We start from the raw sequence: 53,352 nt of genomic DNA on the forward strand, positions 1-53,352 counted from the left end.
GGACCGCGATAATTGTGCGAGGAAGGCTGGGAGGATATTGGGATGAAACTACCGCACGCACCCGTCACGGCAATAGCTCTGACGATTTTGGCCGCGACGATCGCCGCGCCCGCCCGAGCCCAGACCTACGATCCGAGCTATCCCGTTTGCCTGCAGGTCTACCAAGGCTTCGTGGACTACTATTTCGAGTGCCACTATCGAACGATGGCGCAGTGTCAGGCGTCGGCATCGGGCCGCTCCGCGCAATGCGTCGTTAACCCGTACTATGCCGGGCGCGGCAAGCGCCAGAAGCGGTACCAGTCCTATTGAGAATCGGGTCGCTTCGATCGGCGGCGCTCGGCATGGCTCGCACCTCGCCGCTCCCGCCCCCTGTTCACCAGCCGTAGCTGCCGAGCGCCAGCGGCCTTCGTTGCGCCTTAGCCGTTCGCGTCGTGTCGGATTGCAGGCAACGCCGGGCCGCTTCGATCTCGGCATCGCTCGCGCCCTTGCTTCGTGCCCAGTGCTCTGCGGCGGGCGCACTGTATTTCGCCACGTAGTAACGCACTACCGGACACGAAATTCGACGCAAGACACCGGACTGGTCCCCCGCATATCCGGCGCTTGATGTACCCAGACACAGCGCCAGCACACACATCCAACGTAAGGCCATGTGATTCCCCTCTCTGTGTCAGAGGGCCATGGCTTTCAGCGACGCATCAAGCCCGATTGTGAGTTCCGCCAACGGAACGGTCGGAGCTGTGCTTAAGCCGCAACTATTACCGTCGTGACCGCGCCGCTGCGCCCGGTGAACGCGACTTTCTACGATCATTAAAATTGATTGTTTACGAAAAAGGCCGAACCTGATTGCCGCCCGGGGACGATCCGTTAGCCTCTGCTCGCCAGGGCTGCGTGAACCGTTGGTAGCCGAGATGGAATTCGACCGCCGATCTGTCGCAAGGACGACGATTTCGAAAAGCGCATTGCTGTTCTTTGACGCTCAGCGCGGTGTCTTCACCTGCCGCGTTCAGGATGTCACGAATTCCGGGGCTGGAATTGAACTCCACGACCTCAACCTGCTGCCCCTGAATTTCGAATTGACCTTCGATAATTTTCACAACATTCGGGAATGCCGCGTGATCTGGCGGCAAGGCGATTTCGTCGGTGTTGCGTTTCAAAGCTGATCGATCTGCGACCAGGCGTCATCCCGTGGAGAATGGAACTAACAGCGCGGCTCCGCGTAGATTCCCTGCTTCGGTTCCACCGGCACGCAAGCTAATGACGGGCGAGCCACCTTCGCGTATCGTTTGCGCAGGGGTCGTTTGGAGTTTGCGACGGGAGTTCGAACATGTCCTGGGATCGTCCGTTCGCTCAGCCTGTGCCGCTCCCGAAGGGGCCGCCAGCGCAAACCTTGCGAGATGCCGCCGACTACATCAGGACCCTTCCTCAGCCCGAACGCGACCGTCAGGAATGGCGGCTTGCCGTCCAGATGCTTATTGATGCCGCCGAAGATCGTGGACCCATGCTGTTCGCGCGCATGGGAATTGTCAGAGCCTTTGAGACGAGTATTGAAACGACGCTCGATGCGGAGCCCCAGGATCCCGCCAAGGCAAGCTGAAATAAAGCAAAGCTGAAAGGAGACCGTGACGCCGGCATCTGAGCCCAGGTCGGCGTCACGCAAGTGCCGGGGAGCGTGAAGACGCTTCACGCCCGGCATTTCCAAATCGAACGAGAACTCGCGCTCGCAGGCGACCCGTAACAGATCGGAGCGACGTCCGCCGCCGAATGGCTGCAGGCCGGCCTAGGCTACCTTCCTAATTCGGAAATCATCGATCCGCTTGCCGGATTTCAGTTTTGCGGCGAGCCAGCGAGGCGTCTTCCCTCGGCCTGCCCATGTCTCGGACGGCCGATCGGGATTCCGAAATTTCGGAACGACCGTCGGATACGGACGACGCCCTGTCGATGATTTCATGCGCTCAGCTTCGACGCCCTTGAGTTGCTTCAGGCGATCTTCAAGGAGGCGCTTCTCTGCAAGCAGAGTCGTTGCAAGCCTGGCGGTTACTTCTTCGTGGAGTGCCCACAGCTCATCCGTGGACATCGATTTTAAGGCTTTCCGGTTCACGACCGTCCCCAATCATGATTCGATGGTTATCATCGTTGGTTGCAAAACATGAACACAATAGCGCTGATTCAGAACCTCCTTCGGGCAGAAAAGTTCCATCCCTGCATCGTGCACAATACAACCATAACGGAATCCACTCGAAGATGCACCAAGAAGATGCGCCAAATTTTGTTCGCCCGTGATCATTAAGGAAGCGCCGGCGGCGACCATCTGTGACTTTTGTTCTACGCTATTTGGGTGCCCATAATAGCCGAGCACTCGTCTCCCTGGGGTAGGTGACAGGAGCGGCACCCGGCTATTCGGGCCGCGCGGCGGTGCGGCCTGAACAGGAACTCATTTATGATTTAAGGGAACTTTAAAAAGCTATTGAATCATAAACGATTTTGTCGGAACGCAAATCGCGCGATCAGCACTGAGCTTTGCCGCGGAACCGAGACGACCGCAAACGGCTACGAATAGCCCTGGCGTGAGGAAACGTAACGCTCCCGACACGTTTCCCTGTCTCGTGAATGAACAGCCGAGCGCGAGGATACCTTGAGTCCGCCACCACCCGAATTCGATCGCGACGAGGCGCTGGTGTGTATGGCGCTGGCGTTCTGCCTGGCCGGTGCATCGACCAGCATCATCTATCGGCTGCTGGGTTAGGAGGTCCGGACGGCTCAGTGAACCGCTGTGCGCATGCCAGCGAGCGCGTGGCGCGCTTTCGGCTTTGCGACGTGACGGTGCCGATGAAGCGAGGTAAGCGGCGGCTCGAATGCTCGCGGTCAGGAGGTAGACGAGGCCCGGAGTGCCTAGGAGTCCGGGCCTCGTGGCCTCCAGTGGTAGCGCACGTCGTGATGAACGAGCGCCCTGCCCCCCGCTGCAAGCGACGGCGTTATAGATCGGCGTTGCATGCACGGCCAATCCGTACGAGTACGGTAAGCGCGCGCCATGCGGTTCTGTGTGACAAATTGATCAGCAAAACGCGGTAGCGCGGATCGCGCGCAATATCCGGGCTGGGGTCACTGCATTCTGTCACGCTCCAAGAGCGAGATCTGCGGCGAGCTACGACAAGCGCAGCTATTCGCCTGCCTCTACCGCTTGTCGAACGGAATATACTGATGATACTCTTTCGGCACCGAGCTCCGGTAACGCGCGGGCACCGTGCCGCGGTCGATCGAACGGTCGATCTCCTGCTGCCGGGTCATCCTGGCCGGTTTCTTTTTCTTCGGCGCCGCCTTCTCCTTTTCGGCCGCGGCGGCTTCCGGCGCGGCGGGAGATGGCGTTGCCGTTGCGGCGGTGCCGCCATCCGGCGCGCCCTGCGCCAGCGCGACGGCCGGCAGCAATACGAGAGCCGCCGCCGATGCGGCCAGCGCAAGACGAGACGGCTTTTGCATGGAGAACTCCAGTTCTGGCCTGCTCCCTTTCCAGCCTGATCCTATTACGTCCGCAACCGTCCGCACACCGTGATTTTGGCGAGGCGGACGGGCGTGGACCGGCTATGCTTGACCCGGCTGCAGGTCGTAAAGACGAACGCGAGCCGGCTGCATTGCCAGTCCGGACCAAGCGCTGCGCTCAAGACCGGCTCCGGCTTGGACAGGCCGGGCGCAAAGAAACCGATGGCGCAGGCCAGCGAGACGATGACAGCGGCGAGAACGAGGTTTTTGCGGGTCCACCAATTGTGCGGCATGGCGGGTCGCTCCTGTTTCGGAAGCCGGGAGAATAGGGTCACCCCGCCGCGGTGCCTGTGAACGACTTCACACTACACGGGTTTGTGCGCGAGCCCGATGGACCTGGAAATGGGTATAACTCGCGCAAATCCGTTGCGCGCGCGGAAGCGTTGACCGACATTGCCCTCGGTGCGAGCGCGTGTGCAGGACGTGCAATGGACGAGCAGGAAGCGAGCAAACAGGGCTCCGGCAAGCAGGAAACGAGCTACGACTACCATCGCTACAAGCAATTGCTGGCGGAAGCGGTCGACGAGACCAAACGGCTCGAGCTGATCGAGATCATCGTCAGGGAAAAGGCCTGCGAGAGGCTGGAGGCGCAGCGGATCGCGGACCGGGTAGCGATGACCGCAATGACGGTTGCACGCGTCCTTGGATCCGCGGCCCGTCGCGATAATATCTAGATAATATCTAGAAGAGCGATCAGGTCGCCGAAGCGAGCATTACCAGCGAGCCGACCAGCCCGATCAACGCAGAGGCCAGAAGCCCGTATTGAAGGATCGCCAGCGCCCGGCCTGGCGCTTCGGTCGCCGTTGCCATCTCGTAGAGCAGCCAAGCTGACGTAATCCCGCTCATCAGGATCAGATTGGGCCATTTGCTGCTCACGCAAGCCTCCTCTGCTCTACCCGCCCCCTTTCGACGCTGGCATTTTGCCCCGGCTTCACTTACCTAGTCGCCAATCCGCGCGCGTGGCGCGCCCAACCCCAAGAGTGAAAGCGACAAGGCTTCTTTTATGAGTGGATTCAAGGAACCGAGCTTCGCGGACCGCCAGAAGGCCGCGATGCAGGCGCGGCAGAACATTTTGAACAAATTTCGCGCCCAGCCGGGACCCGACGATCCCGAAGTGAAGCGCCGCCAAGCCGAGCGCGAGGCCATCGCCGCCGCCCGCGCCAAGGCGAGAGAGGCCAAGGAAGCCGAAAGGGCCGAACAGAAACGTCGCGAGGCCGAGGCCGCCGCGGCGGAGGCCGCCAGAATAGCGCGCGAAAAGGAAGAAGAGGCCGCCAGGCAGGCAGCGCTAGAGGCTGAGCAAAAGGCCAAGCGTGATGCGCGTTACGCCGCACGCAAGACCAAGGGCAAGAAGAAATAGGCCTGCGATCCGCGGCCGGTGCTAGCGCGTCCGCTTAAGGCCCGGTCATCCCGGGATGGCGCGTTAGCACCAGACCTCAGATGCGCAACTGCGCATCGGAGAATCTCGAGATTCTCCGATGTACAGTTGCACATCGTAGCTCGATGCTGCGCGTCGCCCCGGAATGACGCTGCGGCTCAGTTCTTCTTCATGCCGTCTTCTTTTTTCATGCCGTCGTGCTTCATGCCTTCCTTCTTCATCATGCCGTCCTCTTTCTTCATGCCGTCCTTGGACATGGACTCCTTCTTCATGCCGTCGCCCTTGCCCATTTTGTCCTGAGCGAAGGCGGCTGGCGCGAACGCGAGGCCAAGCGAAACAAGCGCGGCAGAAAGGCCGAGGCCGATACGGGTCGTGGTGGTGGTGGTCATGGAATGGTCGTCCTTGCTTTGGGTTGGCTTCTGGAAAGCGACGTCTGCCGCTTCCCAAACGACGATGGCACGACCGGTTTTGTTACCGGCCACGCCCCAAAGTTCTGCAATTCTCACGGTTAGTTGAAGCGGGCACATTCAGCTAATATGGGTTGAAGCCGGGCCGGATTGCCGATCCAAGAACCGTTTGCTGGGGACAAACCATGCTCACGCGCCGCCATGTCATCGCATCTGCGCTCGCCGCGCCTGCCGTGCTTCGTTTCGGCACCGGCACGGCCGATGCGGCCACCACGCTGAAGATCTCGCATCAGTTCCCGGGCGGCACCATCGACAAGGGCGACTTCCGCGACCGGCTGTGCCGCATCTTCGCCGCCGAAGTCGCCAAACGCAGCGGCGGCGAGATCGCAGCCGAAGTCTATCCGAACGCCTCGCTGATCAAGACCAACGCGCAATTCTCGGCAATGCGCAAGGGTGCTCTCGATATCAGCCTCTACCCGATGCCGTATGCCGGCGGCGAGCTGCCGGAGACCAATATCGGCCTGATGCCGGGCCTGGTCGCAACCTACGATCAGGGTCTGCGCTGGAAGAATGCGCCGGTCGGCAAGGCGCTAAGCGACTTCCTCGCCGACAACGGCATTATCCTTCTCACATGGGTCTGGCAGGCCGGCGGCGTCGCCAGCCGCTCCCGACCGATCGTCGCGCCTGATGACGCCAAGGGGCTGAAAGTGCGCGGCGGCTCGCGTGAAATGGATGTGGTGCTGAAGACCGCGGGTGCCTCGGTCCTGTCGATGCCATCGAACGAAATCTACGCCGCGATGCAGAGCGGCGCATGCGATGCCGGTATCACCTCCTCCACCAGCCTGATCTCGTTCCGCCTCGCGGAGGTCGCCAAATCTCTGACCTCGGGCGCCGGCGCCTCCTATTGGTTCATGCTGGAGCCATTGATGATGTCGAAGGCAATCTTCGACAAGCTACCCAAGAAGCAGCAGGACATCATCCTGACAGTCGGCAGCGAACTGGAAGCGTTCGGCCGCAAGGGCGCGCAGGACGATGATATCGAGGTCGCCAAGGTCTATGAGAAGGCCGGCGCCAAGGTCAGCACGCTCGATGTCGCGACCGTCAGCAAGTGGCGCGACATCGCGCGCGATACCGCCTGGAAGGACTACAGCGCCAAGTCGGCGATGTCGGCCAATCTGCTGAAGCTCGCCAGCGATGTCCCCGCATGATGCATGGTCCGCTTCCGGATCAACGCCCTGCGCGCGCCACGATTGAGCCGCCGCCCACCACCTGCAACAGGTCCGTACGCACCGCCTCGATATGCTGCCCAAGAAACCTGCAGGCCTGGTCGATCTCTTTCGCCCGGCACAGCTCGATCAGGTGAGCGTGCTCCTTTTCGGCCGTGCCCATCGCCTTGGTATTGGAGAGCTGCAGACGCGTGTAGCGGTCGCTGGTCTGCAAGAGCGCCACGACGATCGCCTTGGTACGCGGCTGTCGGGCGTGAACGTAGAGCGCCATATGGAAATCAGCGTTGAGCTGCCCCCATTCGCTGACGTTGCGCGCCTTGATCGCTTTCTCGAAGCGCTTCTGGATGTCGTCCAGCGCGGCAAAGTCTTGTTCCGCAAAGTGCGGCGCCGACTGCGCCAAGAGCCGCGGCTCCATGATTCTGCGAAGATCGAACACGTCGTTGATTTCGTCTAGCGATAGCTCCGAGACGATCGCGCCTTTTTGCGGGACGATGCGCACCAGCCCCTCCGCCTCGAGCTGAAACAGCGCTTCACGCACGGGAATGCGGCTGACGCCATATGCCTCGCCCAGCGCATCCTGCCGCAGTTGGGAGCCGGCCGGATAAGTCCCGTCGAGAATGGATTGCCTGAGCTGATCGACGATCGCAGCCGACAGCGTCCGGTGCTTCAGAGGGACTTTCATTTGACCTTCCGTCGTCATCGCCGGCCTTTCCGATCGGGGCGGCCCCGTTTCGCACGTTGAAATGGTCCGCGGCAGCGAAAGCCGAGGTGCCCATAATCTCCATTTGACAAGATTGTATAAATTATACAACTTCAAATGACACGAGAAATCTTGACGGGCAGCGGGGCTCTTTATGATCGAGCAGGCAATTGCGGACATGCCAGCGTTCAGCGCCCGGGGAATCGTCGTCAGGGCTTCGAGTCTGCTGCTCGCTTTCGAGCGCATCGCGCTGATGGGGCTGATGTATCTGCTGACGGCGCTGATCCTGGTGAACGTCGTCACCCGCTACTCGCACTTCCCGATCTACTGGATCGATGAATCGGCGGTCTATTGCGTGGTCTGGCTGACCTTCATCGGCGCCTCCGCGATGACGCGGCTCAGGCTCGACTTCGCCGTCACCATGATGACCGAGCGCCTCTCGGCGCGGCATCAGAAACTCGCGAGGATCATAGCGACCGGCATGGTCGTCGTGTTCGGCGTGGCGCTGATCATCACTTGCTTCCTCTGGATGGATCCGATCGGGCTAGCTCGCGCCGGCTTCGACGCCCGCAAGCTCGCCGCCGAGACATTCAACTTCCTCTACACCGAGCGCACCCAAACGCTGAACTGGCCGACCTGGGTGCTCTATTTGACGCTGCCGATCTTCGCGGTCTCCATGACCATTCATGGCCTGGCAAACCTGCTCGAAGATCTCGAACTGGTGGCGCGGACGCCGCCGAAGGGTTTTCAACTCTCCGAACTCGACGGGGTCAACTAGTGATCACGTCAGCCGCCTTCATCGCGATCATGTTGGTCGGGGTACCGATCGGCCTTTGTCTTTGCCTGGCTGGGCTTGTCTTCATCATCGCGTCAGGCAATCCGGTTCTGTTTCAATCCTACCCGCTGCAGCTCTTCGGCGGGGTCGACAGCTACGGCCTGATCGCCATCCCGCTGTTCATCCTGATCGGCGAAATCATGAATGGCGGAGGCATTACCCGGCGCATCGTCGACATGGCGATGGCGTTCGTCGGCTCGCTGAAAGGCGGCCTCGCCTACGTCAACATCCTCGCCAACATGTTCATCGCCTCCATCCTGGGATCTGCGACCGCGCAGGTCGCGATCATGGCGCAGATCATGGTGCCGGAGATGGAAAAGAAGGGCTACGACAAGACCTTCGCGGCAGGGCTGACAGCCTATGGCGGCATGCTCGGACCGATCATTCCACCGTCAGTGATGTTCGTCGTCTACAGCGTGCTGGCGCAGGTATCGGTCAGCGACATGCTGATTGCCGGCATCATCCCGGGCGTGATCCTGACGACGATGTTCTGCGTGGTCATCGCACTGATGGGATACGTCTACAACTATCCCAAGGCCGATTATCAGACACCGCGGCAGCGGCTGGCGACGATCCTGCGGACATCGCCGACGCTGCTGATTCCGATCGTGATCGTCGGCAGCATTCTCGGCGGGCTCGCCAACGCGACGGAGTCCGCGGCCGTCGGCGCGGTAGCCGCCGCTCTCGTCGGAAAATTCTGGACCAAGGAGTTCAGGTTTTCGCAGCTCCCGCAGATGATGCTGCGCGCAGGCGTCTACTCGGCCATCGTGCTGTTCCTGGTCGCGGCGGCCGCCGTATTCTCCTGGGTGCTGGTGTTCGGCAAGGTGCCGCAGGAGACCGCCGCATGGATCCAGTCGGTCGCCAAGGATCCCGTCAGCTTCATGCTGCTTTGCAATGTGATCCTGCTGGTGATCGGAACGGTCATCGACGGCATTCCCGGCCTGATCATGACGGTGCCGATCCTGCTGCCGGTCGCGACCGAGATCTATCACATCGACCCGCGCCAGTTCGGCGTCGTCGTGGTGATCAACCTGGTGCTCGGATTGCTGTCACCTCCAGTCGGTCTTTGCTTCTTCGTGGCCGCCGCCGTCACCGGAGCCAAGCCGGGCAAGATGTTCATGGTGACGCTGCCGCTGTTCGGCATCTCCTGCATCCTGCTGGTGCTGCTCTCGCTCTATCCCTCCCTCTCCCTCGTCCTCATCAAGTAGGTCCAACCCCCTTAAGGAGCATTGTCATGTCGCTTTCACGTCGCCGCTTCCTTGCCGCCAGCGCGGTTGTGCCGCTGTTCGCGCCGTCGCTGGCGCTGGCACAAGCCAAGGAATTCCGCCTCGGCTTGATCACGCCCAATGGTCATTCCTGGAACAAGGCGGCGCTGAAACTCGGCGACGACCTCAAGGCTGCTACCAACGGCCGCCTGACCATGACGGTGTTTCACTCCGGCCAACTCGGCAATGAACCGGCGATGATGCAGCAATTGCAGTCCGGCGCGCTCGATATGGGCTTCATCCAGGCCGCCGAGCTCGGCTCGCGCGTGCCGCATATCGCTGCGATCAACGCGCCCTACATCGTGCGCTCGACACCGTCGGTCGCCAAGTTCGTTCGCCATCCGGCCGCGATCAAGCTGTTCGAGGTGCTGCCGCAGGAAACCGGCACGATCGGCCTCGGCTGGGGCATCACCGGCATGCGCGCCATCTTCTCGTCGAAGGACCTGACGACCTTGGCCGATATCAAGGGCATGAAGCTGCGCATCAACCCGACGCCGGTCTATCGCGATTTCTATTCGTCGCTGGGTGCGGCGCCGACGCCGATCCCGACGCCGCAGGTGTTCGATGCCATGGCGAACGGCCAGGTCGACGGCCTCGAGGCGGACCTGGAGTTCTCCTGGAACCAACGCTTCGACAAGGTGTCAAAAGTCATCCTGCAGATGAATGCCGTCTTCATGCCGATGGCAGCGATCGTCTCCGGCCGCGTCTGGCAATCGCTGCCGGCAGCCGACCGGGAGCTGATCACAAAGACCGTCAAATCGACGCTCGATGCGCAGATCGATGAATTGGCGGGCAATGAGCCCAAGCTGATCGAGAACTTCAAGAACGCGCCGATCCCGATCCGTCAGGTCCCGGCCGGGGATACCGAAGCGGTCATTGCCGAATTCGATAAGGTCTGGCTGCCCAAGGCCCCGGTCCTTGCCGAGTTGCGCAAAGTCGGCGCGACGCTCTGATGCCATCCCATCGTTTTCAAGCCAAAGCCCGGCGGATTCATCAGTCCGCCGCAACAATTCCAATGGAGCTAAACAAATGAGCCCACGCATTTCCTGGGAAGGCGTCTTCCCGGCCGTCACCACGCAATTCAATGACGACCTGTCGCTCAATATCGATGCGACCGCCAAGGTCATGGACGGCCTGATCCGCGACGGTGTTTCCGGACTGATCGTTTGCGGGTCCGTCGGCGAGAACACTTCGCTGGAGCGCAAGGAGAAGGTCGCGATCATGGAAGCCGCGAAATCCGTCGCCGCGGGTCGCGTACCCGTGCTGTGCGGCATCGCCGAGTTCACGACCGCCTTCGCCGTCGAGACCGCCAAGGAAGCGGCGCGCGTCGGCATCGACGGCGTGATGGTGATGCCTGCGCTGGTCTATTCGTCCAAGCCGCACGAGACTGCCGCACATTTCCGCGCGGTCGCCACGGCGACCGAACTGCCGGTGATGCTCTACAACAATCCGCCGATCTACAAGAACGATGTCACGCCGGACATTCTGGCCTCGCTCGCCGACGTCGAGACCGTCGTCTGCTTCAAGGACTCCTCCGGCGACACACGGCGCTTCATCGACACCCGCAACATGGTTGGCGACCGCTTTGTCCTGTTCGCCGGCCTCGACGACGTCATCGTCGAGAGCGTCGCCATGGGCGCGGTTGGCTGGGTCTCCGGCATGTCGAACGCCTTCCCGCGCGAGGGCGAAACCTTGTTCCGCCTCGCCAAGGCGGGACGCTATGCTGAGGCGATGCCGCTGTACGAATGGTTCATGCCGCTGTTGCACCTCGATGCCCGTCCGGACCTTGTCCAGTGCATCAAGCTTTGCGAGCACATTATGGGCCGCGGCACCGCGCTGACCCGCCCGCCGCGGCTTGCACTGCTGCCGCACGAGAAGGCCGAGGTCGAGGCCATGATGGCCAAAGCGCTGAAGAACCGGCCGGCGCTGCCGAACGTCGGGCTGAAGGCCGCGTAAGCGGCCTATCCTTGCTGCGTCATAAGTCCCTCATGGTGAGGAGCGCGAAGCGCGTCTCGAACCATGAGGCCCGTGTGTGGCCTACATCCTTCGAGACGCCCGCTCTGCGGGCTCCTCAGGATGAGGAGTTTGAGCAGCTATGACGCGTAGGACTATTTGGCGGCCTTCTTCGCGTTCAACGCTGCAGCAACGCGGCTGACCGGCGGGCGGCCGATCAGCCCACTGACCACATTGGTCGCCGCCACCAGCTTTGCCATGTCGACGCCGGTCGCAATGCCCATGCCTTCGAGCATGTAGACCACATCCTCCGTCGCGACATTTCCCGTCGCGCCGGGGGCGTAGGGGCAGCCACCGAGACCGCCGGCGGCGGAATCGATCACGCGGCAGCCCTCCTCCATCCCGGCGTAGAGATTGGCGAGCGCCTGGCCGTAGGTGTCGTGGAAATGCATCGCCAGATTGGCCATCGGCACGTGGCCGGCGACGGCGCGCAATAGCTGCCGCGCTTTCAGCGGTGTGCCGACGCCGATGGTGTCGCCGAGCGAGATTTCGTAACAGCCGAGATCCCACAACACCTTTGCGACATCGACCACCGCCTGCGGCTTGATCTCACCCTCATAGGGACAGCCGAGCACGGTGGAGATGTAGCCGCGCACCCTGACGCCGTCGGCCCCAGCGCGAGCGAGCACCGGTTTGAAGCGTTCGATCGATTCAGCGATCGAACAATTGATGTTGGCGCGGGAAAAGCTTTCCGACGCCGCAGCGAATACCGCGATCAGTTTGGCGCCGGCGGCCTGAGAAGCCTCATAGCCCTTCTCGTTCGGCACCAATACCGGAAGTTCGCAATTCGTATGATGGCTGACGCCCCGCAACACCTCGGTCGATCCGACCATCTGCGGGATCGCCTTTGGAGAGACGAAGGCGCCGACCTCGACGGTATGGAGGCCCGCGCCGATCAATGCCTCAATGAACGCGATCCGGTCGGCGACGCTGATTGGCGTCTTCTCGTTCTGCAGCCCATCGCGCGGGCCGACCTCGACAATGTGAACGCCTTCGCTCATGACACAGCCGCCGGTTCGATTTCGGCAAGTTCGACGCCTTCGCCGACGATATCTCCGACCTTACACCTGATTTTCGTCAACACGCCCGCAAAGGGCGCGCGCAGGGTCTGCTCCATCTTCATGACTTCCAGCGTCAGGATCGCCGCGCCCTTCTCCAGCGTCGCGCCTTCCTCGGCCAGCAACGCCACTACGGTCCCCGGCAGCGGCGCCACGATCTTGTCCTCGCCGACCAGTTCCTCGGTCTCGCCGCCGAACGGATCGATCCAATGCAGTTCGAAGCGGCCGTTCCGGGTGCGGAGGTAAAGCTCATGGCCTTCGATCACCGCCGTGACGCGCGATTTTATGCCCTCGATCGTCAGATCGAAGCTGCCTTCTTCCGCGGACGAGGTCGCGAAAACGAACTCGTGCTTGCCGATGGTCAGTTTCGACGGACCATTGCCATAGTGCAGCGTCACCTTGTGTTCGGCGCTCTGCCCCTGACGGAACGAGAACACCCGCTTCCGCTGGCCGACCGGCATCCACCCAAATGTCTGCCAGGGCGAATGCGCTTCCTTCCGCGCGGCGTTCTGCTCATCGACAACAATTGCCGCCACCGCGGCACAAAGCTCGAGGTCCCCCGCCGTCCCCGAGGATTCTGTCAGCTTCTTCAACTCGCGCTCGATGAAGCCGGTGTCGATGGTATTGGCGCGCACCTGCGGGTGCGTGACCAGCGCGGACAGGAACGGAATATTGGTGACGATGCCGCGGACGTCGGTCTCTTCCAGCCCACGGTTCAGCCGCTCGATCGCTGCCTGACGGGTCGGCGCCCATGCAATGACCTTGGCAAGCATGGCATCGTAGTATGGCGACACCGCATCGCCGCTGCGATAGCCTGCATCGATCCGCAGGCCGTCGACCGCCTCAGGCGTGCGCCAGGTCCTGATCCGGCCGACTGACGGCATAAAATTCTTCTGCGGATTTTCGGCATAAACCCGCGCCTCGATGGCGTGTCCGTTCAGCTTGATCTCGTTCTGCGCTAACGGCAGCTTTTCGCCGAACGCCACCCGCAACTGCCATTCGACGAGATCGACGCCGGTGATGAGCTCGGTTACGGGATGCTCGACCTGCAGGCGGGTGTTCATTTCGATGAAGAACACCTCCTTGCCGTCGGAGACGAATTCGATGGTGCCGGCGCCGACATAGTTGACCGCGGCAGCCGCCTTGCGCGCAGCCGCGCAGACTGTTTCGCGTTGCTTGGCGTCCAGCGTCGGCGATGGCGCCTCCTCGACCACCTTCTGGTGCCGCCGCTGCAGCGTGCATTCACGCTCCCAGAGCGAGAGCAGATTGCCGTGGCTGTCGCCAATGATCTGCACCTCGATATGCCGGGGGTTTTGCACGAATTTCTCGATCAGCATGCGATCGTCGCCGAACGCAGCCTTCGCTTCGCGCTTGGCGCTGACGATCGCCGCCGCAAGCTCGCCGGCCGAATTGACCACACGCATGCCGCGCCCGCCGCCGCCGGCGGAAGCCTTGACCAGAACGGGGAAGCCGATCTTCTCGGCGGCGTTCGCAAGCGTCGCCTCGTCCTGGGCCTCGCCGTGATAGCCGGGCACCAATGGCACGCCAGCCTTTTCCATCAGCGCTTTCGAGCCGGACTTCGAGCCCATCGCCGTCATCATCTCGGCCGTGGGGCCGACGAACACCAAGCCCGCATTAAGACACGCCTGGGCGAATTCGGCATTCTCAGACAGAAAGCCGTAGCCGGGATGCACCGCCTCGGCGCCGGTCTGGCGCGCCGCGTCGATCACGCGCTCGACGTTGAGATAGCTATCGCGCGCCCGCGCCGGGCCGAGCAGCACGGCCTCGTCGGCCATGGCGACATGCATGGCGTCGCGGTCGGCCTCGGAGTAGACGGCGACGGTACGCAGCCCCATGGCCCGCGCGGAGCGGATCACACGGCAGGCGATCTCGCCGCGGTTGGCAATCAGCAGTGTGCAAAAACGCCGGTAAAGTTTCGAGCGGTCCATCGTCACATCCTGAACAGGCCGAATTTCGTGGGTTCAATCGGCGCGTTGGCCGCGGCGGACAGCCCAAGGCCCAACACCAGGCGGGTGTCGGCGGGATCGATCACGCCATCATCCCACAGCCGCGCTGTGGCGTAATACGGATTGCCCTGGCTTTCATACTGGGCACGGATCGGCGCGCGGAACTTGTCCTCTTCCTCGGCCGACCAGCTTTCGCCCTTCGCCTCGATATTGTCGCGGCGGACCTGGCTCAGCACCATGGAGGCCTGCTCGCCGCCCATGACGGAGATGCGAGCATTTGGCCACATCCAGAGGAACCGCGGAGAATAGGCGCGGCCAGACATGCCGTAATTTCCGGCACCATAGGAACCGCCGATCACGACAGTGAATTTTGGCACGCCGGCGGTCGCGACCGCCGTCACCAACTTGGCGCCGTCGCGCGCGATGCCACCGGCCTCGTATTTCTTGCCCACCATGAAGCCGGTAATGTTCTGCAAAAACACCAGCGGAATATTGCGCTGGCAGCACAGCTCGATGAAGTGCGCGCCCTTCAGCGAGCTCTCGCTGAACAGGATGCCGTTGTTGGCGATGATGCCGACCGGATAGCCCCAGACATGAGCGAAGCCGCAAATCAGCGTCCCGCCGTAGAGCTTCTTGAACTCGTCGAACTCCGAGCCGTCGACGATCCGCGCGATGATGTCGTGGACGTCGAACGGCTTTCTGCCGTCGGCGGAGACCACGCCGTAGATTTCCTCGGCGGGAAACAGCGGCTCCCGCGGCTCGCGCATGTTCAGCACCGCGCGCGTCGGCGGCTTCAGCGTGGCGACGATGCGCCGCGCGATTCCGATAGCATGTGCATCGTTCTGCGCATAGTGATCGGTGACGCCGGAGTGGCGGGAATGCACGTCGGCGCCGCCGAGTTCTTCGGCGGATACCACCTCGCCGGTCGCGGCTTTCACCAGCGGCGGGCCGCCGAGAAAGATGGTGCCCTGATTGCGCACGATGATGCTCTCGTCCGACATCGCCGGCACATAGGCGCCGCCTGCGGTGCAGGAGCCCATTACGATGGCGATCTGCGGAATGCCCTGTGAGGACATCTGCGCCTGGTTATAGAAGATGCGGCCGAAATGCCGCTCGTCCGGAAAGATTTCGTCCTGCAACGGCAGGAAGGCGCCGCCGGAATCGACCATGTAGACGCAGGGCAGATTGTTCTGGCGCGCGATATCCTGCGCGCGCAGATGCTTCTTCACCGTCATCGGATAATAGGTGCCGCCCTTGATGGTGGCGTCGTTGGCGACGATCACGCATTCGCGTCCCGAAATGCGCCCCACCCCGGTAATGACGCTCGCAGAATGGACGTCGCCGCCATAGAGCCCGTGGGCCGCGAGCGGCGACAATTCGAGAAACGCTGTGCCGGGATCGACCAGCAGGTCGACGCGCTCGCGCGCCAGCATCTTGCCCCTCGATGTATGCCGCTTGCGCGACACCTCGCCGCCGCCGCCGGCGACCACCTTGAGCTTCTCGCGCAGTTCGGCCACGAGACCCCGCATCACGTCGGCATTGCGGGCAAACTCGGAGGACGTGGGATCGATGGTGGAATGAAGCGGCATGATCGGCGTTTTCTTTGGATGCGAGGGAGCCGTTGGAATGGCTTCAGAACGGCCGGAGCGTAACGTTCGAGGAAGATATGACAGCCTGTATCATCTGTGCCTCGGTGTGAAGTTCAAGCCGTCATTTCGAACAGCTCCCGCCCGATCAGCGTGCGGCGGATTTCGCTGGTGCCGGCGCCGATCTCGTAGAGTTTGGCGTCGCGCAACAGCCGCCCGGTCGGATAGTCGTTGATATAGCCGTTGCCGCCAAGGAGCTGGATGGCGTCGAGCGCGCATTGCGTCGCCTTCTCGGCGGCGTAGAGGATCGCGCCGGCGGCGTCCTCGCGCGTGGTCTCGCCGCGGTCGCAGGCCTTGGCCACCGCATAGACATAGGCGCGCGAGGCGTTCATCGTGGTGTACATGTCGGCGATCTTGCCCTGCACGAGCTGAAACGAGCCGATCGGCTCGCCGAACTGCTTGCGCTCGTGCACGTAAGGCAGCACCACGTCCATGCAGGCCTGCATGATGCCGATCGGGCCAGCGGCCAGCACCGCGCGCTCGTAGTCGAGGCCAGACATCAACACGTTGACGCCGCGGCCGACCTCGCTCAGCACATTCTCCTCGGGGACTTCGCAATCCTCGAACAAGAGTTCACAGGTGTCGGAGCCGCGCATGCCAAGCTTGTCGAGCTTCTGCGCGGTGGAAAATCCCTTCATGCCCTTTTCGATGAGGAAGGCGGTGATGCCGCGCGGGCCGGCTTGGGCATCGGTCTTGGCGTAGACCACCAGCGTGTCCGCCTCAGGGCCGTTGGTGATCCACATCTTGTTGCCGTTGAGCACGAAGCGGTCGCCCTTCTTCTCGGCGCGGGTCTTCATCGAAACCACGTCCGAGCCGGCACCTGGTTCGGACATCGCCAGCGAGCCGACATGTTCGCCCGAGATCAATTTCGGCAGGTATTTGCGCTTCTGTGCATCACTGCCGTTGCGGCGGATCTGGTTGACGCAGAGGTTGGAATGGGCGCCATAGGACAGGCCGACGGAGGCGGACGCCCGCGACATCTCTTCCAGCGCAATGCAATGTTCGAGATAGCCGAGGCCGGCGCCGCCATATTCCTCTTCCACCGTGATGCCGTGCAGGCCGAGCGCGCCGATCTTGGGCCAGAGGTCGCGCGGGAACTGGTTGCTGCGGTCGATCTCGGCGGCACGCGGGGCGATCTCGTTTTGCGAAAATGAATGCACGGTTTCGCGGATTGCGTCGGCGGTCTCGCCGAGGTCGAAATTGAGGAGCAGCGCCCGGTTTGAGGCCATCATTCCACCCTTGCGTTTCCTTCGAATTAAACGATCATACGTTTTTTTACTACCCTCGCAAGTGAGACCTGATGTTACCCAAATAATCGCCGCAGCCAATTGAAATTACTATATTTTCATGCCAGTATTATACGATCGCCTGCTCGTTTCCGGAGGGCGAATACCCTCCACTCCCAGAGGTCCAATGGCGCGAACGATCGGCTCACACGGCCCCAAGACGATGGAGGCGATCCGCAAAGCCGGTCTGCGCCTGATCTTCGAGCGCGGCTACGCCGCGATGAGCCTGCGCCAGCTTGCGGCCGAAGTCGGGATCCAGTCGGGCTCGCTCTACAATCACATCTCGACCAAGCAGGAATTGCTGTTCGTGCTGGTACGGGACCACATCAACGAGCTGCTGCGCCAGCTCGATCGTGCCCTGCAGGGGAAACAGGGGCCGGCCGACAAGCTCCGTGCCTTCGTCGCCTTTCACGTCAGCTACCACATGACCAAGAAGCGCGAGGTCTTCATCGCCAATTCCGAGCTGCGAAGCCTGGAGCCGAAGAACTACGAGGAGATCGTGGCGCTGCGCGGCGCCTATGAGCGGCGGCTTGCGGACATCCTCACCGAGGGTGTCACGGAAGGCGAGTTCGAGGTCGTCGACATCCAGGTGGCGACGTTTGCGATCCTGTCGCTCCTGACCGGCCTCACTGCCTGGTACCGGCCCGGCGGGCGGCTCACCAAGGAGGCGATCGTCGCCGCCCATGAGAAGCTGGTGCTATCGGGCGTCGCTCCTGGCGCGACGCCTGCGCGAACGCAAACCAAGCGCGTGCTCTCCCCTGATGTCACGGCTCGCGGCAGGCCGGAGGGCGGATGAGGTGCCGATGACGGAACGCCAACCCCTCGACGAATTCGACCTGAAAATCCTGTCCGAGTTGCAGAAGGATGGACGCATCCGCAACAATGAGCTGGCGGACAGGGTCGGCCTCTCGGAGCCTCCGTGCCGGCGCCGCGTTCGGTCCTTGCGCGAGCGCGGCTATGTCAGTGCCATCAAAGCCACGCTCGACGAAAAGCTCCTTGGCTACGAGGTTATTTCCTACGTATTGATTCAGTTGCAGAGCCAGGCTCAGGCGACGTTACAGGCGTTCGAAAAATCGATCGCGGCAATACCGCTGGTCCAGCAGAGCTGGCGCATTTCGGGCGATGCCGATTATCTGCTCAAATGCGTGGCGCGAAACGTCGAGGGCATGCACCAGCAGCTTCTGCAATTTTCAGCGATGCCCGAGGTCCGCAATATCAGAACGTTCCCGGTGCTTGGCGTCGCCAAGGATGCGCCGCTGCCGATATCCCCAAATCCGGCGGCATCTGACCCGGGGCAGTAGGCCCCACGTCTACCGCGCCGATCGGGCGCTTAGCTCTACTGCGTCATAAGCCCCTCATGGTGAGGAGCGCGAAGCGCGTCTCGAACCATGAGGCCCCGTCTGTGGCCCTACATCCTTCGAGACGCCCGCTCTGCGGGCTCCTCAGGATGAGGGGTTTGAGCGGCTGTGACGGAGATTAGTGGGTCCAGGGCTCGACGCGCTTGAAGGCGAAATTGTCGGCGTAAGCGGCCGGCCGGCGCGCCGCATCCTTGGGCTCGATCACCTGGTAGGCGATGCCCTTGCGCTCGCAATAGGCGATCGCGTCTTCCTTGGTGTCGAAGCGCAAGGTGAGCTGCTGCTTCATGTCGGAGGACGAGGTCCAGCCCATCAGCGGCTCGATCGCCCGCGGCTGCTCGGGCTCGTAATCGAGCTGCCATTCCTGGGTCTGGGCCCTTCCCGATTGCATCGCGTTCTTGGCAGGCTTGAAAATGCGGGCGGTCATTGGATGGTCGGGTCCTCAAGCGATATGGAAGCGTTTGGTGGAAACGGCCGGGATAGTATAGAGACACCTTTCAGGAATTTGATCGGTGATTCCGGAAACCCGGATGTACCATTTCCGTGCCGGTATAGTCATTATGCCGTAATGTGACAATCCAGGGCTATCCGGCGCCCGGGACCCGGTCTTGCGGCGCGATCTTACCGAAAGCATCACGAAGCGGCACCCCATGAAAATCAACGCTACCCTGCCAGAAAAAGGACGCGACCTCCGGCTCGACCTGTTTCGCGGAATCGCGAACTGGGCGATCTATCTGGACCATATTCCAGACAATGTCGTGAACTGGATCACCACCCGCAATTACGGGTTTAGCGACGCCGCCGACCTGTTCGTCTTCATTTCCGGCTATACCGCCTCGTTCGTCTATGCCCGGATGATGCTCGAGCGCGGCTTCATCGTCGGCGCCACCCGGCTGACCAAGCGCGTCTGGCAGCTTTATGTCGCCCATATCATCCTGTTCGTGATCTATATCGCCTCGATCAGCTATCTGGCGCTGCGCTTTGGCGACTCCGAACTGGTCAACGAATTCAACGTCGCCGTCCTGGTCGACAATGCGACCGAAACGCTGCGGCAGGGCTTGTTCCTGAAGTTCAAGCCGCTCAATCTCGACGTGCTGCCGCTCTACATCGTGCTGATGGGCCTGTTCCCGCCGGTGCTGTGGATCATGCTGCGCCAGCCCAACTGGACCATGCTGGCCGCGATCGTGCTGTGGCTGGTGTCGCGGCAGACCGGCTGGAACCTGCCCGCCTATCCGATCGGCACCTGGTACTTCAACCCGTTCGCCTGGCAGGTGCTGTTCGTATTCGGCGCATGGTGCGCGCTCGGCGGTGCCCGCAAGAACATGCACATCATCAACGCACCGATCACGCTATATCTATGCATCGCCTACCTGATCCTGGCGCTGGTCATGACCATGGCCGGCCGGTTTCCGGCGTTCGGCGAGTTGTTCCCGCAATGGCTCTATTCGATGTTCAACCCGAACGACAAGACCAACCTCGCGCCCTACCGCTTCCTGCACTTCGTGGCGATCGTGATCCTGGTCATTCGTTTCGTACCGAAGGAATGGCCGGGACTGGAGTGGAAGATCTTCGATCCGCTGGTGGTCTGCGGCCAGCAGTCGCTCGCCGTGTTCTGCGTCGGCGTGTTCCTATCGTTCGTCGGGCATTTCGAACTGTCGATGAGCACAGGCTCGCTGTTCGCGCAGATCTTCGTCAGCGTGACCGGCATCGCGATCATGACCATCGTGGCCTATTACATTTCCTGGTCGAAGCGGCAGGACAAGCCGCTCAAGCCGGCAGCGCCGAAAGCCGCCTGAGCGGCTTTCGGCTGAATCGCGGCGGCCGGTTCAGGCCGGCTGCGCGGTCGACGCCACGAGCGTCCGCACGTCGGCGTAGATGTTGACCAGCGGTGCGACCACCTTGTGCATCGCGTTCTTCGATACGATGGTGTCGTGCATGACCAGATGATCGACGCCCGTGGTCAGGAAGCAGTTCACGGCATCCTGCGGCGTTTCCACGATGGGCTCGCCCTTGATGTTGAATGAGGTGTTGATCAGCACGGGAACGCCGGTCAAGGCCTCGAATTCCTTCAGCAGGCGGTAGAGCATCGGATTGGTTTCTTCGCGCACGGTCTGGACGCGTGCAGTGCCATCGACATGCACGATCGCGGGAATCTTGTCGCGCCATTCAGGGCGAACCGGCTTGGCGATCAGCATGAAGGGCGAATCTTCCTCGCCTTCAAAAATTTCCTTCATGCGCTCGGCCAGCACGATCGGCGCGAACGGCCGGAACGCCTGCCGGTGCTTCACGCGGCTGTTGAGGATGTCCTTCATCTCACCCTTGCGTGGATCGGCCAGCAGGCTGCGGTTGCCGAGCGCGCGCGGCCCGAATTCCGAGCGGTCCTGAAACCAGCCGATCACCTTCTGGTCGGCCAGCAGTTTGGCGGTGTCGCGGCAGACATTGTCGCTCCTGACGGCGTCGACCTGGATCCGCACCAGAAACTTCTGCAACTCCTTGGCGGCCTCCTGGTCGCTGTAGCGCCTGCCGACATAGGCGTGATCCATCACGAAGGCGCGGCGTTGCTTCAGGATTTCGAGCCAGCCGTAGTAGGCACAGCCGATTGCAATGCCGTCATCGCCGGCCGCCGGCTGGACCCAGACGTTCTCGAAACCGGCTTCGCGGGCGACGCGCCCATTCGCCACGCAATTCAGTGCGACGCCGCCGGCCATACAGAGGTTCTTCGCGCCGGTGGTTTCGCGCAACCATCGGGCACGGGCCAGCAGCACGTTCTCGGTGTCGTCCTGCGTGCGCCAGGCCAGGTCCTCCCAGTGCCGCATCGCGGGGTGTTTTTCCCAGTTGCTTCCGGGTTCGAACACGTAAGGCTGCTTGAAGTCGGCGCTCCAGTGCGGCACGTGCAGCTTGCCGTCGTGCAGTTCGAGCAAATGCTTGACCTGATCGCGGCGGCCATAGGGCGCCAGTCCCATCAGCTCGCCGCACTTGTTCCAGTCGCCGAAGATATAGGTCGAGGCGCGACTGTAGAGCGCGCCCAGCCCGGGCATGGTGTAGAACTCATCGCTCAGGAAGCCGCGGTCCGGCTCCATCCAGACCTTTTTGACGCATTCCAGCGTCGTGCCGCTGAACTTGTAATAGCTCTCCGATTCTCGTGCCAGCGGCGTCGCCGTGTCGCTGGCAGGAAACGATTCCATGACGTCGGAGCGATAGCTGCCGACGCCGTCGACGATCATCACGACGCCGTCTTCGAACGGCGACACCGCGAACGCGCTGTAGGCGTGCGCGAGATGATGGGAGATCGTCACCAACTTGTCCGAATGCTTCAGATAGAGCGGATGCTTGGCCGCCTCGTCGCGCTCGAACTCCGGCAGGAAGCCCGGCGCGTCGAAATAGACCAGCCGCTCTTCCATTTCCGGGACCGGCAGGATGTAGCAATTGCGTACCACCAGATCGACGTCGTCGAGCGTAATGCCTTCGGCTTCGAGGCAATAATCGATCACTTCCTTGTAGAAGCCCGAAGCGTGCTTGGTCCGCGTGATCCGCTCCTTGGCGATCGCAAATGCAATGGCGCCGTCGCGCAACAGGCAGGCGCTGACATCATGGTCATAGGTGTTCAGACCAAGGACATAAGTGTGTTTTTTTGGCATGGGTACTCGTCAGGAGAGGATCGTCTTGCGCTGAGAAATGGAAATCGTGTCGACATCAAGTTGCTGGCGTGGCGTTGCCGTAGCTTCTTTCGAAATTCTGCAGCGCACAACCATCAGTGTTCAGCAAGTATTCAGGAAGATGAATGGCGCAACGCAAGAATCCTCGGCAGACCGGCTGTAACTTGACCTTACCTGCCCTTCTCAATAAAGTCCCGAAAGCTCGAAAGAACCTTGTAAAATATTGTCTTAGCGCATCTGAACCGAAAGCTTTCTCGCGCGTCTTAGTGAGACGGTGCCGAAGTTCAGATGTTTGGAAGTGACCGGGAGATTCTCGAATGGCTAAACGCTACAATATCCTGACCCGCTGCCTTGCAGGGCTGGCTTTGTTGTTCGTCTATGTGGCCAGCACGTCTGCGATTCTGGTAGGCGGCACGACGACGTCCGCGCAGGCGTACCGAGGCAGAGGCAGAGGCTATTATGGCGGCCGTGGCTTCTATCGCGGCGGTCGTGGCTTCTATCGCGGCCGGGGTTTCTATGGTGGGCCCGTCGTTGTACGTCCTGGTCCGCGCTGCTGGTGGACCCCTTACGGCCGTCGCGTTTGCAGGTGGTGATATAGAACGGATCGCCGTCGCGTCAGACGGGATCATAAAAGGAATCAGGCGTGCCGATCGGCACGCCTTTTTCTTTGACCGATTGCTTCCGCGCACAGTGAGCGCCGGCCGCGCCCGGCTTAGCTGGCAAGCCGGGGAAGCAGCTTGAGCGCGTTGCCTCGCTCGATCCCCGCCATCTGTTCGTCTGTGAACACGCCCGTCTCGCGCAATCCCTTTACGTGATCGCTGCCGGTTCGGTATGGGAAATCCGTCCCGAAAACGATCTGCGACGGCGGAATGAGCGACGCCAGCGCCGACATCGCGGCGCGGTTGGACGTCTGCGCGGTGTCGTAGAAGAATCGCTTCAGCTCGGTGAGCGTGCCATCGGGCACCGTCTCCTTGGCCTTGGGTACCAGCAGAGGGTGCCGCACGAAGCGCTCGATCAGAAACGGCATCGTCCCGCCCGCATGCGAGAAGATCCATCGGATATCGGGAAAGCGCCTCGCGTTACCGGAGAAGACGATGTCGGCGATCGTGCGCGTCGTGTCGGTGCCGAACTCGATCATGACAGGCGGCTGCGTCGGCGCGAGGTTCACGCAGCAATTGGCCGCGGTGGGATGGGTGTAGACCAGCGTCTTGCGGCGATTGAGCTCCTCCATGACCGGCAAGAACATGGGATCCCCGAGCCACTTGTCGCCGTAGCTCGTCATCAACGCGATGCCGTCGGCCTTGAGCGTGTCGAGCGCATAGGCGAGCTCGCGCAGGCTGCCTTCGGCGTCGGTGAGCGGCAGCATCGCGAAATTGCCGAACCGCCCCGGATGATCCGCGACCAGCTTTGCGGCATATTCGTTCGATTCACGGCAAAGCCTTCGTGCCGTATCGCCCTTGGTGAAATTGACCGCGGGTGTGGTGACGGACAGCATCGCAGTGGCGATGCCGGCCTTGTCCATATCGGCGAGCGATTTCTCGATCGTCCAGTTCTTCATCAAGGGATCGCCGAAGCCGCTGTCGTTCGACGCGGTCACGTAGGTTGGCGGCGACAGATGATGGTGTACATCGATCCGGAACGGCTTTGCGTCGGCGGTTTGTGCCCCCACCCGGCCACCACCGATCGCCGTCGTCAGAGCCAGCGCGCCGGCGCCGAGCATGAAGCCACGCCGGCTTGGTGCGGCGAATGACTGATGCGATTGACCACAGCAGAAGCATCCCCGTAGTGGGGCGGTGCGCAAATCCGTCATCCCGTTCTCTCCCCGATCTTGTTGTTGCGTGCAGGCTTCAGCCGTCGAGAATGGCGACCGCGCGGGTCCAGCCGGCAGATGCGCGCTCGATCTTCACCGGGAAGCACGACACCATGAAGCCGGTCGACGGCAATTGCTCGAGATTGTGCAGCTTCTCGAGATGACAATAGCCGATGTGGCGCCCGGCTTTGTGGCCTTCCCAGATCAGGCTGGCGTCCTTCGTCTCGGCATACTTCTTCGCGGTGTAGACGAACGGCGCATCCCAGCTCCAGCCGTCGATGCCGGTCAGTCGCACGCCGCGCTCCAACAGATACATCGTCGCCTCGTAGCCCATGCCGCAGCCTGAGATGACGTAGTCCTGCTGCCCGTATTTGGCGCCGGCGCTGGTATTGACCACGACGATCTCCAGCGGCGACAGCGTATGGCCGATGCGCTTCAATTCCGCTTCGACATCCTTGGCGGTCGCGACGTAGCCATCCGGAAGATGCCGGAAGTCGAGCTTCACGCCCGGCTGAAAACACCATTCCAGCGGCACCTCGTCGATGGTCCATGAACGTTCGCCGCGGTTCATGGTGGGATGGAAATGCCAGGGCGCATCCAGATGCGTGCCGTTGTGGGTGGAGAGCGATACCTGCTCCACCGCCCAGCCCTGGCCATCAGGCAGATCTTCCGCCTTCAAACCTTCGAAGAACTGCAGCATCCGCGGCAGGCCCTGCTGGTGATCGATGTACTGGATGGTCGGGTGATTGCCGGGCGGATCGGCCGGCACGTCGTTTTGCAGGGGGACGGAAATGTCGATCAATCTGCGCGCCATGGCGTTTCCTCGCTGGATGCTTTTTTGGGTAGCGTCGCCGGAAGCAACTATTGCCGCTCGACCCGGTTCTTCAAGATGCCGATCTTTTCGACTTCGAGCTCGATGGTATCGCCATGTTCGAGATACCAGCCGAGTTCGAGCCCGCATCCATTGCCGACAGTGCCGGATCCGATGAATTCGCCGGGCATCAGGGTCTCGTCCTGGCTGACATGGGCGATGATCTCCTCGAACGAGAATAGCATGCCCTCGGTCACCCCTTGCGAGCGCATCTCGCCGTTGACGCGCGCTTCCATCTTCAATTTGTAGGGATCGCCGATCTCGTCTGGCGTCACGATCCACGGGCCCATCACGTTGCCGCCGTCGAAACTCTTGCCTTTCGCCGGACCTAGCCGCCCCTCCATTTCAATGCGCTGGGCATCGCGCGCAGAAAAGTCGTTGAAGATCGTATAACCGAAGATGTGATCTTTGGCCCTGGCGGCGGAGATGTTGGCGCCCTTGTTCCTGGTGATGATGCCGAATTCGAGCTCATAGTCCATCACCTGGCTGTAGCGCGGCCACTTCACCGTGGTGTTGGTACCGCGCACGCTGAAGCGGTTGGTGATGTAGTAGATCGGCTGCTTGCGATAGACCTCCGGCAGTTCACCGAGCGGCTCGGCCTCGATCCGCGCCAGCTCCGCCATGTCGCCCTTGGCGCGTGCGGCGAGCTTGAGCTGCCCGCGCGGGGCCTGCAGGATATGCAGCGGGAACGACATGCCGTCCCGCATCTGCCGTGGCTCCGGGACCGGCGCGAGAATTTCGGCCGCGTCGATCTTCATGGACAAGCTCTCGTCCTTGCCGTGCTTGTTGAACACGTTTGCCGCCTGCTCGAGCGCGGCGTCACCGGCATCGATCAGCGCCAGCATCGATGCGAAGGCCGGATTGGCGCCTCCGTTGCGGCTGGTCGCCGCCGCGAGATCAAAGAGCAGCCTGTCGCCGCTATGCACGATGGCGACCTTTTCCTGACCGCCCGACTTTATTGTTGCGAGTTTCACCTGACGCCCTCTTGTTTTCCGATGAAATATATGATCAAAAAAAATATCGATAAACAAGACAGAAAAATGTGTAGTGGGGAGAGCACCGTGAAAAAGGCCCTAGCCGCCATTGCCGTCAGCATGGCCCTGACCGGTACCGCCTTTGCGCAAGCCAAGATCCAGGTCGGCTGCACGGCAACCTCGGACTGCGCCTCCGCGATGGTGGCAATCGACGAAGGCATTTTCAAAAAACACGGGCTCGAGGTCGAGATGACGCCGATCGGCATCAACTCGAACATCCCGGCGGCGATCCTGTCGAACTCGATTCAGATTGGCGGGCCGACCTCGACCGTGTTTTTGCAGGCCGTCGACGGTGGGCTCGATCTCGTCGCTATTGCGGGTGCCACCATCATGAGCCCGGTATCGAACGGCAACATCACCGCCTTCGTCCGCAACGGCATCACCATCAAGGAGCCGAAGGATTTCGTCGGCAAGAAAGTCGGCGCGCCGGGGCTAAACGCGTTCCTGCATGTGCTGTTCGTGAAATGGCTGGTGGAAAAAGGCGTCGATCCCAAGGGCGTCAATTTCGTCGAGGTCACCTTTCCGACGATGGCCGATATCATCAAGTCCGGCGGCGTCGACGCCGTCCTGACCGCCGAACCGTTCGTGACCCGAATGACCAATGCCGGCCTCGGTTCGGTCGGCGCACGCTATGCGGTCGAACTGGCGCGCACCGATCCGATCATCTTCTACGCGGCCTCGCGCGAATGGGCGGAAAAGAACGCCGCGGCAGTCAAGAAATTCCGCGATGCGCTCGCCGAATCCGCCGCGATCGTCAACAATGACCGCGAAAAGGCGTCGAACTCGATTGCCAAGTTCACCAAGCAGCCGATCGAACTGGTCAAGGCGACGCCGCCGAACCGTTCAGAACCGGCGCTGAAGCCCGAGCAGCTCTCTTGGTGGATCGAGGTGATGTCGTCGCAGAAGATGTTGCAATCCAAGCTCGACACATCAAAGCTGGTCCTGAAATAGCAGATTGCGCGATGCCTGCTTCCGAACGCCAACTGAACCGACCAGTGACCGAGGCCGCTACCTTGAGCGAGCGCGCAGCCACGTTGGTCGAGCAGGACATCCTTGCCGGCCATCTGGCGCCGGGATCGCGGCTCGGCATCGTCGATCTCGTGCAACGCTACGAGATCGGCGCCACTCCCTTGCGCGAGGGCCTGTCACGGCTGATGTCGCGGGGGCTGATCGTGGGCATCGGGCAGCGTGGCTTTCGCGTCGCCGACATCAGCCGCGAGGATCTGCTCGACATCACCACGATGCGCACGGCGATCGAGATCGAGGCCATCAGGCTGGCGATCACCCATGGCGACGATGCATGGGAGGCCGGCATCGTCAGCGCGCTGCACCAGATGCGCCGGCACATCGAGCGGACCGGTGATGAATTCCGTGAGGGCGCCGACGATTTCGACCGGCTGCACAAGGGCTTTCACACCGCCTTGCTGGCGGCGTGCGGCTCGAAGCGTTTGCTGGCAGCCCATTCCGATCTCTACGACCAGGCCTATCGCTACCGGCGCGTGATGATGCGCTCCGTCGACAGCGGCAAGAAATTCGTGCGCGCGCATCAATTGCTCGCCGACCGCGTCATCGCCCGCGACGTTCAGGGGTCTCAAGCGATGCTATCGGCGCATCTGCGTTCGACCATGGATTTCGTCTATCCCCCAGGCAACGAGAGCTGACATCATGGCAAGCGCCGCAAAACGCCTCGAAGCCGTATACGGCACTGCCACGCCCCAGATCGCATTTGACGGCGTCACACTCGTCCTCGGCGGCAAGACCATCATCGAGAATCTGAGCCTCGGCGTGCAGCCCGGCGAATTCCTCTGCATCGTCGGCGCCTCCGGTTGCGGCAAGACCACAGCGCTGCGCCTGGCCGCCGGTCTCTACCAGCCGACCAGCGGCAAGGTGAATTTCGACGGCCAGCCGATGCGCGAGCCGCGCCGCGAGATCGCGATCGTGTTCCAGGATTACGGCAAGGCGCTGCTGCCGTGGCGCACCGCGGCGGGCAATGTTTCGCTGGCGCTGGAAGCGGGCGGCATGCCGTCAGCCGAGCGCCCTGCCCGCATTGAGGAACTTTTGCGCACGGTTGGCCTGCCCGGCCATGCCGGCAAATACCCGTCAGAAATGTCAGGCGGCATGCAGCAGCGCCTGCAGATCGCCCGCTGCCTGGCGCAGGAGCCGAAGACGCTTCTGATGGACGAGCCGTTCGGTGCGCTGGATGCGATGACGCGGCAGGGATTGCAGGATGAGGTATTGTCGTTGGTGGCGGCGAGCGGCGCCACCGTGATCTTCGTGACCCACGACCTCGATGAAGCCATCTATCTCGGCGATCGCGTCATCGGCCTGCTGCCGCACCCCGGACGGATCGGCATCGAGCTTTCGGTCAACCTGCCGCGCCCGCGCGATCAGTTATCGACCCGCGAGCATCCGGAATTCCTGCGGCTGCGGCGGCAATTGTTCGATTTCATCAAGGCGACCGAGCAGTGAGGGCGAATTCCGCCAAGGCGCTGGTGTTGCCGCTCGCCGTGCTGGTGGCGTTCGAAGTCTGGGCGCGCGCCACCCATCTGCAAAGCGACAGCCTTGCGCCGCCGAGCGAGATCGTGATGGCGCTGTTCGGCGCCTTCGCCGACCTCTCGATCCTGGCGGCGACGCGCGACACGCTGTTTTCAGCTTTCGCAGGCCTTGCGATCGGCACCGCCATCGGCTTGGCGTTCGGCATCGCCTTTGGGATTTCAGATACGCTCGATCGACTGATGGAAGTGACCGTCGAGGCTATCAGGCCGATCCCTTCGATCGCGCTGTTGCCGATAGCGCTGATCGCGCTTGGTTTTGGCCACCGCATGGAAATCGTGATCGTGGCGTTCGCCTGCGTCTGGCCGGTCCTGATCCTGTCGCGCGCGGCGGTGCGCAGCATCGAGCCGCGGCTGATGGAGGTGGCGCGGGCGCTGCGGCTGCCGCCGGCACAGCGGGTCTGGAAGATCATCATCCCGGCGGCGTTGCCGCGGATCTTCGTCGCCTTTCGGCTATCGGCCGGCATCGCGCTGATCGTCGCCGTGACGGTCGAAATCGCGATCAACCCGCTCGGCCTCGGGGCCGGCATCATGCTGGCGCAGCAGGCGCTGCGCCCGGACCTGATGCTGGCCTATCTGGTCTGGATCGGCGTCATCGGCTACGCACTGAATATCCTGCTGGTCGTCGCCCAGAACCGTCTGTTCGGCCGCGCCGCGTTGAGCGGAGACGGCCAATGAACCGAGCCGCAATCATCTGGCGCGTGGCGAGCTTTGCGGTTGCGGCCGGCTTCGTCGCAATATGGCAACTGATCGCCAATCTAAAACTGGTCTCGCCGGTGTTCCTGCCGGGACCGGACCGGGCCTGGGCTGCGCTGATGCGCGGGTTTTCCTCCGGCGATCTCTGGAGCAAGCTCGCCGGCACGCTCGAACACATGGCCTATGGCTGGCTCGCCGCCTCCATTGCCGGCATCGCGATCGGCGCGATCATTGGATCGTCGAGCAGGATGCGGACCTATGTCGCGCCGTCGCTGGAGTTTCTACGACCGCTGCCGGTCTCGGCGATCATTCCGGTGGCGATCGCCATGCTTGGGCTGACGCAGGCGATGGCGTTGTTCGTGATCGCCTTCGGTGCGATCTGGCCGATCATGCTGGCGACCATCCACGGTTTTGCTGCGGTCGAGCCGCGGCTTTACGAGGTCGCGCGCTCACTGCAGATGTCGCGCCTCGCCGTGATCTTCAAGATCGCGCTGCCTTCCGCCAGTCCCGACATCCTCGCCGGCATGCGCCTCAGCCTGACGGTGGCGCTGATCCTGTCGGTGGTCTGCGAAATCCTGGCCGGCCTCGACGGGCTCGGCCATTGGGTTCTGCTGTCAGCCCGCGCGTTTCGCTCGGCCGACCTGTTCGCTGGTGTCATCCTGCTTGGGTTGACCGGCTACGTGACGTCGGTGGCGATGTCGCTGGCGGAGCACAGACTGCTGGCGTGGCAGGCAGCGCAACGCTGATCGCCGGCAGCCGAGCAGTTGCGGCTACGTATCTGCGACAGGCCGAGCCGAAACCTCCGGCTTTTTCGACGCCGTCATAAGGCGCCGCCAACCCCGTCCGACCCAGCGCCACAGCGCCCGCAGGCTGAAGGTGACGAGCACCTCGTGGTGCCGCATCCCCTTGCCGCCTTTGACCAGCCCGAGATCGCGGATGATGCGGTACGTCCCGCTGCTCATGCGGGCGAACTTCGCACCTCGAAAATGATTGCGCACACGCGACAACATGCGTGCAGCATGCATCGCGCGAAGATTCCGTCAATCTTGACCGGCAGCGAATCAGCCGCGCAGGCTACGAAAGCCGTCAAAGCGTTGCGTTGTTACTGCGTTCGCCGATGCGATACAGTTGCGCAGTCCGGACCGGCATGCGACCGAGCACCTCGCCGCGCTCCTTCAGGCGCGCGCTCGGCGCCTCCGGCCGCGCAAAGCATTCAAGGATCTGGATGCGGATTTCTTCAGCGAGCGGGCCCTCGACCCGACGCATGCGATTCCAGAGCCGGATTATTTCCCGTTGCTTCTCGACATCCATTGGTCACCTCCGAGGGAATGACCAAAGAGAACATAACAGGAACGATATTGCAAGCCGCAAATCGGGATGGACTTCACATCAGCGTGGAAATCGCAGTATCGAACCGGGCGCTCGCATGCGTTGGCGCCGCCATCCGACCATCATCGAGCGCGCAGCGCGGCGAAGGCGGCTACTCCGCGCTTCAGGTTCTAAAGGCACAGGCTGAGAATCTTCAGTCGGCAGCTCTCAGCCGCGCGCGATTTGGACTTCGCGGCGTTTGCCTGCCTTGATTCCTTCGGCGAACTCTTTGGCGAACTCTTTGGCGCCTTGGGACGCTCATAGTCGCCTGCGATCACCATGGCCCAGTACGTACGACCGGTCCGCGCGCTTTTCACGCTGGCAACACCTACGCGCGTCGCGCCGGGCAACAGGAGGTTCTTCCGGTGCCCGGACGAATTGATCCACTGGTCGAGGGTCTTGGGAAAACCGTCGTAGCCGTACGCAATGTTCTCTGCGGCCCGGCCTGCGCCCGCCGGGCCGACACGCGTATTGAACCGGCCAAGGACATCGTGATCCAGTTTGTCCTTTGCGGCCATCGCCTCGGCTTGATCGTGTGCAATCCGTGTGAGAGTCGCATCCAGGGTTACGCGCTTCTGCCCGTGCTTTAGCCGAAAATCGGAAATCATCTGCGCGGGATTGGCCGCCGCCGGCCGGCTCCCTGCGGCGGCAAAGCAAATCACCAGCCCCAGCAGAAGGGCCTGCCGCACCAGAACGACTGTCTTCCTACCAGCCACAATTATTCCCCCGCCCCTCCCCAATTGTGCTGGGAAAATTCAATCCGAAAAAGACGTAGCAAGTCATTGATTTTATTGGTCGGGGCAGCTGGATTCGAACCAACGACCTGCAGTACCCAAAACTGCCGCGCTACCAGGCTGCGCTATACCCCGATCCGACGCTGGAAATGCTCGATACACGCTAAATCCGCGGCCATCAAGGCGATGGAAGCCGGTCAGCGCTTGTTGAACAGCGGGTGGGCCACCCGGTCGCCGGGCTGAATGCCGTATTTTTGCGCCGTACCAGCAATCACTTCCAGGACCCCCCTGGCAAGCCCGCCCGAGGAGATGATCTTGGTGGAGAGCGGCTCGGTGTTTTCCGCGATGCGCAGGATGCGGCCGTCGGCGCGGATGAAGATCATGTCGAGCGAAATGTAGGTGTTCTTCATCCACATCGAGATCTGCTGCTCCGGCGAGAAATCGAACAGCATGCCTTTGCCGTCGGGCAATTCCTTCCGGTACATCAGCCCCTGAGTCTTCTCCTCCTCCGTCGTCGCCATCTCGACCAGGAACACGCGTACGCCTGACTTGGTGGCGATCTCGAGCGGCTCAACGCTCGCGGCCTGCACGGCGGGATTGGCGCAGAGGATGAAGAGCACAGCAGACGCAGCGGCCAGCGACGTCACCAGGCGGCCCGGGATGCGAAGCCGCGCAACCATCGAAGCGAAATTCATCAAAGCACTCACGCCGGATATCTCAGGAGAAATTGCCGGGAACCCTAACCTGAGGATTGCGGCAAATGCCAGAGGCCGCCGCGCTGGGGCGCGACGGCCGGCTCACGTTTGCGTCAGTGGTACGGCAGGATCAATGCGACGACAGCGCCGACGGGCCGGTCTCCGGATGAATTTCGGCCGCCATCATCCCCTTGGACCCGGGCCCGTAGCGCACCAGCACGTACTGGCCCGGCCGCAGTTCGGTCATGCCGAAGCGGCGCAGCGTTTCCATGTGGACGAAGATGTCAGGCGTGCCCTCGCCGCAGGTCAGGAAGCCGAAACCGCGCAGCCGGTTGAACCATTTGACCTGGGCCCGCTCCAGACCGCTGGTCGGCGTAACGCTGACATGAGTCCGAGGCGGCAGCATCTGCGCCGGATGGATCGCGGTGGACTCGTCCATCGAGACAATCCGGAACGCCTGATAGCCCTTGGCGCGCTGCAAGCATTCGACCACCACCCGAGCGCCTTCATAGGCGGTCTGGTAGCCGTCGCGCCTGAGCACGGTGACATGCAGCAACACATCGGGCCAGCCATTGTCCGGCACGATGAAGCCGTAACCCTTCGAAGCATCGAACCATTTGATGATGCCCGATATTTCGATAAGGTTAGCTGCGGCATCGCCGAGCCCTGACAGCGCGTCTGCCGCCGGATCGCGCTGTGCGCCGGCTGCGTATTCACCTGATCCAAGCCTGTTCTGCCCTGTCCCGCCTGTCGGCGGCCCCCCGAGCTTCTTGGACCCAAATTCGTCCGACCCCATGACCCCGGACCTCACACTTCAAAAAGCGGTCCGCTGTCGCCGTAGCGGACCGGAACACGCGCCCTACCATGACCATCATGATAACGCAGCGCGAATCTCTCGAATCAAAGATAACACTCCCGATTGTGGCGCATAGCTAAAAAAACAAACTGACCTGCAACTATGAACAGGCTTGCACAGCCGCGAATCAGTTGGAGATCAATTGCCTACAAACGGTCCGAGCGTTTCTCCGATGTCGTGACGGATCACCAGATCGGCAACGTCGTCCTGTTCAGTAGGTTCATTATTGATGATCACGAGCTTCGCGCCGCAGTTCTTAGCCATCAACGGAAAACCCGCGGCAGGCCAAACGACTAGCGACGATCCGACTGCCAGGAACAGGTCGCAATGCTGCGCCAGTTCGGTAGCGCGGCGCATCGCGTCTTCCGGCATCGCCTGTCCGAACGAAATCGTGGCCGTCTTTACCGGCTCATCGCAGATGGTGCAGTCGGGTGCGCTACCGGCTTCCTCGAAACGCTGCTTTACCCAAGGAAGATCATAGGCATGTCCGCAGCCGATGCAGCGGGCATAAGTCGTGTTGCCGTGCAGCTCGATCACGTCATCGGCCCTGAAGCCTGACACCTGATGCAAATTGTCGATGTTCTGGGTGATGATCGCCGGCGTCTTGCCGGCTTTGTAGAGCGAGGCCAGCGCGCGATGCCCGCGGCCGGGCTTAGCCGCGGCAAAGGTTGCCTCCATCGCAAAGCGTCGCCGCCAAGCCTCGGCCCGCGCGTCGGCGCTTGCAACGAATTCGTCGAACGCGATCGGGCGGTTGCGGGTCCACAGGCCGCCCGGCGAGCGGAAATCCGGAATGCCGCATTCGGTGGAAATGCCGGCTCCGGTAAAGGGAACGATACATGCGGCTTCGGCGATCATGTCGCCGAGCTGCTCGACGCCGCTGCGCAAATCCTTGGCGATCACCGCTGATAATTTCCGAATGGTTGGGCCGCGCGGATTATAGCACGGTCGTTCGGATTGCCAGACCGATGCGCTGCCGGGCAGCGCCGCACGCACGTCCGGCACGGCGGCCTTATCAAGCCGCCTTCTAACACCGACGCCTCATGCTGCCTTGGCCACCGACTCCCTCGGCTCCTTGGCTTCTTCCGACTTCTTCGCCTTGGGTGCGGGTGCGCTTTCCATCTTCTTCACCGGTGGCTTGCCGTATTGCGCCAGCTTTTCCAGTTCCGCTTCGAGTTCGGCGCGGCGTGCAGCGACCTTTTCAAACAACTTGTCGGTGGCGTGCTCGCGCAGGCCTGCGAGTTCTTCGATGCTCAATGAATCCAAATCGATCTTTGCCATTGGAACCTCCCGTTTGTCTTTCGCTAACGGGAACCCGCATGAGCGACAACAATGCGCCACACCTTATCCACCACCTTCGCTTCAGGCGGCACGCGATCACAATGCTTCCGCATTCACGCCCCATTCGCGCGTGCCAATCATGGCGGGTGCGAATCAAACAAAAACGGATGGCGATGACGGAGAAGGAAGAAAGACTCGCGCGCGACCGTGCCGAAATCGCAGCACGCGTCGCGAGCTTCAGGCAGACCCAGCAGAAGTTCGAACGCGAGCGCGAAGAATATTACGAAACGACCTTGGCCAACGCGCTGAATGGATCCAGCCGGCCATCATTCTGGCGCTGAGGCAGTACCGGCACGAGCATTGTTGGACCTCCGCGCTGTCGACGACGGAAATTTTTGCGCGCGGAACTCGCAATTGAATTTGCTGCGACCGGAACCAAGCCGATGCCTCGATGTTTCCTAACGAATGCAGCAACCTTGCGAGAGGTGAAGCACGAAAGCCCCGTCTAGATCTTCGGATGCAGGCGGGGTTTCGCTTGCCGGTTTGGAGGGCGGCGTTGCGAGCTATGCGATCCCGCGGACCTGACCGTCGAATTGCGCGGAACGAATTCGTTCCATTCGGTGTTTCACTACCGGAAGGTGCATCATGCCTGCGTGGATGGAAATTCTGATCAATGTGATCGGTTATGCTGGCTTCATCGCCATCGCGACCTATCACAAATCGCCAGACGAAAAATTGCCGGACCGTTGAGTGCCTACTGGGCAGGCGCTAGTTCGCCTTGACCAGCGCTTGGCTGCTTTCGGTTTACGGCCGCAGACTCCCTTTGTTCTCCCGGAACGAACAGGGGGTGCGTTTCAGGCACGATTGCTTTCTTAAGATGCCGTTACCTCACCGTCCCGACCGTCGAACCTTTTTGGCGCAGCCCGTACCTATCCAAAAAGGTGCTGCGATGACCCAGGCCGACCACTATCGAGAACAATCCGACAGAGCCCGACGGCTTGCCGAAGCCGTCAAGGATCCGGAAGCTTCGAAGAAACTGATCGAGATGGCCGAGGAATTCCGACTCTACGCCGAGCGACTGGAACAGATGCATTAGCGCGATGGCGCGGGCGTGCACGGCATAGACGCTTTAAGGTTCTATTTACCCCTTAGCGCTGTAGCACCCGGCCGTTAACCCAACCTCTTTACAAGACGTAAACAGGAACCTGACAAGTTTCGATCAGGAGGGTTGCACCCATGGTCATTTACCCCATACCGGTTGAAGTGACACAAGCCAGAATCCAGCTCGTCGTCGATCAGGCCGCCAAGGCGCCGCCGCATACGATCAATCAGGATCTAAGGGCCGTCGACCATGCCAAGGCAGCCGCCATCGAAGCGGCCCTGGCCGATCTACAGACCGACGAGCCGTCGCTGGTGGACGTTAAAGTCTGACCTGACGGGAAGTATCAATCTTGCGCGCCAGGGCCAGACTGCGTCCGGCCCCCTCTCACGCTCGCCATGCGAACTGTTGTGCGTGCACGACGCCGAGCGTCAGGAGACCGCCGATGCCGGCGAGCACGGCCAAGCCAGCCCATCCTAGCGGCAGCGCTCGACATGCTCGTTGCGCGTCGAGGCAGGCATATCCTTCGTTAATGCATCAGGCGCGGCACGATAACCGATACCGCCAGCAATGCGCCGAGGCTGCTCACCACGGACAATTTCATCCGGGCCGTCCTGGCATCGGTAATCGGGAGCACGAAAAAGAAAACCATCGCAACTATGAGCACGCCATAGAGCAGGTACATGGTCGATCCCTCCGTTGCCGCCACAATGGACGGAGGAGCCAACCGCGTATGTGTAGGGGATAACGCAGGTGACGCGGTGCCGCCCAATAATCTTGCAATTTTACGCTTTTGGTTGTCTCAATCACAACGTGAGCGTGCCACACACTGGCTTGATCAAAGTTCGAGAGAAAAAGAAATGCTCGGGAAGTTTCTGCGCGACGAGGGCGGCGCCACCGCAATCGAATACAGCCTCATCGCCGGGTTTATCGCCTTGGCCATCATCGCTGCTGTCGGAATGACCGGCGAAAGGCTCGTGGCGCTACTTGAGGATCTTGCTACCGCATTGAGCCATTAGGTTACGATTGAGATGTCACGGCAAGGGTAAGGATCGCGAGCCCTATCGGCATCCAGAGCGCGCATCAGCGAGCGGGACCTTCGCGCAGATGGCTACGCGATCCAATATATTGCCGTTCCAACGACAACGAGGGCAATGGCACCAGCGGTCAAAGTCCCGAGCTTTTGCTCGGACCTTGTTGGCAAATCTTCCTGCGCCGCATTCTCTTCAGCCGGATGATCTTGTTTCATGCGATACCTCCTTTGATTCAAAACCGGCGTAGCGGTTTCGTTCCTCGGAACCAAGCGCGCTGGTAAGGTGCGCTCTCCAATGCATCGCCCTTGAGCTTCGCCCAGGCGGAGTGTCGTCCCGCAGCCTGGCTGTTGCAACGAGCGCATCCGATCTTTCGCATTCGCCTGCATCGATGGCCTTCTGAGGCCGCAGAGCTCAGTGCGAACGGCTGCAGAACGGACCTGCACTTATGCGCACGTTATCGGTGACCTCTGGTGCATTTTGCTGCTATTTTCCGCCCGAACCGCCCAACCCAACAAGATCTCTGAACGTTCTCAGGAGGACAACAAACATGCGCTATCTCCACACCATGCTGCGCGTCCGCAATCTCGATACCGCGATGAAGTTCTACCGGGACGCGCTGGGGCTGAAGGAAGTACGCCGGGTCGATAACGACAAGGGCCGGTTCACGCTGGTGTTCCTGTGCGCGCCGGAGGACGAAGGACTGTTCAAGGCCGCTCCCCAGAACCGCGGCGCACCGCTGGTCGAGCTCACCTATAATTGGGACGAGGAGAAATACGGCGAGGACCGCTATTTCGGTCACCTCGCCTACGAAGTCGACGACATCTACGCGACCTGCGACCGCCTGATGAAGGCCGGCATCACCATCAACCGCCCGCCGCGCGACGGCAACATGGCTTTCGTCCGATCGCCGGATCTACATTCGATCGAGCTGTTGCAGAAGGGCGAACCGAAGCCGCCGGCCGAACCGTGGACCTCGATGCCGAACACCGGTCACTGGTAGGCCCTGTACAAACTTCTTCGTCCACGTCCGTCATCCGAGCTACCACAAACGTTCCTTCACTCGGGTTCTTTTCTGCGCAGGAACCACCCCCTCGCACGCCGCGTTTTCTCCTCGAAAAGATTTGAGGAGGAGACGATGGGACGAGGAATTCTGCTTTGGTTGCTGGGCGTGCCTATTCCGGTGATCATTCTGCTATGGCTGTTCTTCGGCCACTGACTGGCCGACGCCACGAATAATGCGAGAAGCGGGCTCTGTCGCACTGCAGCAGAGCCCATTTTTGTTGGCTCCGGACCCGCGCGAACGCGCGCTTTTTCTCTGATCTTCGGCTATTAACGGCCAATCGGAAAATCAGCGGGAGCAACGCGTGGCCGACAACAACAAACAACAACTCACCATCTGGGGCCGGGCCAATTCGGTCAACGTGCAAAAAGTGCTGTGGTGCCTCGCCGAACTCGATCTCGCGTATGCGCGTATCGATGCCGGCATGCAGTTCGGAAAGAACAACGACCCTGCTTATCTGGCGATGAATCCGAACGGCCGCGTACCCACGCTGGTCGACGGCGACTACGTGCTGTGGGAATCCAATTCCGTGATGCGCTATCTCTGCATGGCCTATGGCCAAGGATCTGAACGAGGTTCGTCGATCTATCCCTCGCAGCCGAAGGCGCGCGCCGGCGTCGATCGCTGGCTCGACTGGACGCTGTCGACGCTGCAGCCGGTCGACCGGCCGGTGTTCTGGGCGTTGGTGCGCACGCCCATTGAAAAGCGCGACATGGTCGCGATCCAGAAGGATGTCGATGCCGAAGCCGCGGTGTGGCGGATCGTCGAGGCGCACCTGACGACACGGCGCTTTATCGAGGGCGATCAGTTCACCATCGCCGACATCGCGCTCGGCGCTTTTGCGCGGCGCTGGTTCGGCGTCGAAGGCGTGACAAAACCGAAACTGCCGAACCTCGAACGCTGGTTTTCGCAGCTCGCCGTCCGCCCAGGGTTCACGCAGTTCATCGCACCGCCGATGACGTAAGCGCGAATCTTCTCAACGTGAGCCGCCGGACACCCCTGCTCCAACGCTCACTGCGCCGCCGATTTTCATGCATGTGTTGGAGCCTTCGATTCTGACGAAGCCCGCGCCATATTCCGCGCATGCGTTGGCCGACCCTGGGCGCTTCAGCGGAAGCGACTTGCCCGACGCGGAGGCTTTGTCGAGCTTCTGAGGACGGGGTTGTTCGGCGACCGAGGCAACCGAGGACAGCGCCAAGGCGATCATTATGCCGATCATTGCCAGGAGGGATTTTCGCATCCCGCCTTTTATCGTCTCTGGCGGATCAGTGCCAGATTAGCGGATGAACCTGATGCCGACCGATTTGCCGCGGCGCCAGACCACTTCGCAGCGGCGCCCGGTCCTGGCGTCGCGCGAAAACGCCAGCCGCAATTTCGCCGGCAACGTGTTGGGATCGTCGATCGTGACCTTCGCCCCCGTTGCGGACATATCCTGGACCACGCATTGGCGCGCGGCAAAACCGCCCTCGAGCGTGATCCACCCGGGTTGACTCAATGATTTGCGCGCGTCGCGCTTCTTGCTTAAAGCCATGTTGAAAAGCTCCCCCGAGACAGCGCTACGCTATATGGCTTTAGAATCCGTTGCTCGGCGCGGCGTGTCTCGTCGCGCGGCCGGGACGCTGATGAAGCCGCAAAGCGGCTGCAGAAACGTCTTTCCGAGCGGCTTGCCCACCCGCCCAAACGCCACTATACGTTCGCCCGTCGCCGCGCCCATCAAACATGGACGGCCGGCGGCCAACACGGCCCATCAAGCACTAACATCTTGATTTTCCTGTTGTTCTTGCTCCCTTCGTCTATCGGTTAGGACGCCACCCTTTCACGGTGGAGAGAGCGGTTCGATTCCGCTAGGGAGCGCCAAATCCACGACATCGTACGATGCCGCTCCGGTTCTGGAGTTCCATGTTGCTCGATAGCTGATTGATAGCCGGCGGCTGCATCCGCCGAGTTTGCCGCTTTGCGCCTTTTCGATTTGCTACTTTGCGCTGTCCCGGGGGCCGGCGACGGAGCTTCGAGCATCCGCATCCCCCTTTTGCCGCGCAATCCTGACCACGAATCAATCGGCAGGCGTCCCTCATTTCCGCTATGATTAAGCCATGACGATCGGGATTACCGGACCCGAACGGAAGGCACCAAGGCACAGTGCCTTGGTCGGCTCCCTCATTGCGGCCGTCTTCGGTGGGATTTGCCTGATCCTGCTCTGGCTCACGAGCGACTTCCTGGTTGATTGGCTGTGGTTTTCCGCGATCGGCTATCCGCAGGTTTTTTGGACGACAATCGGCGCCAAAGCCGCCATTCTTCTTTCAACCTGGACCGGAACTGCGGTCGTCCTTTGGTTGAACGGATGGCTCGCGGTGCGCTTTGCCCGAAGGCAGCCGCCGCAATCCGTCGCGGACTTCGTTTCGAATCTTGCGGGCAATGTGCCGTCACCCGACATTTTCGCGGTCGCGCGCGATCGGCTGCGGTGGCCCCGCGTCATAGCGGGCGGCGCAGGTTTGCTCGCTTTGCTGGTCGCCGCTTCAGAGGTCGGCAATTGGGGCATTATCCTGCAGTTCTTCTATCACGTTCCCTACGGTGCAGACGATCCGCTCTTCAACAAGGACATCAGTTTCTATCTCTTCGTGCTTCCGGCCTATATCATCGTCAAAAACTGGATGTTGCTCACGCTCGTTCTGAGCGCGATCTTCGCCGCAGCGATCTACTGGGTGCACGGCGACATCGAATACGACATCCAGCATCGATCGATCTCGCCGACCGCAATCGCTCACGGCTCGGCGTTGCTTGCTCTCCTTTTCGTCGTGAAGGCCTGGTCGTACGTGCTCGACCGTTTTCTGTTGCTTTATGGCGACAACGGCGTCGTCGTCGGCGCCAGCTACACCGATGTGAATGTGGGGCTGCCGGGCCTGTGGCTGATGATCGGGCTGTCGATCATTGCGGCGTTTGCTGCGTTGGCAAACCTGCGGGTGAGGACCTACCGGCTTCCTGCCGCCGCGGTCATGCTTATCGTGATCGGCTCTTTCGTCCTGTCCGGCGTAGCTCCCGTGCTGTTCCGGCAGTTCTTCGTCAAACCAAGCGAGTTGGAGCTGGAGAAACCCTACATCGAACGCAACATCGCGCTCACCCGGCAGGCATACGATCTCGATCAGATCGTAGCCAAGCCGTTTGCCGCCGAACAGACACTTACCGTCAAGACGCTCGAGGCCAACAAGGCGACCATCGAAAATATCAGGCTGTGGGACTGGCTGCCCTTGTCGGACACCTACGCGCAGCTCCAAGAGATCCGCACCTACTACAAATTCCATCATCTTGACGTTGATCGCTACTGGCTCGATGGCTCCTATCAAAGCGTAATGATCTCGGCGCGCGAACTGCGGCCCTCCTTGCTGCCGCCGAATGCCCAGACATGGGTCAACCGTCACGTGCTGTTTACTCACGGCACTGGCGCGGTGATGAGCCCGGTCACTCGCAAGACCACCGAGGGGCTGCCATTCCTATATTTGCGCGACATACCTCCTGTTGCGGACGGAGGCCCTCAGATTCATGAACCGCGCATCTACTACGGCGAAGAACCCGACAGCTACGTCATCGTCAAGGGGAGCACGCCCGAGTTCGACTATCCGAAGGGAAAGGACAATGTTTACGCGGCCTATGACGGTACCGGTGGCGTTCCGATAGGAGCGATGGCGTGGAGAGGCCTGTTTGCCTATTACTTCAACGACCCGAACCTGGTGCTCTCAAGCTACATCACCGCCGACAGCCGGATCATGATCCGCCGCAATATCCAGCAACGGGTACGAACGATCGCTCCGTTCCTCAGGCTCGACCACGACCCCTATCTGGTCATCAGCGGTGGGCGGATGTTCTGGATGCAGGACGCCTACACGGTGAGTTCCTATTTTCCCTATGCACAGCAGGCGCAAGGGCTGGACCTCAACTACATCCGCAACTCAGTGAAGGTCATTGTCGATGCCTATAACGGGACCGTCGATTTCTATCTGATGGACACCGGCGACCCGGTCGCTGCAACCTTCCAGCGTATCTTCCCGAGCTTGTTCAAGCCGTTCGCTTCTATGCCGACGGACCTACAGAGGCACATTCGCTACCCGGAGGACCTGTTCCTGATTCAAGCGCGGCTCTATCAGACCTACCACATGGAGGCGGCCGACGTTTTCTATAACCGCGAGGATCTCTGGCAGTTTCCGCGCCAGCCGGGCGGCGGCGGCGTTGCAACGATGGCGCCCTATTACATCATCATGCGGCTGCCCGGCGAGCCGCAGGCCGAGTTCTTCCTCATGCTTCCGATGGTGCCCAGCCGCCGCGACAACATGATTGCGTGGCTCGCAGCGCGCTGCGACGCGCCCGGCTACGGCAAGCTGATCGTCTACGAGTTCCCCAAGGAGAAGCTGGTCTATGGACCATTCCAGATCGAAGCGCGGATCAATCAGACTACCGAGATATCGCAACAAATCACGCTGTGGAATCAGATGGGCTCGCGGGTGATACGCGGTGCGAACTTGCTTGTGATCCCGATCGAGAACTCGATCCTTTATGTAACGCCGCTCTATTTGCGGGCGGAGCACGGACACTTGCCGGAGTTGAAGCGCGTGATCGCAGCCTACGGCGAACATGTGGTGATGAAGGAGACGCTCGCCGAGGCCTTGTCAGCGCTGTTCATGGAGCCCGGCGCTGCGCCGGCAGCTTCATCAGCCACGACAGAGGAGAAGCCCCCCACAGGCCCGGCGGCAAGTCGGGCCCGGGAGGCGCTGGATCGCTACAATCAAGCAGTGGAGCGATTGAAGTCCGGAGATTGGAAAGGCTTCGGCACGCAGTTCGATGCAATGCGCGAGCTTCTGGAGGAAATGAACCGACGCTCCACCGACCACTAGGCCGCGAACTTTCAGTCCAGCGCTGCCTCCGCCCCGGAGAGGTGGAAATTACGAACGCGGCACCACGGTTGAGGTTTCGCTTAAAATCATATCGCGATTTCAATGATATAGGAGTTCGTAGTTTTATTCCGAGTGGCGGCGCCATCACGTTGCCACCACTTTCAAAGCCCAAGCCGACCATTTTCAAGGCTTAAGGCAACCATTTTCCCAGCTCAGGTTCCCGTCGTCCGCAGGTTCCGTCAAACGGACCGTGGCGCGTATGTAGAAAGGGACAGGGAAATGGATACGGCCGCTATCGCAATCACAACTTGTGTCGCGCTTTACGTCGCACTCCGCTTTACGTTGCAGTGCTACTTTCCGCCGGATACCTGACCGGAGCTCCTCGCGAATTTCTGGGATCCTCCTGCGGGAAAAAGCGCGAAACGCATCGTCGTCAGCGCGATCAAGTTGCTGAAGATCGAAATAGACATTTCGTTCGCGTAGGGGACGGCCAATGCCCAATCGCTTTGCGCCTCCCCCGCAATCTCTCCTAACCCGCCGACGCGACTTTCGACGCCTGACGCAAGGCGTCTTTCGATTCGCCTCGAATCGGGCTGTCGAGTTTCCCGGACCGCAAAGCGTCTGGACACTCCACAGCTTATGCGAAAGGAATGCGTGACTGCACGCTTAAGGAGAAGACCATAGCCGCTGGCGCGATGACGGCGCTCGTGATCATGGCATGCTAGCAATTGCATTGGCGCTGCTTTCCGGAAGATAAGTAAAGCTGCTGGCGACGTTCACGGAACTTTGTTCTACTCCGAGAACGGTGACGGGAACTTTGTTCTACTCCGGAGAACTACGGAAAGCATGGCTGACATATCCTCGCGCGTCGATGGCGACCGCGTACTCGCCGATCTCAACGCGCTACGCGCCATCGGCGCCTACAAGACCGGCGTTCACAAGCCGACTTTCTCCGAACCACATCTGCGCTCGCTGGCGTGGCTGGTGCAACGGCTTCCCCAGGCCGGCCTCACCGGCGAGATCGACGGCATCGGCAACGTGCTCGGCACCAGCACGAAAAGTGGGCCGAAACTGCTGGCGGGATCGCATCTCGAAAGCCAGAATCACGCGGGCTGGCTCGATGGACCGCTCGGCGTGATCTATGCGCTCGAAGCCGCCCGCGTCATCAATCCCGATCCAAATATTGAGGGCGCCGTCGAAGTCGCTTCATGGTGCGACGAGGAAGGCCATTTCGGACACTTCCTTGGCAGCCGGTCCTATGTCGGCGGCGTCACCGAAGCCGATATCGACGCCGCGCGCGACCGCAACAATGACAGGAGCATGCGTGACGCGCTACGCGACGCGGGCCTTGCCGACCGCGCCCGTGCGCGGTGCGAACAAGGTCGGCATATCGGCTACCTGGAAGCCCATATCGAGCAGGGCGAGACGCTGGAAAGCAGCGGCCTCAAGATCGGCATCGTCACGTCCATCGTCGGGATCTGGCAATATCGCATCACCTTCACGGGTGAACAAAACCACGCCGGCACCACGCGGATGGCCATTCGCCGGGACGCCGGCCTCGCACTCGCCAGATTTTGCGTCGCTATCGACGATCGTTTTCCTGCCGCCTGCGGCCCGCGCACGGTGTGGACCACCGGCCGCATCACGCTCGATCCCGGTGCACCCAGCATCATCCCGGGAGCGGCGGAAATGCTGTTCCAGATTCGCGACGACGATCCTGCCGTGATTGCGCGGCTGGAGGAACTGCTCCACAGCATGGCCGCAGAGGTCAACGCCCAAGGCCGCTGCGCCGTCGCGGTGGAGCGCATCCGCACCGGGACGCCCGCGCGGATGGATGGCTCGTTCCAGCAGGCCATCGAGGCTGCCAGCGCAGCTTTTGCCGATGGCAAGTCGCTCCGCATGCCGAGCGGCGCCGGCCACGACGCCCAGATTCTTTCAACCGTCATGCCGGCTGGCATGCTGTTCGTGCCCTCGATCGGCGGCATTTCGCATCACTGGACCGAGAACACGGCCGACGCCGACATCGTTACCGGGGCAGAGGTCTTCGTTGACGCCTGCCGGCGGCTGTTGGCGCAATGAGGCGACGCGAGATGCGACATGGTTGCTGAAACCAGGCCGGCCTATTCGATCAGGGACATTCCGGCCAGCGTTTGGGTGCTGGGCTTCGTCTCGATGCTGATGGACATCTCGTCGGAGATGATCCACGCCCTGCTGCCGATCTACCTGGTCTCGGTCCTCGGCGCATCAATGGTAACGGTCGGCGTCATCGAAGGCATCGCCGAGGCGACCGCCTCCATCACAAAAATATTCTCCGGCGCGCTCTCGGACTGGCTCGGCAAACGCAAATGGCTAGCTGCCATCGGTTACGGTCTCGCGGCCTTCACCAAACCGGTGTTTCCGCTGGCGCCGACCGTCGGCTGGCTGGTGGCCGCGCGTTTCGTCGACCGGATCGGTAAAGGCATTCGCGGCGCCCCGCGTGACGCGCTGGTGGCCGATCTTTCGCCAGCCGATCTGCGCGGCGCGAGCTTCGGGCTGCGCCAATCGCTCGACACCATCGGCGCCTTCGTCGGTCCCTTGCTCGCCATCGCCCTGATGTGGTGGACATCGGATAACTTCAAGGCGGTGTTCTGGGTTGCCGTAATTCCCGCCTTCCTGGCGCTGGCGCTGATCGTCTTCGCCGTGCGTGAGCCGGAGCGGCCGCGGGCGCTGCGCACCGTGCGCAATCCGATCAGCCTGGCTGAGATCAAAAACCTGGGGTCGGCCTATTGGTGGGTGGTGGCGGTCGCGAGCGTATTTACGCTGGCGCGCTTCAGCGAGGCCTTCCTCGTTCTCCGCGCCCAGAATGTCGGAGTGCCGATCGCGCTCGTACCTGCCGTGCTGGTGGCCATGAATATCGTCTATGCCCTCGCGGCCTACCCTGCCGGCGTCATCTCGGATCGCATGAACCGCACAGCCGTGCTGGCGAGCGGCATACTGGTGCTGGTTGCCGCCGACATCGCGTTGGCGTTGCTGCCGTCGGTGGGCGGTGTTGCGCTGGGCGTCATTCTCTGGGGCCTGCACATGGGACTGACGCAGGGACTGCTGGCCGCGCTCGTTGCGGATACCGCGCCGGCCGAGTTGCGCGGCACGGCTTACGGATTCTTCAACCTGCTCGGCGGCATAGCGATGCTCGCGGCCAGCGTCATTGCTGGCGCACTCTGGGATATCGCAGGGCCGCAGGGCACGTTCCTGGCCGGCGCCGGCTTCGCGCTGATCGCGCTGGCGGGATTGCGGGTGGTACAGGGCAAGATCGGCCAACGGGCCGCCGCCTGAGCGATGCCAGGTTCGGCTGCGGGTTCCTTGGTGACAAGGAGTCGCGTCTGACTTTCTTGCAAACGGCAGGATTTGCGGCCATTTACGCTCGCACGAGGTAAAGTTCCCCAGATGTTGCTGCTGCAGGCTCTCCCTACATCGATCGGCGTTGCCGCCATCGCGCCGGCATTGCTGGTGCTGTGGCTCGTCATTGCCGCGGACGAGCGCCCCGGCCCGCCCGCGCGGGTATGGCTCGCTTTCGTACTCGGGGCCGCCAGCATTTCGCTCTTGGGAGTCGCGCGCGCCCCGTTTGCCGCGATCCTTGCGGTGCCCGGCAATCCCTGGATGACGCAAGGCCTGCGTTCGATCTTCGGGGTCGCCGCGCCCGAAGAGATCGTGAAAGTCCTGGTGATCATTTTAGTGTCATTGCCCGTGCGCCGCCGTGCGTTCGCCGATCCAATGGATACGGTGGTCTACGGTGCGGCCGCAGGCCTCGGCTTCGCGGCCTACGAAAACCTCGCCTATCTCGTGCAGCATGCCGACATGTGGCGGTCGCTGGCCGCTTTGCGCAGCGTGTTGACGGTGCCGTTTCACGGCGCACTCGGCATCATAGCAGGCGCCTATATCGCGATCGCGCGCGCCGGCACCGCGCTCGGCGCGCATCGCCATCATCGCGACTGGGCGCGGATCTCGAGCTGGGCGCTGGCGCTGTTCGCGCCGGTCGCGCTGCATGCGGCATTCGATTTTCCGCTGCTGACACTGCAGAAACATCCAGATCTCGGCCCCAACGTGCGAATGCTGCTGGGGGCGGCAAGCCTGCTCATCGGCTTCAGTTCGATCGGGTTTGCCATAAGGCTGGTACGGCGCGTTGGCCGCCATCATGCGCCGCGCACCGAGATCGCGCGTGAGCGGCTGAGCCAGTTGCGGCGGATGTGGGCCCTGCTGCTCGTAGGCAGCGGTGCGGGCTTCGCCGGCGCGGCTTTCGTCCTGACCTCGCTTCATCACTGGTTCGTCAGTCCGGAGCGCAATGCGTCGCTACTTCTCATTCCGCTCGGCATGACCTCCATCTTGATAGGCTTGGCGCTGTTGCTGGCCACGTCGGCTGTATATGTGTTTAGCCGCAATCGCATCAGAACGTCCTCGGACGGATTTTCGTCCGCGCCTGAGCCGGGCTGAACGTCATCCTTCAGTCGTTGATCTCGCTTAAAAAGCTAGCCAACAATTTACCCGCAGGCGGCGCACCGGCTATGTTGGATACTCCGCGCGGCAGGCATCGGGAGTTTCCAATGACCCAAGATATTCCCCCTGATATCGGCAAGCTGCAGTCCGAAATGAACGCCGCGGTGAAGGCGCACTGGAAGGCTTTTCTGTTCGAAGGCATCGTGCTCGCCCTGCTCGGCCTGGCTGCGATGATCGTGCCGCCGCTGGCAAGCCTCGCCGTCACCATCTTCCTCGGTTGGATGTTTCTGATCAGCGGTATTGCTGGGCTGTTCGTCACTTACTGGGCGCGGCAGATGCCGGGCTTCTGGTGGTCGCTGTTTTCCGCCGCGCTGGCCGTTCTCGCCGGCGGGATTTTGCTGGCGCGGCCCGCGCAGGGCGTCCTCACGCTCACTATCGTGGTCGGCGCGTATTTTCTGGCCGAGGGCGTCATCAGCATCATGTACGCACTGAATCACCGCCGCGAATTGTCGGAGCGCTGGTCCTGGCTGTTGATCTCAGGCGTGATGGACCTCCTGATCGCATTCATCATCATCGCCGGCCTGCCGGGTTCGGCGGAATGGGCGATCGGCCTCTTGGCCGGGATCAATCTCGTGCTCGGCGGCGCGTCACTGGTCGGCATAGCGCTCGCCGCCCGCAAGTCCTGACGCCGCCGATTATGGGATGACAAGACCCGGCAGGTGCGCTATAGAGCCGCCATGATCATGATCGCCGCCAGCAACTTTTGGTATTTTAGCTACGACAGCTCGCTGGCGGTGGGAGGATCGCGCTCAATCTGACGAATTGAAGCCAAGAAGTCCGAACAGCCGCCAAACCTGGCGGCTTTTTTGTTGGCCGGCAGGTTTCCTTTCAAACAGGAGCCATAGCCGTGTTGAGCACCACCGACGACCTTCGAATTAGCGAACTGAAAGAGCTGAGTACGCCGCAGGAGGTGATGGGCGAGATACCGCGCACCTTGACCGCGACGCGCGTCGTGATGGCGGCACGCAATGCCATCCACGCCATCCTGCACGGCACCGACGACCGCCTGCTGGTGGTCGTCGGCCCCTGCTCGGTCCACGATCCCGCCGCGGCCGTTGATTACGCCGAGCGGCTAGCCGCCTTGCGCGAAAAACTCGCCGACCGCCTCGAAATCGTGATGCGTGTCTATTTCGAAAAGCCGCGCACCACGGTCGGATGGAAGGGACTGATCAACGACCCCAATCTCGACGGCTCCTTCGACATCAACAGGGGTCTGCGGCTCGCTCGCAACGTGCTGTCGGCGGTGAACAATCTCGGCCTGCCGGCCGGGACCGAATTCCTCGACATGACGACGCCGCAATACATTGCCGACCTGATGGCATGGGCGGCAATCGGGGCGCGCACGACCGAGAGCCAGATCCATCGCGAGCTCGCTTCCGGTCTCTCCTGCCCGGTCGGCTTCAAGAACGGTACCGACGGCAATATTCGCATCGCGGCCGATGCGGTGAAGTCGGCCTCGCATCCACATCATTTCATGGCTGTCACTAAGGGCGGGCGCTCGGCGATTGCGGCAACCACCGGCAACGAGGACTGCCACATCATCCTGCGCGGCGGCAACAAGCCGAACTACGACCGGGAAAGCGTCGATGCCGCTTGCGTCGAACTTGTCCGCGCCGGCGTCACCCCGCGGATCATGATCGACACCAGCCATGCCAACAGCAACAAAAAGCCGGAAAACCAGCCGCTGGTGGTCGCCGACATCGCGCGCCAGATATCGGATGGCGAGCAGCGCATCACCGGCGTCATGATCGAGAGCAATCTGGTCGCCGGCCGCCAAGATGTCGTGCCGGGCAAACAGCTCGCCTATGGGCAGAGCATCACCGACGGCTGCATCGACTGGGAGACGACGGTCTCGGCGCTGAACATGCTGGCTGATGCCGTGGCAACACGGCGGAACGTGCCATCGCGCAGCTTCCGGGAGGAGCGCTCGGCGTAGCCACCCGGGTCGAATGTTGACGAAGCAGGGCGCGATCGGCGCGCCCTGCCCCAGCTTCCATTGAAGCTGCACTACGAAGCGTACACACCCGCGCGACGCCGTAAAGCTGCGACTACCAGCAAAAAATCGGCGGGCCTGTGGCATACTTCACACGTACGAAATCGCAGTTCGGAATATTGCTCCGCCGGGGCTTCTATTTCGAACGAGGTTTCGATGAAGCAATTTCCGAACAACCAGCAATTTCCCAGCAAACTGAGTGCGGGCGACCTGCGCACCTACCGTCGGTGGACTGGCGGCTTATACCTCACCTATTTGGCCGCGATCATTGTCGCGATCGGTCTCGTTCTTGCAAATGGACCTGCGCGCGATCTCAGAGCGTCGAGCGAAACTCAGATGGCGCGCCTAAAGGGTGGACCAGCGTCAATCGATATTCCGACAACGGCCAAGCCTGTTACCAAGCGGTAGTGGCCGCGGACCGGCAACTCAAATGACATTCTTTTGGAATAGTGTGATGATTAGACCATTCATTCGATTGATCTTGATTGCAGCCCTGATCGCTCCGAACTTGGCGATTGCAGACATTGCGCAAACTCCCGTTCAATTTTGTTGGGCGACGGGAAAGTTCGACCATACGATCTACTTTGCCGAAGTCGGAAATCGCGAAGATCGGCAGGCAAGCTTCGACACGCTGCTCGAGATTTCGGGCATCGATCATCACGCGGTGAAATGCACGACTTCAGACATTGAAACGCATCGTCTGACGCGTGCGCAGTTGATGAAAGGTTGGTTGGAGTCCGAGTTTGAAATCGTGAACACTACATTCCTGTCAGATCTCGATTACTGATAATTCAGGGTGACAAGATCGCGACCGGGGTTGCAGATAAACGACCTGACGCAGTCGTTCCTCGTGTCAGCTTGTGATCTGCGGGCTGACAAGCTCTTGACGTGGGACCACAGCACTAGGATGCTCGCCCCGCTAGAGGCAGTGCTCGGGGGATGCCGACATGGCGATCATTTCAGTTCTGATTGGGGTTCTGGTCATTGTTGTCGTGGGGGCAATTTGTTTCTGGGCTATCGAAAAGTTTGCCCCCGATAGGAAACTAGCGAATCTTCTAAAATTACTGGTTGTGCTCGTCTGCTTAGGCGCGATTGTGCAACGACTGCTGGTCTTGACTTACTAGGTATGCCGCGCAGCTTCATGACGATCCTGACCGGCCGTAACCTGCCGAAGGTCCAGCAGCCGCGGGGAAGCTGAGCCCTCACTCATTGCCCGCGCCTTTTCTTGGCAGGTGGCGGCGGGCCGGGTGGCGCTGCTGCATTCGATCCTTGGAGACTATCCACGCGAGCGGAAAGCCCACCCAACTGTTCCGAAAGCAACTTACGTTGGCCCTGCTCAGCCGATATCTGCCGCTGTAGACCGCTGATCTGTTCCGCGGCACGTTCCTGTGCTGCCTGGAGCTCTTGGATCGTTTGCTGGAGATTGGCCACAGCATGTCTAGCCGTCTTGTCAGCGATTTCGGCAGCCAGAGACGGCTCAGCATTGGGGTGAACAGCCGCTAATGGCGAGGACTCGGATCCGATTCGATTGCTGGCCCAAAGCACTGCCGCAATGGCAACCGCGAGGAGAATAAGTAAGACCCACGGCAGTAAGCGGCGCGGTCGTCCTGGCTCGCTGTTGATGCGATTCTTGGGCGTAAAGTCACTCATCATTTGGCTACTAAGCCGACAATGATCGATTAGTTCCCTTCAACGGGTGATAGCCGTGGCCGTGGCCGTTCTCGCTTGCGCCTTCCCCTCGCCTGCGATTGGATGGTTCGCAGGCCGGGGAGATGTCTAAACGCAAATCGGGCTGCGGTCGTGAGTTTGACGAGCCGGCCCGCTACCGGGGCAGCAAGCTCGTCACCTTGTGCGACGCTGCCAGCTACATCACGGCGTTGCCGAAAAAGGAATCCACTCTCCCCGGAATGGCAGGCCGCGATCGAGGCGCTAATGCTGTTGGTGGACTCGGCGGCGCGACGATGTTCGCGCGTCGGTGTCATGAAAGCATTGAACCGGGGCCACGTTCGGGAGTTTAACCTATCTCGCAAGGACCCTCACTGGGGACGCCGCAAGCTGGCGCGAGATCGATGAAAACGGTCTGGATTTACGTCGATACAAAGAAAAAGGTCGGCGACCGTGACCATCTCAAGGTGTTTGCAAACTCGGACCTCGCCGATGAATGGTTCGTGGTGAACGATCCAGAAGGCATCGTCTTCGAGTACGAGGTCATAGGCGTTGCAGATGACGAAACCGGGTCGGGACGTCAACGGCATCGCTAGGATAGAGGCCGACCACCACATGAAACTCCCGGCGTGCGGGCAGTGGCTCCACATGCGCGATCTGGCCTGACATCGGCTCGAATAAAAAGCCGGACCGCCGGTTTTCTCCCGGCGATAGCTGGTTCAGTCATCTTCGCGGACTTCCGACCTGTGACGGTCCGTGAACTAGCGAGCGAAGCGAACCTTGAAGGATGAATGACCCGGCTGGTGGCCGTCGCCCTTCGAGGGCCGCGCTACGCTTAGCCGCCTCAGGGTGACGGATCACATTGAGTCAGGCTTGCTTCATCATGCCTAGCAGCCGCGGCAGATGCTCTTGATCTTACGGTCGAGCGCGGCGTTTTCCTTGTTCAGCGGATCGTTCGGATCGTTCAGGTTCTTTTCGCTAGGCACGTCGCTGCGGCGGGGCTGACGGTGTCCGATCGGCGCCTCCGGAATCTTTCCGGCGCTCGGGCCATTCTTTGGCATTGTTGACGTCCCGCCCTGTGCGAACGCAGCAGGCATGCCGATCAGGACCATCAGCGCGACTGACAAGATTGTTCTTTGCATCCTGATTCTCCGCCTTTTAGATTCCTTTATCGTGTCCGTCCGGGCACGTCGATCGTTGCGCAGTTTCGCCGTCCCTGGGCAGCGCAGTCCTGCGCCTTTCGTACATCGGCCATGGTGCCGAGTAACCAGATTCCGGCGGCCACCAGCAGCACGAATAAGCCGAGCAGAACGGCGTTTTCGATTCCGTGATGGCCCTCGTCTTCCGGCGGCTCCCGTTTCTCCTCGCCGTCCTCCTTCATCGCCCGATCACGGCTTTGGCGGATAGAGGTGAACGTCTCCGCAATAGTCGACGATACGATACTGCGCTTCCGAGGATAGTTCACATTCCCCGGAACTTGCATGCGACAAATAATTCGGTCCAATCGGCGCCTTTCCATGGCCGCCGGGAATGTCGAGCACGTAATCCGGCTGGCACAGGCCCGAGACGCGACCGCGCAAGTTGCGCATCAGTTCCCGTCCCTCTGCAATGGTGGTGCGCAGATGCGCGGTCCCCGGCGCCAGATCGCCATGATGCAGGTAATATGGCTTGATTCGGTTTTCAACAAAGGCCCGCATCAACGCTTCCAGCGTCGCGGCGTCGTCATTGACGCCGCGAAGCAGCACCGTCTGGCTCACCAGCGGAACACCGGCGTCGGCCAGCCGCGCGCAGGCGGCGCGGGCCTCGCCCGACAATTCACGCGGATGATTGGCGTGAACGGCGATCCAGGTCGTTGCGCCGTCAGCCTTCAACGCCCTGATCATGTCGCCATCGATGCGCGCAGGCGCAGCCACAGGCACGCGGGTGTGGATGCGAACGATCCTGACGTGATCGACGGCGGCGAGATCCGTCATGATCTCAGCCAGCCGCCGTGGCGACAGCATCAGCGGATCGCCGCCGGTCAGGATGACTTCCCAGATTTCATTGTTCTTGCGGATATAGTCGAGCGCGTCGCGATAGGCGGCCTCGGACAGCGCCGTGGCCTTGCCAGGCCCGACCATCTCGCGACGGAAGCAGAAGCGGCAATACACCGCGCAGACATGCACCAGCTTGAGCAGCACGCGATCGGGATAGCGATGGACGATGCCGGCGACCGGCGAATGCGCGTCGTCGCCGATCGGGTCGGCATTTTCACCGGGCGCGTTCACCAGTTCGAGCGCGCTCGGAATGAATTGCCGCGCGATCGGATCGTCAGGATTTTCCGTGTCGATCAGGTTGGCGATATCAGGCGTCACCGCGATGGCGTAGCGCGCGGCGACCCGCTCGAGGTCGGAGAGATCTGCCGTCTTCGCCAACCCCCGCTCGATGAGATCGGCGGGCTGCCGCAGCGTTGCCAAAAGTTTCGGATCGATCCTGTTCATGTCTCTCCTGCCGGTGGCGTCCACACCACCTGGTCCACCCGCAGCGCGCCGCTTGCCAGCATCACCAGCCGATCGAAACCGAGCGCGACGCCGCTCGACGGCGGCATCGCGGCGACTGCTGCGAGAAAATCCTCATCCAGCGGATAGCGCTCGCCGTAGCGCCGCTCCTTCTCGTCCATATCAGCGGCGAAACGGCGGCGCTGCTCGCCGGCATCGGTCAATTCGCCAAATCCGTTGGCGAGTTCGACGCCGCAGGCATAGACCTCAAAACGTTCGGCGACGCGCGGATCGGACGCTTTCGCCCGAGCAAGGGCTGCTTCCGGCGCCGGATATTCGAACAAGACAGTCAAACGCCCCTGCCCCAGATTCGGTTCGACATGCTCGACCAGCA

Annotated in this window: 66 protein-coding genes and 2 tRNA genes (1 of these 68 cut by a window edge); 34 read left to right on the forward strand and 34 right to left on the reverse strand. The window is 61.5% G+C overall.

Annotation, left to right across the window (positions count from 1 at the left end; translation table 11 throughout):
- The first annotated feature begins 42 nt into the window (after window positions 1-42).
- Entirely contained in the window at window positions 43-309 is a 267-nt protein-coding gene (locus YUO_RS0104280) for a DUF3551 domain-containing protein (protein WP_028346178.1), read from the forward strand.
- A 64-nt stretch (window positions 310-373) separates the two neighbouring features.
- Here the strand turns inward: YUO_RS0104280 and YUO_RS0104285 are convergent, their stop codons facing one another.
- Both YUO_RS0104285 and YUO_RS45920 read right to left on the reverse strand, forming a co-directional pair.
- A complete protein-coding gene (locus YUO_RS0104285; RefSeq protein ID WP_051379213.1) occupies window positions 374-649 on the reverse strand; it encodes a hypothetical protein in 276 nt (91 codons plus the stop codon).
- A 172-nt stretch (window positions 650-821) separates the two neighbouring features.
- Complete coding sequence (locus YUO_RS45920) at window positions 822-1,154, reverse strand: hypothetical protein (RefSeq protein ID WP_156908469.1); 333 nt, start codon at window positions 1,152-1,154, stop codon at window positions 822-824.
- A gap of 170 nt (window positions 1,155-1,324) precedes the next feature.
- Here YUO_RS45920 and YUO_RS39715 point away from each other — a divergent pair, with 170 nt between their 5' ends.
- Window positions 1,325-1,594, forward strand: coding sequence for a hypothetical protein (locus YUO_RS39715; RefSeq protein WP_051379214.1), 270 nt, complete (start codon window positions 1,325-1,327; stop codon window positions 1,592-1,594).
- Between the two features lie 183 nt (window positions 1,595-1,777).
- On the opposite strand, the gene YUO_RS0104300 is transcribed toward YUO_RS39715, so the two are convergent.
- From YUO_RS0104300 to YUO_RS39720, 4 genes are all read right to left on the reverse strand, one after another.
- The gene (locus tag YUO_RS0104300) at window positions 1,778-2,098 is read right to left on the reverse strand and encodes an H-NS histone family protein (RefSeq protein ID WP_028346180.1); all 321 of its coding nucleotides are present in this window, start codon (window positions 2,096-2,098) and stop codon (window positions 1,778-1,780) included.
- A 12-nt stretch (window positions 2,099-2,110) separates the two neighbouring features.
- Window positions 2,111-2,356, reverse strand: coding sequence for a hypothetical protein (locus tag YUO_RS45925; protein ID WP_156908470.1), 246 nt, complete (start codon window positions 2,354-2,356; stop codon window positions 2,111-2,113).
- Window positions 2,357-3,171: 815 nt separating this feature from the next.
- On the reverse strand, window positions 3,172-3,474 hold the full coding sequence (locus tag YUO_RS0104310; protein ID WP_028346181.1) for a hypothetical protein: 303 nt from the start codon (window positions 3,472-3,474) through the stop codon (window positions 3,172-3,174).
- Between the two features lie 44 nt (window positions 3,475-3,518).
- A complete protein-coding gene (locus YUO_RS39720; RefSeq protein WP_035725857.1) occupies window positions 3,519-3,767 on the reverse strand; it encodes a hypothetical protein in 249 nt (82 codons plus the stop codon).
- Between the two features lie 195 nt (window positions 3,768-3,962).
- On the opposite strand from YUO_RS39720, the gene YUO_RS0104320 reads away from it, so the two are divergent.
- Window positions 3,963-4,208, forward strand: a complete 246-nt coding sequence (locus YUO_RS0104320; protein ID WP_028346182.1) for a hypothetical protein — start codon at window positions 3,963-3,965, stop codon at window positions 4,206-4,208.
- Window positions 4,209-4,227: 19 nt separating this feature from the next.
- Here the strand turns inward: YUO_RS0104320 and YUO_RS0104325 are convergent, their stop codons facing one another.
- Window positions 4,228-4,410: a hypothetical protein gene (locus YUO_RS0104325; RefSeq protein WP_028346183.1), complete on the reverse strand. Its 183-nt coding sequence runs from the start codon at window positions 4,408-4,410 to the stop codon at window positions 4,228-4,230.
- 127 nt (window positions 4,411-4,537) lie between these two features.
- Between YUO_RS0104325 and YUO_RS0104330 the strand changes: the two genes are divergently transcribed.
- A complete protein-coding gene (locus tag YUO_RS0104330) occupies window positions 4,538-4,891 on the forward strand; it encodes a DUF6481 family protein (RefSeq protein ID WP_028346184.1) in 354 nt (117 codons plus the stop codon).
- A gap of 176 nt (window positions 4,892-5,067) precedes the next feature.
- Here YUO_RS0104330 and YUO_RS0104335 read toward each other — a convergent pair whose 3' ends face one another.
- Entirely contained in the window at window positions 5,068-5,298 is a 231-nt protein-coding gene (locus YUO_RS0104335; protein WP_028346185.1) for a pentapeptide MXKDX repeat protein, read from the reverse strand.
- Window positions 5,299-5,501: 203 nt separating this feature from the next.
- Here YUO_RS0104335 and dctP point away from each other — a divergent pair, with 203 nt between their 5' ends.
- Window positions 5,502-6,524 (forward strand): TRAP transporter substrate-binding protein DctP, encoded by a 1,023-nt coding sequence (gene dctP, locus YUO_RS0104340; protein WP_028346186.1) that lies wholly within the window; start codon window positions 5,502-5,504, stop codon window positions 6,522-6,524.
- 19 nt (window positions 6,525-6,543) lie between these two features.
- Here the strand turns inward: dctP and YUO_RS0104345 are convergent, their stop codons facing one another.
- The gene (locus YUO_RS0104345; RefSeq protein WP_028346187.1) at window positions 6,544-7,224 is read right to left on the reverse strand and encodes a GntR family transcriptional regulator; all 681 of its coding nucleotides are present in this window, start codon (window positions 7,222-7,224) and stop codon (window positions 6,544-6,546) included.
- Window positions 7,225-7,396: 172 nt separating this feature from the next.
- Between YUO_RS0104345 and YUO_RS0104350 the strand changes: the two genes are divergently transcribed.
- The 4 genes from YUO_RS0104350 to YUO_RS0104365 all read left to right on the forward strand — a co-directional run bounded on the left by YUO_RS0104350 (window position 7,397) and on the right by YUO_RS0104365 (window position 11,298).
- The gene (locus tag YUO_RS0104350; protein ID WP_430649526.1) at window positions 7,397-8,020 is read left to right on the forward strand and encodes a TRAP transporter small permease; all 624 of its coding nucleotides are present in this window, start codon (window positions 7,397-7,399) and stop codon (window positions 8,018-8,020) included.
- Window positions 8,020-9,285 carry a TRAP transporter large permease gene (locus YUO_RS0104355; protein ID WP_028346189.1) on the forward strand — a complete coding sequence of 422 codons (1,266 nt, stop codon included), beginning with the start codon at window positions 8,020-8,022 and terminating at the stop codon, window positions 9,283-9,285. The genes YUO_RS0104350 and YUO_RS0104355 overlap by 1 nt, the downstream gene beginning before the upstream one ends.
- Before the next feature lie 26 nt (window positions 9,286-9,311).
- Window positions 9,312-10,295 carry a TRAP transporter substrate-binding protein gene (locus YUO_RS0104360; RefSeq protein ID WP_028346190.1) on the forward strand — a complete coding sequence of 328 codons (984 nt, stop codon included), beginning with the start codon at window positions 9,312-9,314 and terminating at the stop codon, window positions 10,293-10,295.
- A 76-nt stretch (window positions 10,296-10,371) separates the two neighbouring features.
- On the forward strand, window positions 10,372-11,298 hold the full coding sequence (locus tag YUO_RS0104365) for a dihydrodipicolinate synthase family protein (RefSeq protein WP_028346191.1): 927 nt from the start codon (window positions 10,372-10,374) through the stop codon (window positions 11,296-11,298).
- 152 nt (window positions 11,299-11,450) lie between these two features.
- Here the strand turns inward: YUO_RS0104365 and YUO_RS0104370 are convergent, their stop codons facing one another.
- The 4 genes from YUO_RS0104370 to YUO_RS0104385 all read right to left on the reverse strand — a co-directional run bounded on the left by YUO_RS0104370 (window position 11,451) and on the right by YUO_RS0104385 (window position 17,255).
- Complete coding sequence (locus YUO_RS0104370; protein ID WP_028346192.1) at window positions 11,451-12,356, reverse strand: hydroxymethylglutaryl-CoA lyase; 906 nt, start codon at window positions 12,354-12,356, stop codon at window positions 11,451-11,453.
- Window positions 12,353-14,362 (reverse strand): acetyl/propionyl/methylcrotonyl-CoA carboxylase subunit alpha, encoded by a 2,010-nt coding sequence (locus YUO_RS0104375; RefSeq protein ID WP_028346193.1) that lies wholly within the window; start codon window positions 14,360-14,362, stop codon window positions 12,353-12,355. Before YUO_RS0104375 ends, YUO_RS0104370 begins: the two co-directional genes overlap by 4 nt.
- 2 nt (window positions 14,363-14,364) lie before the next feature.
- Window positions 14,365-15,969: a carboxyl transferase domain-containing protein gene (locus YUO_RS0104380; protein ID WP_028346194.1), complete on the reverse strand. Its 1,605-nt coding sequence runs from the start codon at window positions 15,967-15,969 to the stop codon at window positions 14,365-14,367.
- Between the two features lie 113 nt (window positions 15,970-16,082).
- On the reverse strand, window positions 16,083-17,255 hold the full coding sequence (locus YUO_RS0104385) for an isovaleryl-CoA dehydrogenase (RefSeq protein ID WP_028346195.1): 1,173 nt from the start codon (window positions 17,253-17,255) through the stop codon (window positions 16,083-16,085).
- Between the two features lie 184 nt (window positions 17,256-17,439).
- Between YUO_RS0104385 and YUO_RS39725 the strand changes: the two genes are divergently transcribed.
- A complete protein-coding gene (locus tag YUO_RS39725) occupies window positions 17,440-18,108 on the forward strand; it encodes a TetR/AcrR family transcriptional regulator (protein WP_083754454.1) in 669 nt (222 codons plus the stop codon).
- Window positions 18,109-18,115: 7 nt separating this feature from the next.
- Window positions 18,116-18,613 (forward strand): Lrp/AsnC family transcriptional regulator, encoded by a 498-nt coding sequence (locus YUO_RS0104395; protein ID WP_035726110.1) that lies wholly within the window; start codon window positions 18,116-18,118, stop codon window positions 18,611-18,613.
- 175 nt (window positions 18,614-18,788) lie between these two features.
- On the opposite strand, the gene YUO_RS0104400 is transcribed toward YUO_RS0104395, so the two are convergent.
- Entirely contained in the window at window positions 18,789-19,094 is a 306-nt protein-coding gene (locus tag YUO_RS0104400; RefSeq protein ID WP_028346197.1) for an ETC complex I subunit, read from the reverse strand.
- 223 nt (window positions 19,095-19,317) lie between these two features.
- Here YUO_RS0104400 and YUO_RS0104405 point away from each other — a divergent pair, with 223 nt between their 5' ends.
- The gene (locus tag YUO_RS0104405; protein ID WP_028346198.1) at window positions 19,318-20,463 is read left to right on the forward strand and encodes an OpgC domain-containing protein; all 1,146 of its coding nucleotides are present in this window, start codon (window positions 19,318-19,320) and stop codon (window positions 20,461-20,463) included.
- A gap of 30 nt (window positions 20,464-20,493) precedes the next feature.
- Here YUO_RS0104405 and YUO_RS0104410 read toward each other — a convergent pair whose 3' ends face one another.
- The 4 genes from YUO_RS0104410 to YUO_RS0104425 form a co-directional block, all read right to left on the reverse strand.
- Complete coding sequence (locus YUO_RS0104410) at window positions 20,494-22,305, reverse strand: carbamoyltransferase family protein (protein ID WP_028346199.1); 1,812 nt, start codon at window positions 22,303-22,305, stop codon at window positions 20,494-20,496.
- A 730-nt stretch (window positions 22,306-23,035) separates the two neighbouring features.
- On the reverse strand, window positions 23,036-24,043 hold the full coding sequence (locus YUO_RS39730; RefSeq protein ID WP_198027962.1) for an amidohydrolase family protein: 1,008 nt from the start codon (window positions 24,041-24,043) through the stop codon (window positions 23,036-23,038).
- Window positions 24,044-24,170: 127 nt separating this feature from the next.
- On the reverse strand, window positions 24,171-24,947 hold the full coding sequence (locus YUO_RS0104420; protein WP_028346200.1) for a cyclase family protein: 777 nt from the start codon (window positions 24,945-24,947) through the stop codon (window positions 24,171-24,173).
- 47 nt (window positions 24,948-24,994) lie between these two features.
- On the reverse strand, window positions 24,995-25,978 hold the full coding sequence (locus YUO_RS0104425) for a fumarylacetoacetate hydrolase family protein (RefSeq protein WP_028346201.1): 984 nt from the start codon (window positions 25,976-25,978) through the stop codon (window positions 24,995-24,997).
- 120 nt (window positions 25,979-26,098) lie between these two features.
- On the opposite strand from YUO_RS0104425, the gene YUO_RS0104430 reads away from it, so the two are divergent.
- Genes YUO_RS0104430 through YUO_RS0104450 form a run of 5 tightly spaced genes read left to right on the forward strand, consistent with a single transcriptional unit; the run spans window position 26,099 to window position 30,032 of the window.
- Complete coding sequence (locus YUO_RS0104430; RefSeq protein ID WP_347335914.1) at window positions 26,099-26,989, forward strand: ABC transporter substrate-binding protein; 891 nt, start codon at window positions 26,099-26,101, stop codon at window positions 26,987-26,989.
- A gap of 11 nt (window positions 26,990-27,000) precedes the next feature.
- On the forward strand, window positions 27,001-27,699 hold the full coding sequence (locus YUO_RS0104435; RefSeq protein ID WP_051379215.1) for a GntR family transcriptional regulator: 699 nt from the start codon (window positions 27,001-27,003) through the stop codon (window positions 27,697-27,699).
- Between the two features lie 4 nt (window positions 27,700-27,703).
- On the forward strand, window positions 27,704-28,507 hold the full coding sequence (locus YUO_RS0104440; protein WP_028346204.1) for an ABC transporter ATP-binding protein: 804 nt from the start codon (window positions 27,704-27,706) through the stop codon (window positions 28,505-28,507).
- Entirely contained in the window at window positions 28,504-29,268 is a 765-nt protein-coding gene (locus YUO_RS0104445) for an ABC transporter permease (protein WP_028346205.1), read from the forward strand. Before YUO_RS0104440 ends, YUO_RS0104445 begins: the two co-directional genes overlap by 4 nt.
- A complete protein-coding gene (locus YUO_RS0104450; RefSeq protein ID WP_028346206.1) occupies window positions 29,265-30,032 on the forward strand; it encodes an ABC transporter permease in 768 nt (255 codons plus the stop codon). Before YUO_RS0104445 ends, YUO_RS0104450 begins: the two co-directional genes overlap by 4 nt.
- A 24-nt stretch (window positions 30,033-30,056) precedes the next feature.
- Here YUO_RS0104450 and YUO_RS39735 read toward each other — a convergent pair whose 3' ends face one another.
- The 8 genes from YUO_RS39735 to YUO_RS0104490 form a co-directional block, all read right to left on the reverse strand.
- Window positions 30,057-30,248 carry a hypothetical protein gene (locus YUO_RS39735; protein ID WP_156908471.1) on the reverse strand — a complete coding sequence of 64 codons (192 nt, stop codon included), beginning with the start codon at window positions 30,246-30,248 and terminating at the stop codon, window positions 30,057-30,059.
- A 124-nt stretch (window positions 30,249-30,372) separates the two neighbouring features.
- The gene (locus YUO_RS39740; RefSeq protein WP_035725864.1) at window positions 30,373-30,597 is read right to left on the reverse strand and encodes a hypothetical protein; all 225 of its coding nucleotides are present in this window, start codon (window positions 30,595-30,597) and stop codon (window positions 30,373-30,375) included.
- A 188-nt stretch (window positions 30,598-30,785) separates the two neighbouring features.
- Complete coding sequence (locus YUO_RS0104465) at window positions 30,786-31,328, reverse strand: CAP domain-containing protein (RefSeq protein WP_430649529.1); 543 nt, start codon at window positions 31,326-31,328, stop codon at window positions 30,786-30,788.
- A 118-nt stretch (window positions 31,329-31,446) separates the two neighbouring features.
- Window positions 31,447-31,523: transfer RNA gene (locus YUO_RS0104470), tRNA-Pro, on the reverse strand.
- Between the two features lie 62 nt (window positions 31,524-31,585).
- Window positions 31,586-32,083: a DUF192 domain-containing protein gene (locus YUO_RS0104475; RefSeq protein WP_235782619.1), complete on the reverse strand. Its 498-nt coding sequence runs from the start codon at window positions 32,081-32,083 to the stop codon at window positions 31,586-31,588.
- A 130-nt stretch (window positions 32,084-32,213) separates the two neighbouring features.
- Window positions 32,214-32,879 (reverse strand): cold-shock protein, encoded by a 666-nt coding sequence (locus YUO_RS0104480; protein WP_028346209.1) that lies wholly within the window; start codon window positions 32,877-32,879, stop codon window positions 32,214-32,216.
- Window positions 32,880-33,077: 198 nt separating this feature from the next.
- On the reverse strand, window positions 33,078-33,839 hold the full coding sequence (locus YUO_RS0104485; RefSeq protein ID WP_028346210.1) for an SIR2 family NAD-dependent protein deacylase: 762 nt from the start codon (window positions 33,837-33,839) through the stop codon (window positions 33,078-33,080).
- A 138-nt stretch (window positions 33,840-33,977) separates the two neighbouring features.
- The gene (locus tag YUO_RS0104490; RefSeq protein WP_028346211.1) at window positions 33,978-34,217 is read right to left on the reverse strand and encodes a hypothetical protein; all 240 of its coding nucleotides are present in this window, start codon (window positions 34,215-34,217) and stop codon (window positions 33,978-33,980) included.
- Window positions 34,218-34,255: 38 nt separating this feature from the next.
- On the opposite strand from YUO_RS0104490, the gene YUO_RS45935 reads away from it, so the two are divergent.
- The 3 genes from YUO_RS45935 (at window position 34,256) to YUO_RS45940 (ending at window position 35,648) form a co-directional block, all read left to right on the forward strand.
- Window positions 34,256-34,558, forward strand: a complete 303-nt coding sequence (locus YUO_RS45935) for a hypothetical protein (protein WP_156908472.1) — start codon at window positions 34,256-34,258, stop codon at window positions 34,556-34,558.
- Between the two features lie 608 nt (window positions 34,559-35,166).
- Window positions 35,167-35,313, forward strand: a complete 147-nt coding sequence (locus tag YUO_RS47000) for a hypothetical protein (RefSeq protein WP_198027963.1) — start codon at window positions 35,167-35,169, stop codon at window positions 35,311-35,313.
- A gap of 140 nt (window positions 35,314-35,453) precedes the next feature.
- Window positions 35,454-35,648 (forward strand): hypothetical protein, encoded by a 195-nt coding sequence (locus tag YUO_RS45940; RefSeq protein WP_028346212.1) that lies wholly within the window; start codon window positions 35,454-35,456, stop codon window positions 35,646-35,648.
- 197 nt (window positions 35,649-35,845) lie between these two features.
- Here the strand turns inward: YUO_RS45940 and YUO_RS45945 are convergent, their stop codons facing one another.
- A complete protein-coding gene (locus YUO_RS45945; RefSeq protein WP_156433807.1) occupies window positions 35,846-36,001 on the reverse strand; it encodes a hypothetical protein in 156 nt (51 codons plus the stop codon).
- On the opposite strand from YUO_RS45945, the gene YUO_RS48620 reads away from it, so the two are divergent.
- A complete protein-coding gene (locus YUO_RS48620) occupies window positions 36,000-36,335 on the forward strand; it encodes a Flp family type IVb pilin (RefSeq protein ID WP_347335910.1) in 336 nt (111 codons plus the stop codon). The genes YUO_RS45945 and YUO_RS48620 overlap by 2 nt on opposite strands.
- A gap of 92 nt (window positions 36,336-36,427) precedes the next feature.
- Here the strand turns inward: YUO_RS48620 and YUO_RS45950 are convergent, their stop codons facing one another.
- The gene (locus YUO_RS45950) at window positions 36,428-36,565 is read right to left on the reverse strand and encodes a hypothetical protein (protein ID WP_156908473.1); all 138 of its coding nucleotides are present in this window, start codon (window positions 36,563-36,565) and stop codon (window positions 36,428-36,430) included.
- A 332-nt stretch (window positions 36,566-36,897) separates the two neighbouring features.
- Between YUO_RS45950 and YUO_RS0104525 the strand changes: the two genes are divergently transcribed.
- The gene (locus YUO_RS0104525; protein WP_028346213.1) at window positions 36,898-37,350 is read left to right on the forward strand and encodes a VOC family protein; all 453 of its coding nucleotides are present in this window, start codon (window positions 36,898-36,900) and stop codon (window positions 37,348-37,350) included.
- A gap of 364 nt (window positions 37,351-37,714) precedes the next feature.
- Entirely contained in the window at window positions 37,715-38,374 is a 660-nt protein-coding gene (locus tag YUO_RS0104530; RefSeq protein ID WP_028346214.1) for a glutathione S-transferase family protein, read from the forward strand.
- Between the two features lie 12 nt (window positions 38,375-38,386).
- Here the strand turns inward: YUO_RS0104530 and YUO_RS0104535 are convergent, their stop codons facing one another.
- Together YUO_RS0104535 and YUO_RS0104540 are read right to left on the reverse strand one after the other, a co-directional pair.
- Window positions 38,387-38,617, reverse strand: coding sequence for a porin (locus YUO_RS0104535; protein WP_235782620.1), 231 nt, complete (start codon window positions 38,615-38,617; stop codon window positions 38,387-38,389).
- Between the two features lie 69 nt (window positions 38,618-38,686).
- Window positions 38,687-38,941, reverse strand: a complete 255-nt coding sequence (locus tag YUO_RS0104540; protein WP_028346216.1) for a PilZ domain-containing protein — start codon at window positions 38,939-38,941, stop codon at window positions 38,687-38,689.
- Window positions 38,942-39,192: 251 nt separating this feature from the next.
- On the opposite strand from YUO_RS0104540, the gene YUO_RS0104545 reads away from it, so the two are divergent.
- The 11 genes from YUO_RS0104545 to YUO_RS39745 all read left to right on the forward strand — a co-directional run bounded on the left by YUO_RS0104545 (window position 39,193) and on the right by YUO_RS39745 (window position 51,077).
- Window positions 39,193-39,267, forward strand: a tRNA-Glu gene (locus YUO_RS0104545).
- Window positions 39,268-39,503: 236 nt separating this feature from the next.
- The gene (locus tag YUO_RS0104550) at window positions 39,504-42,293 is read left to right on the forward strand and encodes a UPF0182 family membrane protein (protein ID WP_083754458.1); all 2,790 of its coding nucleotides are present in this window, start codon (window positions 39,504-39,506) and stop codon (window positions 42,291-42,293) included.
- A gap of 846 nt (window positions 42,294-43,139) precedes the next feature.
- Entirely contained in the window at window positions 43,140-44,372 is a 1,233-nt protein-coding gene (locus YUO_RS0104560) for a Zn-dependent hydrolase (RefSeq protein WP_028346218.1), read from the forward strand.
- Window positions 44,373-44,390: 18 nt separating this feature from the next.
- On the forward strand, window positions 44,391-45,605 hold the full coding sequence (locus YUO_RS0104565; protein WP_028346219.1) for an MFS transporter: 1,215 nt from the start codon (window positions 44,391-44,393) through the stop codon (window positions 45,603-45,605).
- 111 nt (window positions 45,606-45,716) lie between these two features.
- Window positions 45,717-46,760, forward strand: a complete 1,044-nt coding sequence (locus YUO_RS0104570; protein ID WP_028346220.1) for a PrsW family glutamic-type intramembrane protease — start codon at window positions 45,717-45,719, stop codon at window positions 46,758-46,760.
- Between the two features lie 110 nt (window positions 46,761-46,870).
- Window positions 46,871-47,449 (forward strand): HdeD family acid-resistance protein, encoded by a 579-nt coding sequence (locus YUO_RS0104575; RefSeq protein ID WP_028346221.1) that lies wholly within the window; start codon window positions 46,871-46,873, stop codon window positions 47,447-47,449.
- A gap of 221 nt (window positions 47,450-47,670) precedes the next feature.
- Entirely contained in the window at window positions 47,671-48,759 is a 1,089-nt protein-coding gene (locus YUO_RS0104580) for a 3-deoxy-7-phosphoheptulonate synthase (RefSeq protein ID WP_028346222.1), read from the forward strand.
- Window positions 48,760-48,972: 213 nt separating this feature from the next.
- The gene (locus tag YUO_RS0104585; RefSeq protein WP_028346223.1) at window positions 48,973-49,224 is read left to right on the forward strand and encodes a hypothetical protein; all 252 of its coding nucleotides are present in this window, start codon (window positions 48,973-48,975) and stop codon (window positions 49,222-49,224) included.
- Window positions 49,225-49,270: 46 nt separating this feature from the next.
- Window positions 49,271-49,603, forward strand: coding sequence for a hypothetical protein (locus YUO_RS0104590; RefSeq protein WP_156908474.1), 333 nt, complete (start codon window positions 49,271-49,273; stop codon window positions 49,601-49,603).
- A gap of 160 nt (window positions 49,604-49,763) precedes the next feature.
- Complete coding sequence (locus YUO_RS45955) at window positions 49,764-49,940, forward strand: hypothetical protein (protein WP_156908475.1); 177 nt, start codon at window positions 49,764-49,766, stop codon at window positions 49,938-49,940.
- A gap of 945 nt (window positions 49,941-50,885) precedes the next feature.
- Window positions 50,886-51,077: a hypothetical protein gene (locus YUO_RS39745; RefSeq protein WP_035725866.1), complete on the forward strand. Its 192-nt coding sequence runs from the start codon at window positions 50,886-50,888 to the stop codon at window positions 51,075-51,077.
- Between the two features lie 291 nt (window positions 51,078-51,368).
- On the opposite strand, the gene YUO_RS0104610 is transcribed toward YUO_RS39745, so the two are convergent.
- The 4 genes in view from YUO_RS0104610 to epmA are tightly spaced (at most 26 nt apart) and all read right to left on the reverse strand, a layout consistent with a single transcriptional unit that may run on beyond the window.
- The gene (locus YUO_RS0104610; protein WP_028346226.1) at window positions 51,369-51,623 is read right to left on the reverse strand and encodes a hypothetical protein; all 255 of its coding nucleotides are present in this window, start codon (window positions 51,621-51,623) and stop codon (window positions 51,369-51,371) included.
- Between the two features lie 26 nt (window positions 51,624-51,649).
- Entirely contained in the window at window positions 51,650-51,862 is a 213-nt protein-coding gene (locus YUO_RS0104615; protein ID WP_028346227.1) for a hypothetical protein, read from the reverse strand.
- 7 nt (window positions 51,863-51,869) lie between these two features.
- Window positions 51,870-52,961: a lysine-2,3-aminomutase-like protein gene (locus YUO_RS0104620; RefSeq protein ID WP_028346228.1), complete on the reverse strand. Its 1,092-nt coding sequence runs from the start codon at window positions 52,959-52,961 to the stop codon at window positions 51,870-51,872.
- Window positions 52,958-53,352, reverse strand: the 3' portion of a protein-coding gene (gene epmA, locus YUO_RS0104625; RefSeq protein ID WP_028346229.1) for an EF-P lysine aminoacylase EpmA. 658 nt of this gene lie beyond the right edge of the window; only the last 395 of its 1,053 coding nucleotides appear in the window; the start codon falls outside the window, past its right edge; its stop codon occupies window positions 52,958-52,960. Before epmA ends, YUO_RS0104620 begins: the two co-directional genes overlap by 4 nt.

The sequence above is a fragment of the Bradyrhizobium murdochi genome (assembly GCF_000472965.1).
GTDB classification, from domain to species: domain Bacteria; phylum Pseudomonadota; class Alphaproteobacteria; order Rhizobiales; family Xanthobacteraceae; genus Bradyrhizobium; species Bradyrhizobium murdochi.

Coding starts and splice junctions, on each gene's coding strand:
- YUO_RS0104560 (WP_028346218.1), top strand. CDS start 43,140: ATGGCTGACATATCCTCGCGCGTCGATGGCGACCGCGTACTCGCCGAT.
- YUO_RS0104380 (WP_028346194.1), bottom strand. CDS start 15,969: ATGCCGCTTCATTCCACCATCGATCCCACGTCCTCCGAGTTTGCCCGC.
- YUO_RS0104410 (WP_028346199.1), bottom strand. CDS start 22,305: ATGCCAAAAAAACACACTTATGTCCTTGGTCTGAACACCTATGACCAT.
- YUO_RS0104570 (WP_028346220.1), top strand. CDS start 45,717: ATGTTGCTGCTGCAGGCTCTCCCTACATCGATCGGCGTTGCCGCCATC.
- YUO_RS0104375 (WP_028346193.1), bottom strand. CDS start 14,362: ATGGACCGCTCGAAACTTTACCGGCGTTTTTGCACACTGCTGATTGCC.
- YUO_RS0104280 (WP_028346178.1), top strand. CDS start 43: ATGAAACTACCGCACGCACCCGTCACGGCAATAGCTCTGACGATTTTG.
- YUO_RS0104330 (WP_028346184.1), top strand. CDS start 4,538: ATGAGTGGATTCAAGGAACCGAGCTTCGCGGACCGCCAGAAGGCCGCG.
- YUO_RS45935 (WP_156908472.1), top strand. CDS start 34,256: ATGAGCGACAACAATGCGCCACACCTTATCCACCACCTTCGCTTCAGG.
- YUO_RS45940 (WP_028346212.1), top strand. CDS start 35,454: ATGGTCATTTACCCCATACCGGTTGAAGTGACACAAGCCAGAATCCAG.
- YUO_RS39735 (WP_156908471.1), bottom strand. CDS start 30,248: ATGAGCAGCGGGACGTACCGCATCATCCGCGATCTCGGGCTGGTCAAA.
- YUO_RS0104365 (WP_028346191.1), top strand. CDS start 10,372: ATGAGCCCACGCATTTCCTGGGAAGGCGTCTTCCCGGCCGTCACCACG.
- YUO_RS0104345 (WP_028346187.1), bottom strand. CDS start 7,224: ATGAAAGTCCCTCTGAAGCACCGGACGCTGTCGGCTGCGATCGTCGAT.
- YUO_RS0104565 (WP_028346219.1), top strand. CDS start 44,391: ATGGTTGCTGAAACCAGGCCGGCCTATTCGATCAGGGACATTCCGGCC.
- YUO_RS47000 (WP_198027963.1), top strand. CDS start 35,167: ATGACCCAGGCCGACCACTATCGAGAACAATCCGACAGAGCCCGACGG.
- YUO_RS0104610 (WP_028346226.1), bottom strand. CDS start 51,623: ATGCAAAGAACAATCTTGTCAGTCGCGCTGATGGTCCTGATCGGCATG.
- YUO_RS0104395 (WP_035726110.1), top strand. CDS start 18,116: ATGACGGAACGCCAACCCCTCGACGAATTCGACCTGAAAATCCTGTCC.
- YUO_RS0104550 (WP_083754458.1), top strand. CDS start 39,504: ATGACGATCGGGATTACCGGACCCGAACGGAAGGCACCAAGGCACAGT.
- YUO_RS0104535 (WP_235782620.1), bottom strand. CDS start 38,617: ATGATCGCCTTGGCGCTGTCCTCGGTTGCCTCGGTCGCCGAACAACCC.
- YUO_RS0104590 (WP_156908474.1), top strand. CDS start 49,271: ATGATTAGACCATTCATTCGATTGATCTTGATTGCAGCCCTGATCGCT.
- dctP (WP_028346186.1), top strand. CDS start 5,502: ATGCTCACGCGCCGCCATGTCATCGCATCTGCGCTCGCCGCGCCTGCC.
- YUO_RS0104285 (WP_051379213.1), bottom strand. CDS start 649: ATGGCCTTACGTTGGATGTGTGTGCTGGCGCTGTGTCTGGGTACATCA.
- YUO_RS0104420 (WP_028346200.1), bottom strand. CDS start 24,947: ATGGCGCGCAGATTGATCGACATTTCCGTCCCCCTGCAAAACGACGTG.
- YUO_RS45950 (WP_156908473.1), bottom strand. CDS start 36,565: ATGAAACAAGATCATCCGGCTGAAGAGAATGCGGCGCAGGAAGATTTG.
- YUO_RS0104475 (WP_235782619.1), bottom strand. CDS start 32,083: ATGAATTTCGCTTCGATGGTTGCGCGGCTTCGCATCCCGGGCCGCCTG.
- YUO_RS48620 (WP_347335910.1), top strand. CDS start 36,000: ATGGTCGATCCCTCCGTTGCCGCCACAATGGACGGAGGAGCCAACCGC.
- YUO_RS45945 (WP_156433807.1), bottom strand. CDS start 36,001: ATGTACCTGCTCTATGGCGTGCTCATAGTTGCGATGGTTTTCTTTTTC.
- YUO_RS45955 (WP_156908475.1), top strand. CDS start 49,764: ATGGCGATCATTTCAGTTCTGATTGGGGTTCTGGTCATTGTTGTCGTG.
- YUO_RS0104585 (WP_028346223.1), top strand. CDS start 48,973: ATGAAGCAATTTCCGAACAACCAGCAATTTCCCAGCAAACTGAGTGCG.
- YUO_RS39725 (WP_083754454.1), top strand. CDS start 17,440: ATGGCGCGAACGATCGGCTCACACGGCCCCAAGACGATGGAGGCGATC.
- YUO_RS0104615 (WP_028346227.1), bottom strand. CDS start 51,862: ATGAAGGAGGACGGCGAGGAGAAACGGGAGCCGCCGGAAGACGAGGGC.
- YUO_RS0104385 (WP_028346195.1), bottom strand. CDS start 17,255: ATGGCCTCAAACCGGGCGCTGCTCCTCAATTTCGACCTCGGCGAGACC.
- YUO_RS0104405 (WP_028346198.1), top strand. CDS start 19,318: ATGAAAATCAACGCTACCCTGCCAGAAAAAGGACGCGACCTCCGGCTC.
- YUO_RS0104450 (WP_028346206.1), top strand. CDS start 29,265: ATGAACCGAGCCGCAATCATCTGGCGCGTGGCGAGCTTTGCGGTTGCG.
- YUO_RS0104440 (WP_028346204.1), top strand. CDS start 27,704: ATGGCAAGCGCCGCAAAACGCCTCGAAGCCGTATACGGCACTGCCACG.
- YUO_RS39720 (WP_035725857.1), bottom strand. CDS start 3,767: ATGCCGCACAATTGGTGGACCCGCAAAAACCTCGTTCTCGCCGCTGTC.
- YUO_RS39715 (WP_051379214.1), top strand. CDS start 1,325: ATGTCCTGGGATCGTCCGTTCGCTCAGCCTGTGCCGCTCCCGAAGGGG.
- YUO_RS0104620 (WP_028346228.1), bottom strand. CDS start 52,961: ATGAACAGGATCGATCCGAAACTTTTGGCAACGCTGCGGCAGCCCGCC.
- YUO_RS39740 (WP_035725864.1), bottom strand. CDS start 30,597: ATGGATGTCGAGAAGCAACGGGAAATAATCCGGCTCTGGAATCGCATG.
- YUO_RS0104480 (WP_028346209.1), bottom strand. CDS start 32,879: ATGGGGTCGGACGAATTTGGGTCCAAGAAGCTCGGGGGGCCGCCGACA.
- YUO_RS0104430 (WP_347335914.1), top strand. CDS start 26,099: ATGGCCCTGACCGGTACCGCCTTTGCGCAAGCCAAGATCCAGGTCGGC.
- YUO_RS0104310 (WP_028346181.1), bottom strand. CDS start 3,474: ATGCAAAAGCCGTCTCGTCTTGCGCTGGCCGCATCGGCGGCGGCTCTC.
- YUO_RS0104335 (WP_028346185.1), bottom strand. CDS start 5,298: ATGACCACCACCACCACGACCCGTATCGGCCTCGGCCTTTCTGCCGCG.
- YUO_RS0104320 (WP_028346182.1), top strand. CDS start 3,963: ATGGACGAGCAGGAAGCGAGCAAACAGGGCTCCGGCAAGCAGGAAACG.
- YUO_RS39745 (WP_035725866.1), top strand. CDS start 50,886: ATGAAAACGGTCTGGATTTACGTCGATACAAAGAAAAAGGTCGGCGAC.
- YUO_RS39730 (WP_198027962.1), bottom strand. CDS start 24,043: ATGCTCGGCGCCGGCGCGCTGGCTCTGACGACGGCGATCGGTGGTGGC.
- YUO_RS0104360 (WP_028346190.1), top strand. CDS start 9,312: ATGTCGCTTTCACGTCGCCGCTTCCTTGCCGCCAGCGCGGTTGTGCCG.
- YUO_RS0104575 (WP_028346221.1), top strand. CDS start 46,871: ATGACCCAAGATATTCCCCCTGATATCGGCAAGCTGCAGTCCGAAATG.
- YUO_RS0104540 (WP_028346216.1), bottom strand. CDS start 38,941: ATGGCTTTAAGCAAGAAGCGCGACGCGCGCAAATCATTGAGTCAACCC.
- YUO_RS0104525 (WP_028346213.1), top strand. CDS start 36,898: ATGCGCTATCTCCACACCATGCTGCGCGTCCGCAATCTCGATACCGCG.
- YUO_RS0104370 (WP_028346192.1), bottom strand. CDS start 12,356: ATGAGCGAAGGCGTTCACATTGTCGAGGTCGGCCCGCGCGATGGGCTG.
- YUO_RS0104490 (WP_028346211.1), bottom strand. CDS start 34,217: ATGGCAAAGATCGATTTGGATTCATTGAGCATCGAAGAACTCGCAGGC.
- YUO_RS0104400 (WP_028346197.1), bottom strand. CDS start 19,094: ATGACCGCCCGCATTTTCAAGCCTGCCAAGAACGCGATGCAATCGGGA.
- YUO_RS0104435 (WP_051379215.1), top strand. CDS start 27,001: ATGCCTGCTTCCGAACGCCAACTGAACCGACCAGTGACCGAGGCCGCT.
- YUO_RS0104350 (WP_430649526.1), top strand. CDS start 7,397: ATGATCGAGCAGGCAATTGCGGACATGCCAGCGTTCAGCGCCCGGGGA.